The organism is Achromobacter xylosoxidans A8 (assembly GCF_000165835.1).
In the GTDB taxonomy this organism is placed as follows: Bacteria; Pseudomonadota; Gammaproteobacteria; order Burkholderiales; family Burkholderiaceae_B; genus Achromobacter; species Achromobacter xylosoxidans_B.
Genome location: NC_014640.1, coordinates 393,589 through 449,837 on the forward strand (window position 1 = coordinate 393,589; position 56,249 = coordinate 449,837).

Consider the following 56,249-nt stretch of genomic DNA (forward strand, 5'->3'; position numbering starts at 1 on the left):
GGCCGTCCGTACGCCACCAAGGTGCGCGAGATTGCTGCGCACCTGATGCAGGCCAACCCCGAATACAGCCACCCGTACCTGGTCGAACGCGAAATCAAAGCGGTCGGCGTGGTCATGGTGACGACCGACAAGGGTTTGTGCGGCGGCTTGAACACCAACATCACCCGCGTGACGTTGGGCAAGCTGAAAGAGTTCGAGAAGAACGGCATCGCCGTGCAAGCGACCGCTTTCGGCAACAAGGGCGTGGGCGTGCTGACGCGCATCGGCGCCAAACTGGTTTCCCAGGAAGTGCAACTGGGCGACAAGCCGCAACTCGACCGCCTGCTGGGCGCGATCAAGGTGCAGCTGGACGCCTACCTGGAAGGCCGCATCGACGCGCTGTACGTGGCTTCGACCCGCTTCGTCAACACGATGAAGCAGGAGCCGCTGTTCCTGCGTCTGCTGCCCCTGGCCAGCGGTTTGGATGATCCGTACCAGATGGGTGCCGAGAAGCTGGCCAAGACCTCGGAAGTGAAGTCGGACTACAGCTGGGATTACATCTACGAACCCGACGCCCGTAGCGTGATCGACGACCTGCTGCAGCGTTACGTTGAAGGCCTGCTGTACCAAGCCGTGGCCGAGAACATGGCTTCGGAGCAGTCGGCCCGGATGGTCGCCATGAAGGCGGCGTCGGACAACGCCAAGAAGGTCATCGGCGATCTGCAACTGGTCTACAACAAGACCCGTCAGGCCGCGATCACCAAAGAAATTTCGGAAATCGTAGGGGGCGCTGCCGCCGTTTGAGGCAGGCAGCATCCCGTCACAAGCTATCAAGCAAGGAATCGACATGAGCAACGGAACCATCGTTCAGTGCATCGGCGCCGTGGTGGATATTCAGTTCCCCCGCGATCACATGCCCAAGATTTACGAAGCGCTTACCCTGGCCGACGAGGGTTCCTCGTTCGCCGAAAAGGGTCTGACGCTGGAAGTGCAGCAACAGCTGGGCGACGGCGTGGTGCGTACCATTGCGCTGGGCTCCAGCGACGGCCTGCGCCGCGGCATGAAGGTCACGGGCACGGGCGCCCCGATCTCGGTGCCCGTCGGCACCGGCACGCTGGGCCGCATCATGGACGTGCTGGGTCGTCCCATTGACGAAGCCGGCCCCATTCAGCACGAAGAAAAGCGCGGCATTCACCAGCCGGCTCCCCGTTTCGACGAACTGTCGCCGTCGGTGGAACTGCTGGAAACCGGCATCAAGGTTATTGACCTGGTTTGCCCGTTCGCCAAGGGCGGCAAGGTCGGCCTGTTCGGCGGCGCCGGCGTGGGCAAGACCGTCAACATGATGGAACTGATCAACAACATCGCCAAGCAGCACAGCGGCTTGTCGGTGTTCGCCGGCGTGGGTGAGCGTACCCGCGAAGGCAACGACTTCTACCACGAAATGGAAGAGTCGAACGTTCTGGACAAGGTTGCGATGGTGTTCGGTCAGATGAACGAACCCCCGGGCAACCGTCTGCGCGTGGCGCTGACCGGCCTGACCATGGCCGAGAAGTTCCGCGACGAAGGCCGCGACATCCTGTTCTTCGTGGACAACATCTACCGCTACACCCTGGCCGGTACGGAAGTGTCCGCACTGCTGGGCCGTATGCCGTCGGCGGTGGGTTACCAGCCCACGCTGGCCGAAGAAATGGGCAAGCTGCAAGAGCGCATCACGTCGACCAAGACCGGCTCGATCACCTCGATCCAGGCCGTGTACGTCCCTGCGGACGACTTGACCGACCCGTCGCCTGCCACGACCTTCCAGCATTTGGACTCGACCGTCGTGCTGTCGCGTGACATCGCCGCTCTGGGTATCTACCCGGCCGTGGACCCGCTGGATTCGTCCAGCCGCCAGCTCGACCCGCAAGTCGTGGGCGAAGAGCACTACGCCGTTGCCCGTGGCGTGCAGCAAACGCTGCAGCGCTACAAGGAACTGCGCGACATCATCGCGATTCTGGGCATGGACGAACTGTCGCCGGAAGACAAGCAGGCCGTGGCCCGCGCTCGCAAGATCCAGCGCTTCCTGTCGCAGCCGTTCCACGTTGCTGAAGTGTTTACCGGTTCGCCCGGCAAGTACGTTCCGCTGGCCGAAACCATCCGTGGTTTCAAGATGATCGTGAACGGCGAGTGCGATGCACTGCCGGAACAGGCCTTCTACATGGTCGGCTCGATCGACGAGGCCTTCGAGAAGGCCAAGAAACTGCAATAAGGAACCGATATGGCTACCCTGCATGTGGATGTCGTCAGCGCAGAGGAAGCGATCTTCTCCGGTGAGGCGAAGTTCGTGGTGCTGCCTGGCGAAGCGGGTGAACTGGGCATTCTGCCCGGCCACACCCCGCTGATTTCGCGCATACGCCCCGGGACGGTCAAGATCGTTCGTGCCGACCAAGGCGAGGAAAACATCTTCGTCGCCGGGGGCATTCTGGAAGTGCAGCCGGGCAGCGTGACGGTTCTGGCCGACACGGCTATCCGTGCCGCCGACCTGGACGAAGCCCGCGCCCTGGAAGCGCGCCAGAAGGCCGAACAGGCCCTGGCCAACGCCAAGGACAAGGCGGACATCGCCGTGGTCGAAGCCGAACTCGCCATGCTGGCTGCGCAAGCCATCGCGGCGCGCAAGCTGCGCCAAGGCGGCCGTTCGCACTAAGCGGCGAAGCTGTGCCCCGGGGTACGCCCCGGACTCGAAGAAAGCGGCCTTTGGGCCGCTTTTTTCATGTCCGAGCCAAGGCTGCGGCATTCGCCTTTGTGCGAGCCGCAATGCGATCACTACGAATAGCTGGCTGGCGGCTGCAACAGTAGCCTTCAGTTTTGCCTAGTGAAGCGTAGGGGGAAAGCGTGCGAGAAGTCCTGGATTGCGGGGTTCTGCTGGCGCCGGGCCACGAAGGGGCGATGCGCGATCTGGTTGCGCAGCACCCGGCCAGGCAGATGCGTGTGCGGCTGCACCTGGTATCGCTGAGTCCGGTGCGTTATGCCGCCGCTGGCGCGGCGTCCCGCGATACGTCCGCAGATGCGGCGGCTGACGCCGTGCCTGAAGCCCCGGTCCCGGAAGCGGACGTGCAGGCGCTGGCGCGGTTGGCTGTGGCGCTCAGGCGCTATGACTGCTGCATCCTGCCCGTGGCACCGTCTTCGCTGGCCTGGACGCGCATGGCCTTGCAGCAGGCCGACGCCGTGTTGACTACCCCGTTGCTGTTGCTGATCTCGGACGTGAAGGCGCCCGCCATCGAAGACCTGCTGAGCCTGGGCGCATCGGATTTCGAGACGCAGCCCGCCTGCCGGGAGAGCCTGCGGGTGCGGCTCGGTCGCCTGGCCCGCGCCGCGCAGGGGCGCGGCACGGCGCGGGTAGAGATCCGTGAGCCCGCGACGATGTACCGCGAGGCGCGGCCTCAGGCAGGCGCGGGCGGATTACCTCGTCCCGCAGCCTTGCGCGCCCGGGTGGCGTCCGATCTTGTCGATCACGCCGTGCCCGGCCCGCGTCATCAACACCCGCGGCTCGCGCACGAATCCTTCCGGATCGCGAAGGCGCGGGTGGTGGACGGCTTCGAGCGCGACTACATCCGGCTTGCGCTGTCGCGTCATGGCGGCAACGTGGCGCAGGCGGCGCGGGCCTGCTGCAAGCACCGGCGGGCCTTCTGGGCGCTGATGCGCAAGCACGGCATCGAGGCGGCGCCGTACCGGCAGGCCGCGCAGGAGCAGGGTGCCTGAAGCGCCTGCGCGGCAGGCAGGACTGCTGGCGCGTCAGCTCCACCACCCGGGCGTCGCACGCGTCGTCCCGCGCGGAAAGCGCCGTACTTGCGCGCGGGCAAGCACGGGCCGGCGGCGGGCCGGGATTTGTCAGCCAGGGGAAGTAAAATCACGGCTTCCGATCATCGAGGATAGTCGTGTCTGCTTCCGTACTGAAGAACGATGTGTTCTTGCGCTCGCTGTTGCGCGAGCCCGTGCCCTACACCCCGATCTGGCTGATGCGCCAGGCCGGCCGCTACTTGCCCGAGTACCGCCAGACGCGGGCCCGTGCGGGTTCCTTCATGGGCCTCGCGCAGAATCCGGAGTACGCCTCGGAAGTCACGCTGCAGCCGCTGGAGCGTTTCGACCTGGACGCGGCCATCCTGTTCTCGGACATCCTGACGGTGCCGCACGCCATGGGCCTGGGCCTGGATTTCGCCGAAGGCGAGGGGCCGCGCTTCGCGCGTCCGGTGCGTACCGAGGAAGACGTGGCGCGCCTGGAAGTGCCGGACATGGACAAGCTGCGCTATGTCTTCGACGCCGTGCGCACGATCCGGCGCGACCTGGACGGCAAGGTCCCGCTGATCGGCTTTGCCGGCAGCCCCTGGACCATCGCCTGCTACATGGTGGAAGGCCAGGGCAGCGATGATTACCGCCTGATCAAGACCATGCTGTATGCGCGTCCCGACCTGCTGCACCGCATACTCGAGATCAACGCCGAAGCCACGCTGCAGTACCTGAACGCGCAGATCGACGCGGGCGCGCAAGCCGTGATGCTGTTCGACAGCTGGGGCGGCGTGCTGGCCGACGGCCTGTTCCAGCAGTTTTCGCTGGCCTACACCCGCAAGGTCGTGGCCGGCCTGAAGCGCGAACACGAAGGCCGCCGCGTGCCGGCCATTGTCTTCACCAAAGGCGGCGGCCAATGGCTGGAACAGATTGCCGCCTGCGGCGCCGACGCCGTGGGCCTGGACTGGACGGTGGATCTGGCCGCCGCGCGGCGCCGCACCGGGGACTCGGTGGCGTTCCAGGGCAACCTGGATCCCATGGCTTTGTTCGGCGGCGGACCCGCCATCCGGGCCGAGGCGCGGCGCGTGCTGGATGCCTTCGGACCGGTGGGCAAGGGCGGCCACGTGTTCAATCTGGGGCACGGAATTTCGCGCTTTACTCCGCCGGAAGCCGTAGCCGAATTGGTGGATGAAGTCCACCAGCACAGCCGTTCGCTGCGGGGGTAAGTGAGTGGACGCTTCGGTCTAAAGGGCCGGAGCAGGAGGGCCCCCGGGGACACTTGTGCACAGCAAGATTGCTCTCGGGGAAAACCCTTTAGATGCTAGTTTACAATCTGGGAAGCCATCATAAGTTATTGTTTTAAATAATGAATTGATGGTTTTCAAGAAGATTTCGCAAGTTTGCGCAATCTTGTCAAATTCCAATTTTCGATGTTGCTCCAGCCTTTTCCCCAAAGTTATCCACAGGCCGGGAACGGAGCACGCCGCCATCATCCGGGATCATCCTTCTACATGCACCGTCCTAGCCTCCATGTCTGAAGCGCAGCCAAATACGACCCCCGCGGTCTGCTGGGTGCGCGTGGCGCTGGACGTGCCCTTGCCCGGCCCGTTCGACTACCGCAGCGAGGCGCCGGTGACGGTCGGCCTGCGGGTCATCGTGCCGTTCGGCCGCCGCAAGCTGATCGGTGTGGTGGTGGAAAACCCGGCCGAACCGTCCTTCGACCCGAAGCAGATCCGGCCGATCGAAGAGGTGCTGGACGACTTGCCGCCGTTCGATGAGGACTGGCTGCGCCTGGCCCGGTTTGCTGCGGACTACTATCAGCGGCCACTGGGCGAGGTGATGCTGCCGACCTTGCCGCCGCCGCTGCGCAAGCCCACGGCCTATCAGGGCAAGCGCTCGGCCGGCGGACCGGTGGCGCGGCTGGACGGACGCAAGCGCAAGGCTGCGCGCACGCCGGCCCAGGCCGATCAGCCGCCGGAACTCAATGACGCCCAACGCGAGGCGGTGGACACCATAGGCGCGCTGAACGGGTTCAAGCCCGTGCTGCTGCACGGTGTGACGGGCAGCGGCAAGACCGAGGTCTACCTGCGGGCGGCCGAGAAGGTCCTGGCGGCAGGACGCCAAGTACTGCTGATGGTGCCCGAAATCAATCTGACGCCGCAGCTGGAAAGCGCGCTGCGCGCGCGTCTGGAGGCGCTGGTCGGGCCGGATGGCCTGGCGGTGATGCATAGCGGCCTGTCCGATGGCGAACGCCTGCAGGCCTGGGCCCGCGCCCAGCGCGGCGAGGCGCGCATGTTGCTGGGCACGCGCATGTCGGTGTTCGCGCCGCTGGGCCAGTTGGGCCTGATCGTGGTGGACGAGGAGCACGACGCGTCCTACAAGCAGCAGGACGGCCTGCGCTATTCGGCGCGCGATCTGGCGGTGTGGCGCGCCCATGACCTGGGCATCCCGGTGGTGCTGGGATCGGCCACGCCGTCGCTGGAGACCTGGCAGCATGCCGAGCGCGGCCGCTACCTGCGCCTGACCCTGCCGGGCCGGGCGCGCGCCAGCAGTCTGCCGTCGATGCGGCTGGTGGACACGCGCCGCCTGCAACTGAAGCATGGCATGTCGCCGCAGCTGCTGGACGCCCTTGCGCAGCGGCTGGAGCGCAAGGAGCAGTCACTCATCTTCCTGAACCGGCGCGGCTATTCGCCGGTGCTGCATTGCCAGTCCTGCGCCTGGGTCAGCAATTGCCCGCGTTGCACCGCGTTCACCGTGCTGCATCGCACCGATGGCCGTGGCCACCGGCTGCAATGCCATCACTGCGGCTATCAGGCCCCGGTGCCGCGCGCTTGTCCCGAATGCGGCGACCAGGACTTGGCGCCCATGGGGCGCGGCACGCAGCGCGTCGAAGAACACCTGGCGGAATTGTTTCCCGAAGCCCGCATCCTGCGCATCGACGCCGACAGCACGCGTAAGAAGGGCAGCGCCGAGGCGCTGTTTGCCTCGGTGCACGCGGGCGAGGTGGACATCCTGGTGGGCACGCAGATGGTGGCCAAGGGCCATGATTTCGCCCGCCTTGGACTGGTGGGCGTGCTGAATGCGGACTCGATGCTGTTCGCGCACGACTTCCGCGCGCCGGAGCGCCTGTTCGCGCAGCTGATGCAGGTGGCGGGCCGGGCCGGCCGCCACCAGGGCAACGGCGAGGTGCTGATACAGACCGGCTACCCCGAGCAGCCGGTCTATCAGGCGCTGCTGCGGCACGATTACGCGGGCTTCGCCCGCCATGCTCTGCACGAGCGCGAAAGCACCGGCTTGCCGCCTTTCGTCTACCAGGCGCTCCTGACCGCCGAGGCGCGCGAACTGAAGGTGGCCCAGGAGTTCCTGGAGCGGGCGCGAAGCTTGCCGGAAGGGGAGTGGGCGGCCGACTTTCCGGGCCTGGACGCCATCATGCTGTACGACCCGGTGCCGTTGCGGGTGGTGCGCGTCGCCAACATCGAGCGCGCCCAGCTGTTGGCGGAAAGCAGCAGCCGCCCGGCTTTGCAGGCCTTCCTGGCGTCCTGGTCGCACCACCTGCCGTACCTCGCCAATGAGGCGCGCGTGCGCTGGCAGCTGGAAGTCGATCCGCTGGAAATCTGATCGCTTGCGGTAAGGGCCGATGCACCGCCGATCCGATTGTTCTATGATCTTTCTCCTCTATCGCGCCGGCGCGGCAGGCCCGCTGCGGCGGCCGCGCCCGTCCCCTTTTTCTCGCGTATCACCGGCCCGCTGACGGGCGGCCGCAAGCCCCGTGCTTGCCGGCCGCATCTTCAATGCGGCCGCCGCGATGCATGATCACCTGACTCAAATGTCCGCCAGCGAACCTATAGCCCAAGGCATGAACCCCGCTCAACGCGAAGCGGTGCTGTACCTGGACGGCCCCTGCCTGGTGCTGGCCGGCGCCGGCAGCGGCAAGACCCGCGTGATCACGCAGAAGATCGCGTACCTGCTGCGCGAGTGCGGCTACATGGGCCGCAACGTGGTGGCGCTGACCTTCACCAACAAGGCCGCGCGCGAGATGGACGAGCGCGTCAAGACCTTGGTGGACCGCAAGCTGTCCAAAGGCTTGATCATCAGCACTTTCCATTCGCTGGGCGTGAAGATGCTGCGCGAGGAAGCGCGCAACGCGGGCCTGAAGCCGACCTTCTCCATCCTGGACGCCGACGATGCCATGGCCATCATCCAGGAACTGCTGAACACCACCGACAAGGGCCGGCTGCGCCACGTGCAGGGCATCATCTCGCTGTGGAAGAACGGGCTGATGGAGCCGGACGACGCCGCGCGCGAGGCCATCACGCCGGCGGACGTGGAAGCGGCCAACGTCTACCGCAGCTATGCGGCCACGCTGGCCGCCTACCAGGCGGTGGACTTCGACGACCTGATCCGCATCCCGGCGCTGTTGCTGGCCAACAATGAAGAAGTACGCACGCGCTGGCAGAACCGCGTGCGCTACCTGCTGGTGGACGAATACCAGGACACCAACGTCTGTCAGTACCGTCTGGTGCAGTTGCTGACGGGCTCGCGCGCCATGTTCACGGCGGTGGGCGACGACGACCAGGCAATCTACGCCTGGCGCGGCGCCACCATCGAAAACCTGGCCAAGCTGACCACCGACTACCCCAACATCAAGCTGATCAAGCTGGAGCAGAACTACCGTTCGGTGCAGCGCATCCTGGCGGCGGCGAACCAGGTGATCGAAAAGAACCCCAAGCTGTTCGACAAGAAACTCTGGTCCGATCTGGGCGTGGGCGAGCCCATCCTGGTGTCGGCCATGGACGGCGAGGAACAGGAGGCGGAATCCATCGCCATGAAGGTGTCGGCCTCGCGCTTCGAGCGCCAGGCGCAATGGAAGGACTTCGCCATCCTGTACCGCAGCAACCATCAGTCGCGCATCCTGGAGCAGGCGCTGCGCAACCTGAAGATTCCGTACACGATCTCGGGCGGCCAGAGCTTTTTCGACAAGACCGAAGTGCGCGACGTGCTGGCCTATCTGCGCATCCTGGCCAATGACGAAGACGATCCGGCCTTCATCCGCGCGGCCACCACGCCCAAGCGCGGCATCGGCCAGGCCACCTTGCAGACGTTGGGGCAGTACGCCGCCAGCCGCGAGCTGTCCCTGCTGGCGGCGGTCGCCGAGACCGGCCTGGAAAGCCAGTTGGCGCCGCGCCAGCTGGAGCCGCTGCGCACCTTCACCGAGTTCATCCGCCGCATGCAGTGGCGCGCCGGTCGCGGCGCGGCCTCGGGCAAGGACGCCGCGCCCGCCGAACCCGCGGGCGTGCTGCTGGACGATCTGCTGGAGGCCATCCAGTACGAGCGCTATCTGTACGAGCTGTTCGAGGAACGGCCCGCGCAGACGCGCTGGCAGAACGTGCTGGAGCTGACGGGCTGGCTCAAGCGCAAGGCCGAAGAGGACAACATGACGCTCTTCGACCTGGTGCAGCACGTGGCGCTGGTCACCATGCTGGAGCGCGGCGAGGAAGAAGAACCCGACGCGGTGAAGATGTCCACGCTGCACGCGTCCAAGGGCCTGGAGTATCCGCACGTATACCTGGCGGGCGTGGAAGAAGGCTTGCTGCCTCACCTGGGCAAGGACGACGAAGTCGGCGATCCGGCGCGCGCGGCCGAGAACCTGGCCTCGCGCATCCAGGAGGAACGCAGGCTGATGTACGTGGGCATCACGCGCGCGCAGCGCAGCCTGAACCTGAGCTGGTGCAAGCGCCGGCGCCGGGCGCGCGAGGACCTGGTGCGCGAGCCTTCGCGCTTCATCGAGGAAATGGGCCTGGGCGACGTGCGCGTGCAGGAAGACGAGGCCACCGCCGCGATGAATCCCAAAGAACGCATGGCCATGCTCAAGGCGCTGCTGAAGAAATAGGGGCGGGGCAGCGGCTTGTGAAAAGCCGCGGGCTGCTCCTACACTGGACTGCGCCCGTCCCGCGGTCCGGGGCGGCAACCCCGCGGATCGAAGGAGCGCGCCATGTGTCGCTGGCTGGCTTATACCGGTAGTCCAATACAGATGGAGAGCGTGCTGTTCAAGGCCAAGCACTCTCTGATCGACCAGAGCCTGCACTCGCGTCTGGGCGCCACCACTACCAATGGCGATGGCTTCGGCCTGGGCTGGTACAGCCGCCAGCGCGAAGGCCAACCGCTGGAGCCGCCATTCCGCTACCGCAGCGTCCATCCGGCCTGGAACGACCGCAATCTGCGAGAAGCGGCGCGCGCGATCCACGCGCCGCTGTTCGTGGCGCATATCCGCGCCGCCACCGACACGCCCGCCCAGGAAACCAACTGCCATCCGTTCCGTCACGGCCAATGGCTGTTCGTCCACAACGGCGTCATCCGCGACTATCCGCTGCTCCGGCGCGACCTGATGCTGATGATCGCGCCTGCGTACTTCGGCTCGCTGGAAGGGTCGACGGATTCCGAGGTGATGTTCCTGCTGGCGCTCAGCTTCGGCCTGGACGAAGATCCGCTGACGGCGCTGGCCCGCATGGTGGGCGCGGTGGAAGAGACCGGCAGGCGGCATGGCGTGGCGCAGCCCATCAACATGACGGTCTGCGCGCTGGACGGCCAGCGCCTGATCGCGGTGCGCTATTCCAGCGAGGCGGACTCGCGCACGCTGTTCCACAACACCTGCGTGCGCCATTTGCGCCAGCTGTATCCCGACAACCCGCAGATCGCGGCGCTGGACGATGACGCCTTCCTGCTGTTGTCGGAACCCTTGACCGAAATGCCCGGCGCCTGGGAGGAAGTGCCCGAATCCACCGCCATCATCGCGGGCGGCGGCACGGTGGCGCACTATCGGTTCGCGCCGGTGCCGCCGGGGGCGTGACTACAGCCGGGCAGGCCGGAATACCTGGAAAACGGGGTCATCAAGCACGTATCTCCTATATAAGGGAGAATACGGATCGCATGACTTTGCGACGTCCTGGGCCGCGAAAGCACCCTAATTCCAATAAGGAAGTTGCATGACCGATAGCAAAACCCCGCAAGCCTCTGTCGCGCTGGCGGTGTTTAACCACACGGGGAGCACCCCGGATTGTTTTGAACTGCACGAGCACGGCGTTGTCTGCCGGCAAGGCGACGTGCGCATCTACACCGCCTTCGCGGACATCCAGGACCTGTTCCTGTTCGCCTCCGGGCCGGACGACGGCCCTGGCCCGATCAATCATTTTGCCTACCGCACCGGTTCGGCGCAGCCTTGGACTCTGGTGCCCGCCGAGGTCGGCGAATTCAACAAGCTGATGGACGCATTCCGCGCGCGCTACGTGGCGCAGCGCCTGCCCGTGCTGGAAGAGAAGATCGCGGACGGCGCGCGAGTCGCGTTCCGCTACGTCCAGAGCGGCAATTTCCCGGACCTGCAGACGCAGGAGCTGGCTTTGTCGGCCGAGGGCCTGCATATCGGCGGCGCTACATGGCCGTACGAATCGCTCAAGCGCATCGACCTGAACCAATGGACCGAGACGATCAGCCTGCAGGACGAAAACGGCGAGACCGTGTTTTCGTGCCTGGCCGCAGACGTGCTGAGTTCGGACCTGTTCGTGAACTTGGTCTACGACCAATTGGGCCGGACGGCGGAATACGCCTGAGCAGGGCCGCTTGCGCGGCGCCCGGTCAATGCCCCGTGTGCAGATCGGGGTTCAGGGTGCCCCAGGCGGCGGTGCGCACCAGGCACTCCACGGCGCCGGTCTGCGAGTTGCGGCGGAACAGCAGGCCTTGCTGGCCCGCCAGCGAAGTGGCCTTGACCACTGCGCCTTCGGGGGTCAGCACGCGCGTGCCGGCGGTGATGTAGCAGCCGGCCTCCACCACGCAGTCGTCGCCCAGCGAAATGCCTATGCCCGAGTTGGCGCCCAGCAGGCAGCGCTTGCCGATGGACACCACCTGCTTGCCGCCGCCTGACATGGTGCCCATGATGGACGCGCCGCCACCGATATCGCTGCCGTCATCGACGATGACGCCCGCGCTGATGCGGCCTTCGACCATGGACGCGCCCAGCGTGCCGGCGTTGAAATTGCAGAAACCTTCATGCAGCACCGTGGTGCCCGGCGACAGATGCGCGCCCAGCCGCACGCGCGCGGTGTCGGCGATGCGCACGCCGGCGGGCATCACGTAATCGGTCATGCGGGGGATCTTGTCCACGCCGCGAATCTCCAGGATCTGCCCCGATGCGCGCAAGTGCCAGCGCAGCGTGTCCACCTGGTCTACCGCGCAGGGCCCGGCCGAGGTCCAGGCGACGTTGGCCAGCACATTGAACAGGCCATCGAGATTGGCGTCGTGCGGACGGATCAGCCGGTGGCTGAGCAGGTGCAGGCGCAGGTAGGCGTCGTGCGCGTCGACCGGCGGTTCGTCGAGCGACGCGATCGCGGTGCGTACCGCGACGATGTCCACCTTGCGGCGGGTGTCGCGGATCAGGGCGGTGGGCACGTGTTCGCCCAGCGCGGCGCGGGCTTCCTCGGGCGACAGGTGGCGGGTGCCGGTGGCCGGCGAGTTGTCGGCCAGCGAGGGGCGCGGATACCAGGTGTCCAGGATGGCGCCGTCGGCGGCCAGCGTGGCGACGCCATAGGCGATGGCGCTGAGGGGCGTGGGGGAATCGGCCATGATGAGAGAGAAAATGCGCAGTCTGAGTGCGTCATTCTAAGACGAAAGGGACGGATGGCGGAGGCGCCGGGCCGCAGTTTTCAGAGGCTGCCGAAGGCCCAGCGCAAGCTCAAGGATCCCGTGTGCTCGCGGTTGCCGCCGCCATACTGGCCGCCGTAGGCCAGGCCGATGACGGCCGAGCGCGACACGGCGACTTCCAGGCCCAGGCCCGCCAGTGCCGCGGATCGGGCGATGGGCGCGCCGGCCACGGTCAGCACGCTGCCGCCGTCCAGGACCAGGGTCGTTTCCGGCTGCACGTCGCCGAAGGCCCGGCGCCAGCCCAGCGTCGCATGCAGCCGACCCATGGTGGGGCCGAGCGCGAAGCCGGTCTGGCCGCGCAGGCCCAGTGTGGTCGTGGTTTGCCGGATGCGTCCCGCGTCGGCCGAGAGCGCGGTGGAACCGCCCGACTCGCTGAAGCTGCGGGTGCGCACGTTGCGCACGGCCACGCCTGCGAATGGCTCAAGGGTGGCGCCTGGCGACAGCGCCAGCTCGTAGCCGAGTTCCGAGAAGACCTGTGCGGTGTAGGCGCTGAAGTCGGCGGTCAGTGTCTGGCGGGGAATCCCGGGCATCTCGAAATGCCGGCGGGTGTCGATGTCGTGCCAGGAGTAGGAAGCGGCCGCCAGCAGGTTCAGCTTGCCGGGGCCGGCGCTGAACGACTTCTTGCCGTAGGCCCCCGCGGTATAGCTGTAGACGTCCAGCCGGGCGTCGGCTGCGTCGATGTTGACTCGGCTGCGGGTGGCGCCCAGCGCGCCGCCCAGCCGCCAGCCGGCGCCCGCTTCGAACTCGCCGCCGCCGTACACGCCGGTGGTGCGCTGCTTGATGCGGGCCACATTGGCGCCGCCCTCCAGCATCTGCCAATTGTCGACGGCGACGAGCCAGCCCGGCTGGGCCGGCGCGGGACTGGCCGGCCGGTCGGCCAGCAAGTCGCGGGTCTGTCCGGCGTGCGCGTGCGCCGCGCCCGCCGCAAACACGGCATGCGCGGCGAACGCCCGCGCCAGCAACTGCCGGCGGACGGCTATGGGAGGCGGCAAGGGCTGCTTACGCCAGTTCTTTCAGCAGCAGTTCCCAGAATTTCATGCGCTGTTCCAGCGTCGAAATCAGGATGTGCTCGTTCAAAGTGTGCGCGCCGTCGCCATCGGCGCCCAGGCCGTCCAGCGTGGGGATGCCCATGGCGGACGTGAAGTTGGCGTCGCTGCCGCCGCCCGTCATGGGCGCGTCTTCCAGCAGGAAGCCGGCGCGTTCGGCGTAGCCCTGCACCAGCGCCAGCAGGTCGGCGGCGGCTTCGGTCTTCACCATGGGCGGGCGGTTCAGTTCCACGTCGATGTCCAGTTCGACGTCCGGACCCACGGCGCACAGCTCGCGCATGCGGCGCAGCACGTCTTCGGCGGCGCCCATGTCGGGCACGCGGAAGTCGACCACGCAGCGGCACAGCGCCGGCACGGTGTTGGTCACGGTGCCGCCGGCGATGGTGCCGACGCTGACGGTGATGCCGCGGTCATAGTCGGTCATGGCTTCCAGCGCCAGCACCTGGTGGGCCATTTCGCGGATGGCGCTGCGGCCCTTCTCATGCTGCATGCCGGCGTGGGCTGGGCGGCCCTTGACGTTCAGGTTCAGCATGCCGGTGCCCTTGCGGGCCGTGACGCACTTGCCGCCATTGGGGCGAGCCGGTTCGCAGACCAGCGCGTACTTGGCGTTGGCGGCGAAGCGTTCGATGTGCGTGCGCGAGGCGTGGCTGCCGGTTTCTTCGTCGGGCACCACCAGGAAGTCCACCGGTAGCTGGGTCGCGCCGGGGCGCGCCAGGCCGGACAGGGCTGACAGCGCCAGGTAGATGCCGGCCTTCATGTCATAGCCGCCCGGGCCGTAGAGACGGTCGCCTTCGATGCGTACGGGGTTTTCGAGCAGCGTGCCTACCGGATGCACCGTGTCCATGTGCGCCAGGATCAGGATGCCGGGGCGCGTGTCGCCGGGGGCGCGGTTGGTCGCGTACAGCAGCGGACCCGTGGTCGGGCCCAGCGACGACAGCTCGACCGTCAGGCCGGCGGCGGCGGCGTAGTCGGCGATGATGCGCGCCATGGCGGCAATGCCTTCGGGAAAGTTGGAAGGCGATTCGCATTGCAGCCAGCTCTTGATGCCGGCGACGATCTGTTCAGTGCTCTGGGTGTTGGACATGGCGGTAACGGATATCTGCAGCGAAGAAAATGGGAGCGTTCAGGCGACCTGCTGGCCGGCCAGGCGGGCCAGCTCGGCGTCGTCGGGCATCTTGCCGTCGAACCAGAGGCTGGCGCACACGGCGGACATGGCGCGGCCGTCATGGCCGATGCCGGGCACGACTTGCAGCGTCCAGCCGAACGGCACGCCGCGGCGCTCCGCTTCCTTGCGGCCGAACTCGAAGTAGTTCTGGGCGCGCGCAAAACGGTGCGGACCCTGGCGCATGGCGGCGGGCTCGGACGGCAGGTTGGGATCGTCGGTGGCGATGTCCTGGTCGCCTGCCAGGATGGTCATCGGGTAGGCCAGCAGCTTCACCAGGTGCTCTTCCGTCAAGCCGACGCCGTCCATGCCTTCGGGGAAGGGATGGTCGAAGGTCGGCAGCGTGTACCAGCCCGGGTTGCCCGCGGCCACGGCCTTGAAGGGCGCGTGCGACTGGCTGCTCATCAGGCGGTGCACGAACTGGCCGCCCGCGGAATGGCCGAACAGGTAGATATTCTGGCCGTCGGTGATTTCACCGGCGATCAGGTCCTTGATGACGTTGCCCACCAGCGCGTAGGTCCAGCCGTCGATATGGCGCGGATTGCCGCCGGCCGAGAACACTCGGCCGTTGTTGTAGCTTTCCACGCCGGGCCAGATCTCGTTGGAGAAGGTCAGCGCCACGATCAGCAGCTTGTGCTTGTCGGCGGCTTCCACCCAGAAATCGCGGTACTCGTCGCCATTGCGCAGCACGCCGTGCTGCACGATGACCACCGGGCGGTCCGGCGTGTAGCCGTAGGGGCGGTAGGTCTGCAGCTTGAAGGGACGGTCGGAATTGCGGTCCTCGTCCACATACAGGATGGCGTTGCGGCCGGCATGGCCGAGCTCGATGGCGATGCGGTCGACGTTGGACATCTCGGAGGGTTTCATCAGGCGTTCGCCTCATTCAGGTGGCAGGCCGACCAGTGGCCCGCGGAGATTTCTTTCAGGACCGGCGCCTGCTCGCGGCAGCGCGGCATGGCGTGGGGGCAGCGGGGATTGAAGGTACAGCCCGGCGGCGGATTCAGCGGCGACGGGATCTCGCCTTTGATCGGCGTGAACTTGCGGCCGCGGCGGCCCACGTCCGGCACTTCGGCCATCAGGGCCTGGGTGTAGGGATGGTTGGCGCGCGCGAAGATCTCGGCCGACGTGGAGATTTCCACGATCTTGCCCAGGTACATGATCGCCACGCGGTCCGAGATGTGCTTGACCACGCCCAGGTCGTGGCTGATGAACAGGTAGGTGAAGCCGTGCTGTTCGCGCAGGTCCATGAACAGGTTGATCACCTGCGCCTGGATCGACACGTCCAGCGCGGCCACGGGCTCGTCGCAGACCAGGAATTTCGGCGCCACCATCAGCGCGCGGGCGATGCCGATGCGCTGGCGCTGGCCGCCCGAGATCTGGTGCGGGAAGCGGTCGCGGTATTCAGGGTCCAGGCCGACTTCCTTGAGCGCCTGGTCGATGCGCGCGGGAATCTGCGCGGCGGGCGCCAGCTTGTGGACCTTGAGCGATTCGCCCAGGATCTGGCGCAGGCGCTGGCGCGGGTTCAGCGAGGCTTGCGGATCCTGGAAAATCATCTGCACGCCCAGCGTATAGGCCAGCTTGTCGGCGCCACGCAGGCGGCGGGCTTCCTGGCCCTGGTACAGCAGCTGGCCTTCGGTCTGGCCGTGCAGGCCGGCGACGACGCGGCCCAGCGTCGACTTGCCGCAGCCGGACTCGCCGACCAGGCCGACGACTTCGCCGCGCTTGATGGACAAGTCCACGCCGTTGACCGCATACACGGTGCGGCGGTCGATGGGACGGCCGGTCAGGGCCAGGATGCGCTGGGCCAGGTCGGGCCGCTGCTCGAAGCGCTTGTGGACGTTCTTGAGCTCGATGACGGGAGTATCGGCTTGGCTCATACCGGCTGGGCCTCGCGGGTAATCGGCACGTAGCAGCGGTAGTTGCGCGCGCCTTCGGTGGTGACGGTGGGGGCTTGCTCGGTGCAGCGCGTGACCGCGCTGGTACAGCGCGGGCGGAACGGACAGCCCGAGGGACGGCCGGCCAGGCTGGGCGCCATGCCGTTGATCTGGTGCAGGCGCGCGCCGGGCTGAGTGGCGCCGGGCATGGAGTCCAGCAAGCCCTTGGTGTAGGGGTGGCGGGGCGCGTCCAGCACCTGCTCGACCGGACCGCTTTCGACGATGCGGCCGGCGTACATCACGGCCACGCGGTCGGCCAGTTCGGCCACCACGCCCAGGTCGTGGGTGATCCAGATCAGCGCCGTGTTGTGCTCGCGGCAGATCTCCTGCATGCGATAGAGGATCTGCCCCTGGATGGTGACGTCCAGCGCCGTGGTCGGCTCGTCGCAGATGATCAGGTCGGGCTTGTTCAGCATGGCGATCGCGATCGCCACGCGCTGGCGCATGCCGCCCGAAAATTCGTGCGGGTAGCTCTTCAGGCGCTTCTCGGGCGAAGGAATGCCGACCATGGCCAGCGCCTCGCGGCAGCGCTCTTCGGCTTCGGCGCGCGGCACGTCTTCGTGGGTCAGGATGGCTTCCATCATCTGCTCGCCGATGCGCAGCACCGGATTGAGCGTCATCAGGGGATCCTGGAAGATCATGGCGATGCGGTTGCCGCGCAGCTGGCGCATCTGCTCTTCGCTCAGCTTGCGCAGGTCCGTGCCCTTGAACTTCACTTCGCCGTCCACGACTTCCCCGGGCGGGTCGATCAGGCCCAACAGCGAGAAGCCGGTGACGGATTTGCCGGAACCCGATTCGCCGACCAGGCCGACGATCTCGCCGCGGCGCACGGTCAGGTCGACGCCGTCGACCGCCAGCCAGGCGCCGGCTTCGGTATGGAATGCGGTGCGCAGGCCGCGCACTTCAAGAATGTTTTCGCTCATTTCAGTTGCCCATTGCGCCAACCGCGGCGCATGTAATGGAGATAGCTCCATCGGGATGCCGCGGAGCCGGCTTTGCCGGTCCGCAGGCATGCCCCCTTGAGGGGGAAGCGCGCAGCGCTTCGGGGGTGGGCCTCATCTCTTCGGGTCCAGGCTTTCGCGCAGGCGGTCGCCCACGATATTAATAGAGAGGATCAGCACCAACAGTGCGATGCCCGGGAACAGGCTGATCCAGTAGTCGCCCGACAGCAGGTACTGGAAGCCGTTGGAAATCAGCAGGCCCAGCGAGGGTTCGGTAATGGGCACGCCCACACCCAGGAACGACAGCGTGGCTTCCAGGGCGATTGCGGTCGCGATCTGGATGGTGGCGAACACCATGACGGGGCCCAGGCAGTTGGGCAGCAGATGGAACAGCATGATGCGCCAGGCCGGGTAGCCCAGGTTGGCGGCGGCTTCGACGTATTCCTTGCGGCGTTCCTGCAGGGCGCGGCTGCGCATGATGCGCGCATAGTGTCCCCACTGCACCAGCACCAAAGCCAGGATCACCTTGTCGACCCCGCGCCCCAGCACCACCAGCAGCACCAGCGCTACCAGGATGGTCGGAAAGCCCAGGATGAAGTCGACGATGCGCATCAGCACCGTGTCGACCACACCGCCGACATAGGCGGCCACCAGGCCGATGGCGCCGCCCACGGCGGTGGCCAGCACCACGGCGGACAAGCCCACCATCAGGCTGATGCGCAGGCCATACAGGATGGCGCTGAGCATGTCGCGGCCCTGGTCGTCGGTGCCCAGCCAGGCGATGCTGCCGTCCATCAGCGCCTGGCGCGGCGCCAGGCGGCCGTCCATCAGCGAAAGGTTGGCGAGGTCGTAAGGGTTCTGCGGCGCGAAGTAGGGCGCGAAGACCACCAGCACGATCAGGATGGCCAGTGCGATCACGGAGCCGCGCAGCGTCGGGCGCGCGTGCAGTTTCTTCAGGATGGAGGCGCGCTGCGGCGTCTCAGCCAGGGGCTGGACGGTGCGGGTGCGGCCGGAATTGGGAGTTTGAGCCATGGCGGATTATTGAGCGGGAGTCACGAGCTGCACGCGCGGGTCGAGCGTGGCGTACAGGATGTCCACAACCAGGTTGATGATCACGAAGATCAGGGTGACCAGCATCACGTAGGCCACCACCACCGGGCGGTCCAGCTGGTAGACGCTGTCGATCAGCAGCTTGCCCATGCCGGGCCAGGCGAACACGGTTTCGGTGATGGTGGAGTAGGCGATGAGGGTGCCGAATTCCATGCCGATCACGGTGACCACGGGGATCAGGATGTTGCGCAGGATGTGGCGGCGCACGATGCGGCCGGGCTTGACGCCCTTGGCGCGCGCGAACTTCACATAGTCCTGGCTGCGGGCTTCGACCACGCCGGAGGCGGTCAGGCGCAGCACCAGGGCGATGTTGGCCAGCGCCAGGTTGATGGCCGGCATGATCAGGTGCGACCAGCCGTCGGCCGTGAGGATCGACAGGGGCACGCCCAACACCGTGACCGTATCGCCGCGGCCGGTGGCGGGCAGCCAGCCCAGCCATACCGCGAACAGCAGGATCAGCATCATGCCTTGCCAGAAGTTCGGCAGCGAAAAGCCCAGCACCGAGGACGCCATGATGCCGCGGCCCAGCGGCTGGTCGCGGTACAGGCCCGCGATCAGCCCCAGCGGAATGCCGAACACACAGGTCAGCATGATGGCCACGACCACCAGTTCGAACGTGGCGGGGATGCGCTGCACGATCAGTTCGATGGCTGGGATGCCGTGCACGAAAGAGGTGCCCAGATCGCCGTGCAGCGCGCGCCACAGGAATCCTGTGTATTGCTGCCATACCGGCAGGTCCAGGCCCAGGCGGGCGATCATCGCCTCGCGCGCGGCCTGGCTGGCTTCGGGGCTGACCAGCAGTTCGATCGGATCGCCCACGGCATAGACCGCGAAGAAGACCACGACCGATACGGCCAGCAGCACGAACAGACTCTGTATCAGTCTGCGTAGGATGAACAAGGCCACGAGATGATTTCCTTGGTGGGCTCAGGGGTTGCGGGCGCCGCGTAGGGGCTTACTTGGCGGGCTTGGCCGACATGGCCAGGGTGTACTGGTCGGCGCGGCCTTCGTAGGTCAGTCCCTTGCGGAACGCCCAGATGCTGCTTTCGAAATGCAGGGGAATGCTGGGCAGGTCGGCCAACGCCAGCGTCAGCGATTCCTGCAGCAGTTTTTCGCGCGTGGCCGGGTCCACGGTGACCAGCGCGCGCTTGAACACGCGGTCGAACTCAGGGTTGTCATAGCCGCCGTAGTTGCTGGTGCCCAGGCCGTGTTCCTTGTCGAACGCGCTGACCCAGTATTGCAGGAACGACGAGGCCTCGCCGGTTTCCGACGACCAGCCGCCCATGGCGAAGCTGAACTCGCGCTTGGCGCGCTTGGGGAAGTAGACCGAGCGCGTCATGGTGTCGACCGTGGTCTTGATGCCCACGCGCGACAGGTATTGCGCCACCGCCTGCGAGATCTGCGCGTCGTTGATGTAGCGGTCGTTGGTGGACGAGACCACCAGCTCGAAGCCGTCCGGGTAGCCGGCCTCGGCCAGCAGCTTCTTGGCGGCAGCCGGGTCGTACTTGAGTTCGGGCGGGTTGGGCAGGGTGCCGAACATGCCGTCCGGCAGGAACTGGTTGGCCGGCGTGGCCGCGCCGTCCATGATGCGGGCGGCGATGGTCTTGCGGTCGATGGCCAGCGACATGGCGCGGCGCACGCGTGCGTCCTGCAGCGGGTTCTTGCCGTCCGCCGCCTTGACGCCGGGGCTGGGGCTGCGCGCCACGTCGGGCTGGAAGTACACCACGCGCACCGAGGGCGTGATGACGTGGCCGAAGCCCGGCGTTTCCGAGATGCGCTTCACGTCGCGCGCGGCGGGATTCTCGATCAGGTCGAAGTCGCCGGCCAGGAGGCCGGTCAGGCGCGGGCCGGCGGCCGGCACCGGCACCAGCTTCACGTCCTTCCAGGCCGGCTTGGCGCCCCAGTAGGCGTCATTGCGCGTCAGTTCGATGGCGGTGCCCTTGACGTAGCTCTTCAGGGTGTAAGCCCCAGTGCCGATCACCGAGCGGCCGGTGTTGAAGTCGGCCACGGTGGGCCAGGCGCCGGTGACGCCGCACTTGTTCTGCAGGTCGAAGCTGATCGGGCCATGCTCGGCGATGCCGTTCCACAGCATGCCCATGCGGGTCAGGTCGTTGGGTAGCAGCGGATAGGGCTGGCGCGTCTTGATCACCAGCGTGTTGCCGTCGCGCACCTGCACGTCGGCGAACTTCTGCACGATGGCCGGGTACGAGCTGCTGATGGACTGCTCGTTGTTGACCACGCGGCAGAACGTGAACAGCACGTCCTGCGGTGTGAAGGGCTGGCCGTTGGAGAACTTGACGCCCTCGCGCAGCGTGAATTCCCAGGTCGTGTCGTCCACCGGCTTCCAGGCCGTGGCCAGGCGCGGGATCAGGTTCATCTTCGCGTCCTGCCCCACCAGCGTCTCGAACATGTGGGAGGTCATCGCGTCGTTCGGCGTGGCCTGGTGGTAGTGGGGATCCATCGACGTGGGCTCGGACGACAGGCCGATCCTCAGGGTGCCGGCGGCATCCTGCGCGATGGCCGCGCTGGTACAGGCGGCCATGGCGAAGGCCGTGAGCATGCTGCGATAGAGCGTCTGGGCAGACATGGATTTTGTCCCTTTGTTGTATTGGTCTTGTGGTGCTGGGTGGCGTCCTTGGCGGGCCGCCGCGAGTCTTCAGGCGATGGGCTGCGCCAGCCGGACGACGGTCACGCCGGGCCGCAGATTGGCCGTGGACGGCATGATCAGCACGCAATCGTCATAGGGCGTGACGACGGGCTCGCCTTCCGACCAGCCGATCAGGGTGCCGGCCGCGGCCAGCGTTTCCAGGCCCTTCCAGGGTTGGGCGAAGCGGAAATCGGCGCTCTTGGCGGCGACCGCATGCGTCACGCGCAGTGCGCGCTGTGCTGACGCCGCAGGGGCGAACCAGTCCGCCGGCAGATCGCCGCGGTCCACGGCGCCCGCTTCCAGCAGGAAGCGGGCCATCTGGTCGACGGCCACGCCGCGCGCCTCGGGGGCGCCATGGAAGCCGCATTCGATCAGCAGGGAACGGGTGCCGTTGTCGCCGGCTTCGCCAAAGCGGCCGTAATCGCGCATGCGCACGCCCGCGGCGTGGCCGGCATCGGCGATGATGGTGGCGGGATTGCCCAGTGCCAGCGCCAGGTCGATATTGCGCTGCTCCATGCCGGTCAGCTGCAGCGGCACGTCGGAATTGCTCATCGAATGGAAGTCCAGCAGCCAGTCGGCCTGCTCGACCCAGGGCCGCAGCTCGGCGGCGCGGCGTCGCTCCTGGCTGATGGGCACGGCGAGCTTATCGTCGCTCCAGACGCGGTTCATGTCTTCGTCGACGAAGCGCGCGGGCGCGTAATTGGCTGGGTCGAAGCGGTCGAACGCGGCCAGATTGCAGAAGGCCAGCGTCAGCGCGCCCCGGCGCGGCCGCAGGCCCGCCGCCAGCGCGTCCTTCAAAGCCCAGGCGCCGCAAAGTTCATTGCCGTGGATCAGCGCGCTCAGCATGACATGCTTGCCCGGCACGCCCGAATCGAAATGCCAGACCCCCGGGGTGTCCGTATTGCCGGCCCGCTCCGCCGACAAGTTCGGACAGGCAAGTAGAAATGGGCGCGGAATGGACGCGGGGGCGGACGTAGGCATGGGAACTCCGATGAAGCGACGGGATTGTATAGGCGATGGCGCTGGGGGGGCGGCTAGCGGCCGGAATGAGCGGGCGCCGCGGCGCGGAGGGCGCTGAAATGGGCTGCTAGCACGGGTTTTCCCTTATATATGGGGCGCATCAGACGCACGCCGCCTTCGAGTATTGGGCGAATTCTAGGAGCTTGGCTGCTTTCTCTACAATTAGAATATTTATCTTGAGCTTTGCAGAAAAGGCAAAGCTTGTTCCCCATTCCCATTCATTGAGAACCGCGAGGGGCTGGCATGCACGGCATTGCCCTGAAGTACTTTCTGGAAGTTGCCCAGGCGGGCAGCTTGAGCGGCGCGTCCGAGCGCCTGCATGTGGCGGTGTCGGCCATCAGCCGGCAGATCGCCAAGCTGGAGGAGGAGGCGGGGGCGCCGCTGTTCGAGCGCGCCGCGCGCGGCATGGTGCTGAGCGAAGCGGGCCAGCTGCTGCTGGCGCATGCCCGCCGCACCATGCTGGAAGCCGATTCCGTGCTGCAGGAGATCGCGGCCATCAAGGGCACCGCGCGCAACGAGATCCGGGTGGCGTCCGTCGAAGGCGTGGCGCGGATCTTCCTGCCCTCGGTGATGGCGCGCTTCCGGCGCGATTGGCCCAACATCCGCTTCGACCTCTATGTGGGGTCGCCGGCCGAAGTCAGCCGCCGCGTGGCCGAAGGCAGCGTGGAACTGGGCATGGTCTTCATCGCCGAGCGCATCGGCGGGGTCAGCCCGCGCTATTCGCGCCGCGCGCCGGTGCATGCGGTGATGGCGGCCGACCATCCGCTGGCGGGCCGCGCCAGCGTCAGCCTGCAGGATCTCAGCCAGTATCCGCTGGCCTTGACCGGGCCGGGCACCACCACGCGGCAGCTCTTCGAAATGGGCTGCGCGCTGGAATCGGTGCAGCTGGAGCCGGCGCTGACCTGCAATGATTCCTCGCCGCTGCATGGCTTTGTCTTCGGGTCGGACGCCATCATGCTCAGCGGCTACATCTCGGTGGCCTGGAGCCTGCGGCGCGACGAACTGGTCGCCGTGCCGATTTCCAATGCCGAGCTGCAATCGCGCACCCTGCAGATCCAGGTCATGCCCGGGCGGGTGCTGCCGCCCGCGGCGGAAGCCTTCGTTGAACTGCTGGCGCGGGAACTGGACGATGCGCTGCAGGGCAGGCCGGCGGCATAGCCTGGCAAGAACGAAAAGACCCTCAGGCCGCGGACGCCATGCGTGCTTGCTGCCTCCCAAGAGGCTCTTGCCTTGGATCGGTCGGGCAAAAAAAACGGCTGCCCTAAGGCAGCCGTTTGTTCATTCAGGCGAACCTGATTATTGCTTTTCGGGCGTGACCGAGGTGGCCAGCGTGTACTGGTCGCGGCGGCCTTCGTAGGTGATGCCCTTGCGGAAGGCCCAGATGCTGCTTTCGAAGTGCAGCGGGATCAGCGGCACGTTGTCCAGCGCGATCTGGGTGGATTCCTGCAGCAGCTTCTCGCGCTTGGGCGCGTCGACGGTCACGATGGCCTGCTTGTAGACCTTGTCGAAGTCGGCGTTGCTGAAGCCGCCGTAGTTGCTGGTACCCAGGCTGTTGGGGGAATCCAGGGAAGCCACCCACAGCTGGAACAGCGCCGAGGCTTCACCCGTTTCCGCCGGCCAGCCACCCATCGAGAAGCTGAACTCGCGCTTGGCGCGCTTGGGGAAGTAGATGGAGGCCGTCATGGCGTCCACATTGGTCTTGATGCCGACGCGGGCCAGGTACTGGGCCACGGCTTGCGCCACCTGGCCGTCGTTGACGTAGCGGTCGTTGGTGGACGACAGCGTCAGTTCAAAGCCGTTCGGGTAGCCGGCTTCGGCCAGCAGCTTCTTGGCGCCTTCCGGGTCGTACTTGATTTCCGGGGCCTTGGGCAGGGCGCCGAACATGCCGTCGGGCATGTACTGGAAGGCCGGGGTCGCCATGCCGTCCATGATGCGGGCGGTGATGGTCTTGCGGTCGATGGCCATGGAAATGGCCTTGCGCACGCGCAGGTCCTGCAGCGGGTTCTTGCCGTCGGCGCTCTTGACGAAGGGGCTGGGGTTGCGGCCCACGTCCGGCTGGAAGAACACCAGGCGGGTCGACGGGGTGGCGACGAAACCGAACTTGGGGTTGTCCTTCAGGCGCGGCAGGTCGCGGGCGGCGGGGTTTTCGATCATGTCGAAGTCGCCGGACAGCAGGCCGGTCAGGCGCGGGCCGGCGGACGGCACCGGCACGAACTTCACTTCCTTCCAGTAAGGCTTGGGACCCCAGTAGTTCTCATTGCGGACCAGCTCGATGCCGGTGCCCTTGACGTAGGACTTCAGGGTGTACGGACCGGTGCCGATGGCATCCTTGCCGTTGTTGAAGTCGGCCACCGTGGGCCAGGCGCCGGTCACGCCGCAACCCTTCTTGGGGTCGAACGTGAGCTTGCCGTGTTCGACGATGCCGTTCCAGACGATGGGCAGCGAACGCGCCAGTTCGGCGGGCATCAGGGGGAAGGGCTCGCCGGTCTTGATGATGACGGTGTGCGCGTCCGGCGTCTGCACGTCGGTGATGCGCTTGGTCATGTCCATATAGGACTGCGACACGTTGGTTTCGTTGTTCAGCGTGCGGCAGATGGTGAACAGCACGTCTTCGGACGTGAACGGCTTGCCGTTGGAGAACTTGACGTCGTCGCGCAGCTTGAATTCCCAGGTCTGGTCGTCCAGCGTCTTCCAGGAGGTGGCCAGGGCGGGCACCAGCTTCATGTCGGCGCTACGGCCCACCAGCGAACTGTAGACGTGCGCGGAGAACGCGTCGTTCTGCGTCATCTTGTGATAGTGGGGATCCGCCGAGGTGGGTTCGGCCGACAGGCCGATCTTCAGCGTCTGGGCTTGGGCGGCGGCCAAGGGGATGGCGGCGGCCGCAAGGGCCAGGGTAGTGCGCAACTTCATGGTGACAACTCCGGATGGGAAACGAACCGGATCGCGCCTGCGTGTAAACCGGCCTGCGCCAGCCGCGCGGGCGGCGTCGCCTGGAAGGGGCTCAGGGGGTTTTGGCGCCGGGCACGACGGCAAGGGGCCGATTATCGGTAGGGGCTTCGCGCACTGTCAATGCGCAATGGCAAGCGCGGCGCTAGGGAAAACGCGGAGAGGGAGGGAGAAAGAGCGCGCCGCGCTGCCTCGTCTGGAGGCCTGCGCGGCGCGATGGCGCCCGGGTGAGGGGCTGGGCGCCGAGGAACCGCCGCAAGGGGCGCCGGGAAACCGGCGGGCGTTGCGGCGGGGTCGCGCCAGGCTGAATCGCGGGAGATCGATCGCGACTCAGGCCGGCGCGGCAGGGCTTACCACTGCGAACCGGAGAAGCGCGAGCTGGCGGCGCGGGCCTTGTTCATCGACTCGTTCACTTCGTCGATGAAGGAGAACACGGCGGCAACAGCTGCCACTACGGCCTGGCCGGCTTTCTTCAGGCCGGTCAGGGGATGGGAATTCGGTTGGTTCTCGAGGGCGCCGCGGAGCAGATCGCGCTCCAGCGCATCGGTCAGGCGGGCAGTGTGGTTCAGGGTCAGTTCGCTCATGGTTTGCTCCAGTCCGTTTCGTCTTGGTGTAAACCATTATAGGGATAACCCTAGGCTCTATGCAATGCTATTTTTAGGGTAAACCCCTATATGTTGTAAAAATGTTTATTCCCCAGGGACTTAGCCGCAATTGCGCAGGGCGCGGGCGGCGTCCGCCAGCTCGCCGGCGGTCAGTCCGATGGGGCCGACACCCTGGGCCACCAGGGCGTCGGCCGCCGCGCCGTGCAGCCACACGGCTCCGGCTACGGCTTGTGCCAGAGGCAATTTCTGGGCGATCAGCGAGCCCAGCATGCCCGCCAGTACGTCCCCGGTTCCGGCGGTGGCTAGCCCCGGATTGCCGCTGGTATTGACCCGAAGATCGCCGTCCGGCGAGCAGACGACGGTGCCGGCGCCCTTCAACACGATCCAGGCCTGGTAGCGCTGCGCCAGTGTCCAGGCGGCGCCGGGGCGGTCGGCCTGCACCTCGGCCGCGCTGATGCCCAGCAGGCGGCCGGCCTCGGCCGGGTGCGGCGTCAGCACTACGGGACCGTCGCCCCAATTGGGCTGGATGTCGCCGCGCGCCAGCAGATTCAGTCCGTCCGCGTCCAGCACCAGCGGCGCCCCGCGCCGCAGCACGAACAATTCGGACAGCGCGTTGGCCGCCAGAGCGCCCGTTCCTATGCCGCAGCCAGCCACCCAGGCGGTGACGCCCCAGTCCTCTTCCAGCAGGGAACGGGCGTCACGCAGCATCAGTTCGGGCTGCAGCGGATCGCAGGCGAGCGGCGCGGCCTCCTGGGCGAAGCCGACCAGAACTTTGCCCGCGCCTGTCTTCAAGGCGGCGCGCGCGGCCAGCAGGGCTGCGCCCGTCATGCCGGGGCCGCCGCCCACCACGCCCACCGTGCCGAAACTGCCCTTGTGGGTGTCCTGGCTGCGCGGCGCGAACAGGGCAGGCAGGGCGGCGCGGTCGATGGTGCCGCCGGTGGACGGGGCGCTAGTGTTCATGGGCTGAGGCTCCTGGGGAAATCGGCATGGCGCGATGGCGCGTATCTACTATAGTGCGCCCAAACCGGCCGGCATCCGGCCCGGCCCCCAGACAAGACGACGTGGAGACAAACATGAGCGACATCACGCTGGAACACTATTCCGCCTATGAGTCCCTGAAGCTGCGCCGGCATCCCGGCGGGGTGCTGGAGGTGATCATGGGCGCCAAGGGCGGCAAGCCGGGCAAGCTGTCCACCGCCGACGACCGCATGCACCGCGAGCTGGCCGACATCTGGCGCGACATCGACACCGATCCCGACACCCGGGTGGTGGTGATCCGCGGCGAAGGCAAGGGCTTTTCCGGTGGCGGCGACCTGGACTTGGTGCAGCAGATGGCGGATGACTTCGACGTGCGTACCCGCGTCTGGCGCGAAGCCCGCGACCTGGTCTACAACATCATCAATTGCAACAAGCCCATCGTGTCCGCCATGCACGGCGCGGCCGTGGGCGCGGGCCTGGTGGCGGGCTTGCTGGCCGACATCTCCATCGCGGCGCGCGACGCGCGCATCATCGACGGCCATACCCGCCTGGGCGTGACGGCCGGCGACCATGCCGCCATCGTCTGGCCGCTGCTTTGCGGCATGGCGCGCGCCAAGTATTACCTGATGCTGTGCGAAACCGTGACCGGCGAAGAAGCCGAGCGCATCGGTCTGGTGTCGTTGTGCGTGGACGAGGCTGAACTGATCGGCCGCGCCTTCGAAGTCGCCAACAAGCTGGCCGCGGGTTCGCAGACCGCCATCCGCTGGACCAAGTATTCGCTGAACAACTGGCTGCGCATGGCGGGTCCCAGCTTCGATACTTCGCTGGCGCTGGAATTCATGGGCTTTGGCGGCCCGGACGTGCGCGAAGGGATCCAGTCCCTGCGCGAACGCCGCGCGCCGAACTTCCGGCCGGATTCGCCGTTCTGAGGTTGCGGATGGCGCGCCGGGGCAAGGCGCGCCATCCGGCTTCCCTACTTCTTGAAGAACTTCGCGAAGGCCGCCTGCGCTTCTTCGGATTGCAGGCGGATGCGGAACTGCTGGGCTTCGTAGTCCAGCGTGTCCTGGATCGCCTGGCGGTCCGGCCGGCGCAGCATGGCCTTGGTCAGGCGCAGGGCTGCCGGCGGCTGGCGCGCCAGGTCGGCGGCGGTGGCTTGCGCGGCGGCCAGCGCCTGGCCCTTGGGCGTGACTGACGTCGCCAGCCCGGCGTCGCAGGCGTCCTGCGCCGTGAACGCCTTGCCCTGCAACAGCCATTCAGCGGCGCGGCGGGTGCCGGCCAGGCGCGGCATCAGCAGGCTGGACGCGCCTTCCGGGCACAGGCCCAGCGCTACGAACGGCATGCGCAAGGTGGCGCCTTCGCCGATATGGACGAAATCGCAGTGTTGCAGCAGAGTCACGCCGATGCCGATCGCGTAGCCTTCGACCGCGGCGATGACCGGCACGTCCGCCATGGTCAGCGCGCGCAGGAACGTCAGGCCGGCGCTGTCGCCCGCGCCGCGCTCCGCCTGGAAGTCGCGCAAGTCGTTGCCGGCCGTGAAATGTTCGCCCGCGCCCGTCAGGATCACCGCCGCCAGCGCCGTGTCGGCGGAGGCCAGCGCAATCTGTTCGGTCAGTGCCGCATAGGTGGCGGTATCCAGCGCGTTGCGGCGGTCCGGACGATTGATGGTCAGCGTCAGCACCGCACCGTCGCGGTTGACTTGCAGCCCGCCGCTCATGCGCCGAACCCCTTGGCCAGGCGGCTCTTGGCGTCCGCGTACTCGCTGCGCAGCGTGTCCACGATCTGGCGCGTGGGCAGCACGCTGGCGATGCCGCCCACGCCCTGGCCCGCGCCCCAGATGTCCTTCCAGGGCTTGACCCGGCCGGAGCCGAAATTGGACGCGCCGCTGTCGGGCTGCGGCAGGTTGGCCGGGTCCAGCCCGGCGGCGGCGATGCTGGCCTTCAGGTAGTTGCCGGGGATGCCGGTGAAGAACGGGGTGTACAGGATGTCCGAGGCGCTGGCGTCGACGATGGCGGATTTGTAGCCCTCGCTGGCGTTGGCTTCCTCGCTGGCGATGAAGCGCGTGCCCATGTAGGCGAAGTCCGCGCCCATGGCCTGCGCGGCCAGGACGTGTGCGCCCGAGGTGATTGCGCCCGACAGGATCAGCGGGCCGTCATAGAAGCGGCGCACTTCGGACACCAGCGCGAAGGGGCTGAGCGTGCCCGCGTGGCCGCCGGCGCCGGCGCACACCAGGATAAGACCGTCCACGCCGGCTTCCAGCGCCTTTTCGGCGTGGCGGATCGTGGTCACGTCATGGAATACCTTGCCGCCCCAGTCATGCACGCCTTTGACCAGGTCGCCGGGCGCGCGCAGGCTGGTAATGATGAGCGGCACGCGGTGGCTGGCGCACACGGCCAGGTCTTGCTCCAGGCGGTCGTTGGACTGATGGATGATCTGGTTGACCGCGAACGGCGCCACGGTCGCGCCGGGATTGGCTTCGCGGTGCGAGGCCAGGCCAGCCTGGACCTCGTCCAGCCAGTCGCTCAGCAGGCTCTGCGGGCGCGCGTTCAGCGCCGGGAACGAACCCACGATGCCGCTGGTGCATTGCGCCACCACCAGCTTGGGATTGGACACGATGAACATGGGGGCGCAGATGACCGGCAGGGACATCTGGCCGTACAAATCAGTCACGAGAGAGTGGGGCATGGCGTCGTCGCGGAAAAAAGGTCAAAAGAGGGCTTGAGCATCGTAGTCGGGTGTGCCTATAATTACCTACCGACCGTCCGGTAATTAATTAATCCTTATTAAACGGCATGCGCCGAAGCGCTGTCAATGGAGGTTCGCAAGAGCCTCCGGCAGCGCCGGCGCGGCCCTTCCAAAGGCAGCCATGGCGACCTCCGCCCCTCCCACCCAGAAACGCGCCCGCGCCGGCCGCCCGCCCACCGTGGCGGCGCCGCGCGAACGGATCCTGGAAGAAGCCGCCAAGCTCTTCGCCCGCAGCGGCTACGACGGCAGCTCGGTGTCGGACCTGGCTGGAGCACTCGGCGTGTCCAAGGCCGCCATCTACCACTACTACACCACCAAGCAGGACATCTACGACGCCATCATCCTGGCCGTGCTGACCGGCCTGACCCAGGCCGTGGCCCAGGAAGTTGGCCGGGCCGAAGGCGCCACCGCCCGGTTGCGCGCCTTCATGGTGGGCCACGCGCGTTACTTCGAGCAGCACCATCCCGAATTCGTCACGATGCTGATCGGCTATTCCGGCATGGCCCTGACCGAGCGCGAAGACGCCGCCCGGCTGCGCGACGGGTACGAAAAGCGCCTGCGCGAACTGATTGCGCAGGGCGTTGCCGCCGGCGAATTCCGCGCGCTGGACGTGGCCGCGGCCGGCCGCGGCGTGCTGTCCATGCTGAATTGGATGGTGCGCTGGTACAAGCCGGGCCAGGGCGACAGCGCCGAAACCATCGCCGCCGGCTACTTCGATCTATTGGTCGGAGGCATGCGCGCCTGAGGCGCGGCTGTCCCCGGCTTGCCCCGCTTTTTTTTGAGACTCCCATCATGGCCCTCGATACCGAAACCCTGAACCTGCTGCTGGATGCCGTGCGCCGCTTCGTGCACGAACGCCTGATCCCCGCCGAAGACGAACTGGCCGAAAGCGGCCAGGTGCCGCCGGACATCGTCAACGAGATGCGCGAACTGGGCCTGTTCGGCCTGTCCATCTCGCCCGACCACGGCGGCCTGGGCCTGACCATGGAAGAGGAAGTGCGCGTGGTCTTCGAACTGGGGCAGACCTCGCCCGCGTTCCGCTCGCTGGCCGGCACCAACATCGGCATCGGTTCGCAAGCCATCGTGCTGGCCGGCACCGACGAGCAGCGCGCCAACTACCTGCCCAAGCTGGCCAGCGGCGAACTGATAGGCTCGTTCGCGCTGACCGAGCCCGACGCCGGCTCCGACGCCATGGCGCTGCGCCTGTCCGCCGTGCGCGACGGCGACAGCTATGTGCTCAACGGCACCAAGCGCTACATCACCAACGCGCCCATCGCCGGCCTGTTCTCGGTCATGGCGCGCACCGCGCCGGAACGCCGCGCCAATTCCATTTCGTGCTTCCTGGTCGAGGCCGGCACGCCGGGCCTGACCATCGGCAAGCCCGACAAGAAGATGGGCCAGGCCGGCGCCCTGACCAGCGACGTGGTGTTCGACAACTGCCGCGTCCCGGCCAGCGCGCTGCTGGGCGGGGAAGAGGGCAATGGCTTCCGCACCTCGATGCGGGTGTTGGACAAGGGTCGCCTGCATATCTCGGCGCTGTGCGTGGGCATCGCCGACCGCCTGCTGAGCGACGCCGTGAAGTACGCCATTGAGCGTAAGCAATTCGGCCAGCCCATCGCTGAATTCCAGCTGATCCAGGCCATGATCGCCGACAGCCAGGCCGAACTTTACGCCGCGCGCTGCATGGTGTTGGACGCCGCCCGCATGCGCGACCGCGGCGAGAACACCACCATGCAGGCCGCCTGCTGCAAGCTGTACGCCACCGAAATGGTGGGCCGCGTGGCCGACCGCGCGGTGCAGATCCACGGCGGCGCGGGCTACATGTCCGAGTACGCGGTCGAGCGCTTCTACCGCGACGTGCGCCTGTTCCGCATCTTCGAAGGCACCTCGCAGATCCAGCAGCTGGTGATCGCCCGCGAAACCATCAAGGCGCATTCCTGAGCGCGGACACGGCCCAAGAGGCTAATATCCTGCATGACTGACGGTGATCCGGCGGCGGCCCTGGGCCGCGCCGGAATATGACGCGCCAGCGGCCGCGCGCCGCCGGCATGACGGAATTCCAGTCTGGCTTGCGCACCGCCGCAAGCCGGACGTTTTCATTTCTCTTCCAGCGAAAAGATTACTAATGTCGCAACGTCCCGCTCCCCTTACCGGCATACGCGTGCTGGATCTCACCCGCGTCCTGGCGGGTCCCTGGTGCACCCAGAACCTTGCCGACCTCGGCGCCGAGGTGATCAAGATCGAACGCCCCGGCGCGGGCGACGACACGCGGGCCTGGGGGCCTCCGTACCTGAAGGACGAGGCGGGCAACGACACCACCGAGGCGGCCTATTACCTGTCCGCCAACCGCAACAAGCTGTCGGTGGCACTGGACATCGCCTCGCCGCGCGGCGCCGAGCTGGTGCGTGAACTGGCGCTGCAAAGCGACATCCTGGTGGAAAACTTCAAGGTCGGCGGCCTCTCCAAGTACGGCCTGGACTACGACAGCCTGAAGGAACTCAACCCGCGCCTGATCTACTGCTCCATTACCGGCTTCGGCCAAACCGGCCCCTACGCCAGCCGCCCCGGCTATGACTTCATGATCCAGGGCATGGGCGGCCTGATGAGCATCACCGGCGAACGCGACGACCTGCCCGGCGGCGGTCCGCAGAAGGCGGGGGTGGCGGTGACCGACCTGATGACGGGCATGTACTCCACGGTCGGCATCCTGGCCGCGCTGCACGAACGCTCGCGCAGCGGCCTGGGCCAGCACATCGACATGGCGCTGCTGGACTGCCAGGTCAGCATGCTGGCCAACCAGAACCTCAACTACATGACCTCGGGCGTGGCGCCCAAGCGTGCCGGCAACGCGCACCAGAACCTGGTGCCTTATCAGGTGTTCGCGGCCAGCGACGGCCACCTGATCGTGGCGGTCGGCAACGACAGCCAGTTCCGCAATTACTGCGGCGCGATCGGCCTGCCCGAGCTGTCGGCCGATCCGCGCTTCGCCACCAATCCGCAACGCGTGAAGAACCGCGCCGAACTGGTGCCGCTGCTGACCGAACGCATGGCCACCGGCGCGCGCGACCACTGGCTGGCCGCGTTGGAAGCCGTGGGCGTGCCGGCCGGCCCCATCAATACGCTGGACCAGGTCTACGAAGACCCGCAGGTCCTGGCGCGCGGCATGAAGCGTGAATTGCCGCATCCGACCGCAGGCACGGTGCCGATTGCCGCCAGCCCGCTGAAGTTCTCCGACAGCCCGGTCGAGTACCGCCGTCCGCCGCCCATGCTGGGCGAGCACACCGAGCAGGTGCTGTCCGAAAAACTGGGCCTGTCGGCCGAAGAAATCCTGGCGCTGGCGCAAAGCCGGGCCTGAACCCCATCCAATAAAAGCAGGAGAGTGGTGATGAAGGAGATTCAAACCATCGGCGTCGTCGGCGCCGGGGCCATGGGGCGCGGCATCGCGCAGATCGCGGCGCAAGCCGGGCTGCGCGTGCGCCTGTACGACACCAGCGCCGACGCCGTGGCGGCCGCGCGCGAGTCGCTGCGCCAGACCTGGGACAAGCTGGCCCAGAAGGGCAAGCTGAGCGCCGCCGACGCGCAGGCCGCGCTGGAACGCGTCGAATCCGCCACCGCGTTGACCGACATGTCGAACTGCCAGCTGGTGGTGGAAGCCATCGTCGAACGCCTGGACGTCAAGCGCGACCTGTTCGCCGCGCTGGAAGGCGTGGTGGCCGAAGATTGCATCCTGGCGTCGAACACCTCGTCGCTGTCCATCACCGCCATCGCCGCCGCCTGCAAGCATCCGCAGCGCGTGGCGGGCTACCACTTCTTCAACCCGGTCGCGCTGATGAAGGTGGTCGAAGTCATCGACGGCCTGCGCAGCGCGCCCGAAGTCGGCGACGCGCTGGCCGAGCTGGCCCACCGCATGGGCCATACGCCGGTGCGCGCCAAGGACATGCCGGGCTTCATCGTCAACCACGCCGGCCGCGGCATGAATACCGAAGGCCTGCGCGTGGCGCAGGAAGCCGTGGCGACCTTCGCCCAGGTCGATGCCGTGATGCGCGAGCAGGCCGGCTTCCGCATGGGGCCGTTCGAACTGCTGGACCTGACGGCGCTGGACGTGTCCCACCCGGTCATGGAATCCATCTACCGCCAGTTCTTCGATGAGCCGCGCTTCCGTCCGTCGCCCATCACTACCGTGCGCCTGGCCGGCGGCCTGATCGGCCGCAAGGCCGGTGAAGGCTTCTACGTCTACGCCGACGGCCAGAAGCAGGTGCCGGCCGAGCCGCCCGTGCCCGCGCTGCCCGAGAACCTGAAGGTCTGGGTCAGCCCCAGGCACGCCGAAGGGTACGCCCGCGCTGCCGCGCTGGTCGAAAAGCTGGGCGCCACGCTGGTGACCGGTTCCACGCCCGACGCCGACGCGCTCATCCTCGTCACGCCCTTCGGCGAAGACGTTTCCACCACGGTTTCCGCGCAAGGCCTGAACGCGGCCCGCACGGTCGGCCTGGATGCGCTCTATGCTTTCGACAGCGCCAAGCGCCGCACCATCATGGTGTCGCCCGCCACCGAAGCCAAGTGGCGCGACGCCGCGCATGCGCTGCTGGCCGCAGACGGCGTGCCGGTCACGGTGATCGAGGATTCGCCGGGCTTCATCGCCCAGCGCATCGTGGCCACCATCGTCAACATCGCCAGCGACATCGCGCAACAGCAGATCGCCACGCCCAAGGACATCGACCTGGCGGTGACGCTGGGCCTGGGCTATCCGGTGGGGCCGCTGGCCCTGGGCGACAAGCTGGGCGCCGACCGTATCCTGGAAATCCTGAAGAGCATGCAACGCGTGACCGGCGATCCGCGCTATCGCCCCAGCCTGTGGCTGCAGCGCCGCGTGCAGCTCGGCATGTCGCTGACGCAGGCGACTGGCGAACAGTGATGTGATGGCTATGCATGGCAGGGCACCGCCCTGACATGTACACAAAAGCCCGCAAGACTTCGTGTCTTGCGGGCTTTTTTTCCTGAAGGACCGGCCGCCTCAGTTGGCCGGCTTGACGCCGATCAGAGAGACCAGCGGCGTCCAGAGCGCGATGTCGTCGCGGATGCGGCGGGCGAACTTGTCCTTCACCTCGCCTGCGCGCGGCTGGCTGCCGGACGCGTCGAACTTGCTCAGCACGTCCGGGTCGCGCAGCATGACCTGCACGGCGTCGGCCAGTCGGTCCACTACTTCGGCGGGCGTGCCGGGCGGCGCGAACAGGCCGTTCCAGGTTTCGATCTCGTGCCCCGGGATGGTGTCGGCGATGGCTGGCACGCCCGGCAGCTGAGGCACGGGCTGGCGGCTGGACACGCCCAGGAAGCGGATGCGGCCGCTATCCTTGTAAGGCAGGATTTCGGAGATGTTGGCCGAATACAGGTCGGTGGTGCCGCCCATGGTGTCGAGCAAGGCCGGCGCGCCGCCCCGGTAGCCGATCAGCGTCGCCTCGATACCGGCGCGCTTCAGGAACACCAGCACCGACATGTGCGACATCGACCCTTCGCCGCCGTGCGCGACGGTCAACGCGCCGGGTTTGGCCCGGCCATACTCGATCAACTGCGCCAGGTTCTGGAAGCGCGAGCTGGACGGCACCGTGAGCACCAGCGGGTTGCTGGCGATGTTGGCCACTGGCACCAGATCGTTCAACGGGTCATAACGCACGTTGAACAGGAACCGGACCAGCGAAACCTGGCCGATGGACCCCACCATCAGCGTGTTGCCGTCGTTGCGGGAACGGATCAGCGCATCGGTGGCGATGGTTCCGCCCGCGCCCGCCTGGTTTTTCACCACCACTGACGACCCCAGCGTGCGGCGCAGCGAATCGGAGGTGATGCGCGCCACATAGTCGGTGTTGCCGCCCGGCGGGTAAGGCACGATCAGTGTGATGGCGGACCCTTCCTGGGCTTGGGCCAGCGCGGACAGCAGCAGCGGCGAGGTGGCCAGCAGCCGCGAGAACTGACGACGATTCATGATGTTTTCCCCTTGTGTCGTAGTGATGCGCGGCCGTGAACTCAACGGGTCGCGGCAGCCATCTGGCCGCTGCCCTTGGCGCCGACGACTTTTCCGTCCTCATACACCGTGGCGCCGCGCACCAGGGTGCGTACCGGCTTGCCCATGAGACGGCGGCCGGCATAGGGGCTCCAGCCCACCAGGCTGAGGACGTCTTCGTCGCGCACTTCGTATTCGGTCTCCAGGTCGACCAGGACCAGGTCGGCGTCCAGGCCCGCGCGTATTTCACCCTTTTCGCGCAGCCGGAACAATTCGGCGGGTTTGGCCGAGCAGGCCTCGGCCACCCGTTCCAGGCTGATCTTGCCTTCCTGCGCCGCGGTCAGGAACATGCTCAGGTAGAACTGGGTCGACGGCGTGCCGGTATGGGCTTTCCAGCCATCGGTCCAGCCCACTTCTTTCTCTTCGCGCGTGTGCGGGGCATGGTCGGTGGCAATGATATCGATGGTGCCGTCGTTGAGTCCTTCCCACAGGCCCGGCACGTTCTTCTCCGGCACCCAATACGACAGCGCATACGAGCCCAGGCGCTGGATCGCCGACCATTCGCAACCCAGGAACAGCGCCCAGGGATTGATCTCGCAGGTCACCTTCTGCCCCGCTGCCTTGGCTTCACGGATGAGCTGCACGCTGCCGGCGGTCTGCGTGTGCAGAATGTGCAGGTGGCAGCCGGCCGCCTTCTGCAGCCGCAGCAGGGTGGCGATGGCGGTTTCCCAGATCACGCCATCGTGGGCGGCATAGGCGCGCGCATAGGCCAGCGCGTCGCGTTCGCCGCGGTCCCAGTAGGTCTGTTCGATCACGTCCATCAAGGCCTGATCGTGCGGGTGCACCATCAATGGCACGTCCAGTTCTGCGCAGCGCTGCATGATGCGCAACAGCTTGCCGTGGTCATGCACGCCGATGCCGGGCATGTGCGGGTAGTCTCGCCCCGTGTCCACCACCATGAAGATCTTGAATGCCGCAATGCCGGTGGCGGTCATGGCCTCCATTTCCGACTCGATCGTCGGCGCCGGATTGAAGTTCCAGTCGACCACGGCGTCGCTGCGGTAGATGGCGAACTGCTTTTCCAGCAGGTCCAGCGAGTTGGGCGGCGGATTGACGTTGGGCATGCCCACGCTGGTGGTGACGCCGCCGGCGGCGCATTGCTGCGTGGCGGTGAGGATGGTGTCCTTGTACTCAAATCCCTTTTGCGAGCCCTGGCGGTGGTGCGAGTGCATGTCGATGGCGCCCGGCAGGACGGCCAGGCCGCTCGCATCGATGATGTTCCGCGCGTCGGGCTCGCTGCCGGCCTCGTACAGGCCGGCGATCTTGCCGTCGCGGATGCCGATGGAGGCGCGCACGCGGCCTTGCGGAGTGACCACCAGGCCGTTCTTGATCAAAGTGTCCATGCTGTCTTCCTTGTGATGGGGAATGCCAAAACGATCAGGCCGCGCGTGCGGCGGGCGGGAGGGCGCGCTGCCGCACCGCGTCCCAGACCTGCATGACGTAGTCTTTGCTCAGGCCTTTGGTAATGAAAACCATGCGGGATTGCCGGTCCGTGTCGGGCCAGTCCGGCAATTCGGTGGGGGGATGGAACAAGCGCTGCACGGCCTGCAGCACGATGGGCCGCTCGTGGCCGGCGATGTGCAGGATGCCTTTGACGCGCAGCAGCTCGTCCGGGTGCGCCATGACCAACGCATCCAGCCACGCGCTGACTTGCGGCCATTGCAAGGGGGCGGCGAAATCCAGGCAGAAGCTGTCGATGCGGGCATGGTCGTGGCCATGCGCGTGCGTGTGGTGCTTATGGGTGTGTTCATGCCCATGCCCACCATGCCCGTGTCCGTCCGTGTAAGGCGCGGCGTTGAGCCATTGCCGGGCCTGCTCCGGACGCACGTTCACGTCGTAGACATCGGGCCCGTCCAGCACCGTGGCATCCGGCCGCTCCGCAGGGTTGCACACCACGCGCGTTGCTCCCGGGTTGACGCGCGCCAGCGTGTCCACCAGCGCCGCGACTTGCGCGCCGGGCAGTTCGGTCTTGGTGACGATCAAGGCATCGGCGACGGCCGCCTGCTTGACGGCTTCCGGGTGCGCGGCCAGCGTGCCCGGCCCGTTGACGGCGTCCACCACGGTCAGCACGCGGTTCAAGCGGAACGAGCGCGCGACGGGAAACGTCATCAACGCCTGGATGACCGGCACCACGTCGGCCATGCCCGTGGTTTCGATCAGGACGCGATCAAAGGCAGCGATGGTTCCGGCGCTGCGCTTGGCGCGCAGGTCGCGCAGGGTCTCGACTAGGTCGCCTTGCACGGTGCAGCACAGGCAGCCGGTGGTCAGTTCGATGGTGTTGTCGTTGCTGCTGGCGATCAGCGCGTGGTCGATGCCGATCTCGCCAAACTCATTGACGATGACCGCCGCACCGGCCAGCGCCGGGTCGCGCAGCCAGTGATTCAGCAGGGTGGTCTTGCCGCTGCCCAGGAAGCCCGTCAGCAAAGTGACTGGAATACGCGTTTCGGAGGTCTCGCCGTTTGCCATGATCCACCTTTGCAAAAAATACTAAATTCGCAACCATTGCGATTAAATGAATTTTTGCATCGAGTTGACGCTTTGGCAAGCCCCCTCGTTTGGCGCCGCGCGCCTCGGCCCAGAGGGGGAAGACGACGCTGCTAGAATCGCGGAGAAATTAAATTTCGCAATGGATGCGAAATCACGCGCCGCACAGGCGTAACGATAGGGAGAGGTCGACGTGGCGGGTGATATCAGGACGCGCAACCGGATACTGCACATCCTGCAGCTCTATGACAGGAGCGCCGCATGGTCGGTTGAGGAAATCGCCGTCGAAATGGATGTCTCCGTCAGTTCGGCCTACCGCGACGTACAGGAACTGGTGCGCGCCGATTTCCTGACTCCGGTGATGGGCGCGCGCTATGTGCTGGGGCCGACCTTTGCTCATTTCGACTTGCTGATGCGCCACGGCGATCCCTTGTTGAAGGTGGCCGAGCCGCACATGCGCCGCCTGGTGGAGGCGACCACGCCCTCGTCGGCATCGGTGCTGACGCGCAGCTACCAGGACAAGGTCATGTGCATCCACCAGGAAATTGGCGACCCGGCCGCGCGCGTCGGACGCTATGAACGTGGCGCCACCATGCCGATGTTTCGCGGCGCGACCTCCAAGGTCATCCTGGCGCACCAGAGCCGCCGCGCCCTGGAGCGCATGTACCTGGCCCATGAAGAGGAAGCGCGTGCCATTTCGCACTGGAAGAGCCTGAAGGACCTGTGCCTGGAACTCGATGCCATCCGCGAGGCGGGCGTAGCGGTCAGTGATTCCGAGATCACGCCTGGGACCATAGGCATAGCCGCGCCCATCTTCCTGGAGCAGCGGGTGGTGGCCGGATTGAGCCTGATCGTGCGCGCCGAGCATTGCCGCCTCGAGCCTTTTCGCGCGGCGGTGATCGAGGCCGCCAGCCAGATCAGCAGCCAGTTGGCCGAAGTGGACGGCGCCTGGGTGGCGCGCGCCTGAGCACGGACCCCAGCCCGCTCAATCGGGTCGCGACTGGCGGTCCCGGCCCAGGCGGCGCAATTCATCCAGCGTTTGGCGCAGCAGCCCCGAGGGCTGGCTCTCCCGCCGGATATACATGCCGACGGAGCGCGAAAGCGCCTGCCGCAGGCGGGTCTTGCGCACGCCGCGCTGCGTTGCGTTGTCCAGCGACGACTCCGGCAACAGCGCAATGCCGCAGTTGTGCTGCACGAAGCGTGCGATGGTGTTCAGGTCCCGAAGGGAATAGACCGGATTGAAGGGTTGTGCCGCGGCCTGGAAGGCGCGTTCGGTCAGGACCCGCACGCTGGTCCCGGGCGGCATGCTGATCAAGGGCAGCCGGGCCAATTCCATGGGCATCCAGTGCCTGACGTCCGGCTTGATCTGGGCGCTGTGGAACAACACGAAGGGCTCGGTGAACAACTCCTGATAGACGAGGTCGGAGGCGCCTTCCTCGTTCATCGTGGTCACGGCGATGTCCACTCGCCGCTCGCGCAACAGTTGCAAGGCCTCGCTGGCGATGGGATCGTAGACCTCCACCCGTACCCGCGGGTGTTTGCGCGCAAGGCTTTGGATCAACAGGGGAATGAGCGACGCCGCAAGCGTGGGCAGGGCCGCGACGGCGACGCGGTTGTGGCGATCGCGCAGCCGTTGGTCCAGTTCCAGCATGCCTTTTTCATGCAGAGCGGTGATCCTGTGAGCAATCTCCAGGATGTCCTGGCCCTCGCGCGACAGGCGCACCATGCGGGTGGTGCGCTCGAAGAGTTTGACGCCCAGCGTCTCTTCCGTTTCCTTCAGCAGCTTGCTCAGCGTTGGCTGAGTTACGTGCAGCATCTCGGCCGTTCTCTGAAAACTCAGCGTTTCGGCCAGCAGCACGAAGATGCGCAGTTGTCTCGTCGTCAGATTCATTCTTTTTGTCTATCAATGCCGTTCAAATCGGAACTTAACCAGAAGACCTGGCTGCCTTAGCCTTTGCATCACGATCTCTCTCTGGAGCTGGGATGTTTCGTCTTGATGGAAAGGTAGCCCTGGTGACCGGTTGCGGCACGCTGGGCGCAGGTTGGGGAAATGGAAAGGCTGCTGCGGCGGTGCTTGCCAGGCAGGGCGCCGCGATTTTCGGTTGCGATCTGAACATCGACGCGGCGCGACAGTCCGCGCAGGCCGTGGCCGCGGAGGGCGGGAAGATCACGGTCCGGCAGTGCGACGTCACGGACGGCAGCCAGGTGGCGGAACTGGTGCGGGCGTGCATGGAGACGCATGGCCGCATCGATGTGCTGGTCAACAACGTGGGCCGCTCGGAACCGGGCGACCCGGTCTCCATGCCGGAGGATCTTTGGCACGATCAGATCCAGGTGAATCTGACCTCTGCCTTCCTGTGCTGCAAGCACGTCATCCCCCTCATGAAGAGCGCTGGTGGAGGATCGATTATCAACATTTCGTCCATCGCCGGGCTGCGTTATGCGGGCAAACCCCAGGTCGGCTATGCCGCCGCCAAGGCCGCCCTGATGCAGATGACGGCCACCACCGCGGTCATCTATGCGCAAGACGGCGTGCGGCTGAATTCGGTGGTGCCAGGACTGATGTTCACGCCCCTGGTGGAACGCCTGGCGCAGAAATACGCCAAGGGTGATTACGAGGGTTTTGTGGCGCACCGCCATGCCCAGGTGCCCGCGGGTCGCATGGGCGACGCCTGGGACGTGGCCCATGCCGTGGCTTTCCTGGCCAGCGATGAGAGCCGCTACATCACGGGGCAGCAGATCGTGGTGGATGGCGGCATCACCATGGCAACGCGTTGAGCGGGGATAGTCGCGATGAACGTGCATGAGCAAGCGGGCGCCGGACGCCTGGCGGGCAAGGTGGCCTTGATCTTCGGCGCGGGTTGCGTGGGACCGGGTTGGGGCAACGGAAGAGCGATCGCCGTGCGCTTCGCCCAGGAGGGGGCCGTGGTGGTCGCGGTGGACATACGGCCGGAGTCACTGCCCGAGACCCTGGAGTTGGCTGGACGCTACCGGTCCCGCATCGAAACCCAGATCTGCGATGTGGGCGACGCGGCCCAGGTCGCTGCGCTGGTCCAAGCCGTGGCGCGGCGTCACGGGCGGATCGACATTCTGGTCAATAACGTGGGAGGTCCCATTCCCGGCGGTGCGGCGGCGCTGACGCAAGCGGATTGGCGCAGGCAGCTCGACTTGAACCTGACCTCGGTGTTCACCACCTGCCAGCACGTCCTGCCCATCATGCAGGAGCAGGGCGCTGGCGCCGTGGTCAACGTGTCTTCGACCTCGGCCATACGCTGGACCGGCGCGCCGCAGGTCGGCTATGCGGCGGCCAAGGCCGGCGTAATGCAGTTCGGCCGTGTGGCCGCCGTGGAATACGCCGGCAAGGGGGTGCGCATCAACACCGTCCTGCCGGGCCAGCTCCATACGCCGCTGGTCGATGCCTTCCTCGCCGGCCAGCAGAGCGCGGGCGACATCGACGCCTTGCTAGAGCGGCGGCGCCGCCGCATTCCGTTGCCGCTTTCCGGCGATGGCCGGGACACGGCCAATGCCGTGCTCTTTCTCGCCTCGGACGAGGCGCGTTTCATCACCGGAACCGAACTGATCGTGGACGGGGGCATGAGCGCCCGCTGCGACTGAAAACCAAGCTGAGGAGAATCACGATGGCGCGAATTGAATATGCGGATATCGCCAGGCCGGAGATCCGGCCGCTGGTCGAACGCATCGAACGGGAGCGGTCCAGCCTGCCGAATCTCTATCGGATGCTGCTCAACAGCCCGCTGGTGGCGCAGGGCTGGCTGGCCTATCTCACGGCGATACGCCAGCACAGCGGGCTTGCGCCCAAACTGCGGGAGATGCTCATCCTGCGCGTCGCGGTGCTGAACCAGGCCGATTACGAGTTCGAGCAGCATCTGCCGATCGCCTTGAAAGCGGGCTGCAACGAAGACCAGGTGCAGGGCTTGAAGACCGGCGATTTCACATCGCTGGACGCGGGCGAGCGCGCGGCCATGGCGTATTGCGATGAGATGACGCGCGAGATCCGGGTCCGGGACGCTACGTTCGCCGCCGTCCGCGAGGCTTTCGATGCCCGCGCGATCGTTGAGATCACGGCCACGGTGGCCGCGTACAACATGGTGTCGCGCTTTCTGGAGGCCATACAGATCGACCATGAATGAACGGCTGGTCGTACAGCCGGTAAATAAAAACACAGGAGACATGCATGCATAGCTTCAAACGATTTGGTGGCGCGTTCGCCTCTCTTGCGCTGGGCCTGGCCCTGAGCGCGCCGGCACATGCCGGCTATCCGGCAAAGCCGGTGCAACTGATCATTCCGTTCGCGCCGGGCGATACCGACCAGATGCTGCGGCCCATCACCGAGAAGATGGGGCAATACCTGGGCCAGCCCATCGTGATGAACTACAAGCCCGGCGCGGGGGGAGGCATAGGCGCGGCATACACGGCCTCGGCGGCGCCCGACGGCTATACCATCGTGGGCAGTTCGCCGGGCGCGCTGGTCGTGGTTCCGCTGGCCAACAAGGAGATCAAGTACACGACGGAGTCCTTCGCGCCGGTCGCCGCCATATCCCTGGGCGGCATGATGATCGTCGCGCCCGGGAAGTCCAGGTACAAGACCCTGGCCGACGTGGTGGCCGATGCCAAGGCGCGTCCCGACGCCATCTCCTACGGCACCTCGGGCGCCATGGGCATCAGCCATCTGCTGGGCGAGACGTTCGCTTCCGAGGCCAAGGTCAAATTGCGCCACATCCCCTTCCAGGGCAGCACGCCGGCGGTCACCGCCTTGCTCGGTGGCCACACGGATATCGCCGTGTCCGCGGTGGGGCCGGCGCAGGCGCACATCCAGTCCGGCGGCCTGCGGCCGCTGGCCGTCTTCAGCAGCAAGCGGCTGGCGGCCTATCCGGACGTGCCGACTCTGCGGGAACTGGGCTATGAGGTCGGCAGCCCCACCATCTATGGGCTGATGGCGCCCAAGGGCACGCCGCCCCAGGTAGTCGATGCCTTGTACCAGGCCGCCCGCAAGGTCGTAGCGGAGCAGGGCGATGAGGTGAACAAGACCCTGGGCGGCATCGGCGCGGAAATCAGCGTGCTGAGCCCGCAGGAGTACGGCGCCTATCTGCAGGAGCAGCGGGCGTTGTTTTCCAAGGCGATCGGCCTGATCCGCGAATAACCGGCGCGCCAGCGCGCAAAGAAAAAGCCCCTTGATTGGCTCAAGGGGCTTTTTTCATCGTGGGCGGCGAGTCTTACTTGGCCGCATCCACCATGTACTGCACCGCTGCGCGGATATCGTCTTCCGAGGCGTTGGCCGCGCCGCCCTTCGGGGGCATCGGCGGCTTGCCTTGCATGGCGACCTTCACCATGGCGTCCATGCCGGTCTTGATGAACGGATCCCAGGCGGCCTTATCGCCGAACTTGGGAGCGTTGGCCACGCCGGTGGCATGGCAGGCGAAGCAGACGCTCTTGTACAGCTTTTCGCCGGCCGGATTGACCGCAGCCGCGGCTTGCGGGGCGGCGGCGGGAGCCGCCGGTGCGGGCGCCGCAGCGACCGGAGCCGGAGCCGCAGCAGCCGGGGCAGCAGCAGGCGCTGCGGGGGCGGCGGCAGGAGCGGCAGCCGCTTCCTTCTTGTCGCCTTCCGCGGCCGGAGCGGCGGGTTCGGGCAGGGACGCGCCAGACTTGTTGGCCATGTACACCACGGCGCGCGCGACTTCGTAGTCGGACAGCGTGGGGTTGCCGCCCTTGGCGGGCATGCCGCCCTTGCCGTGCAGGGCCACGTTCATCATGGCGTCGTAGCCTGCGGTGATGAAGGGCGCCCAGGCGGCGTTATCGCCCACCTTGGGTGCGCCAGCCACGCCGGCGGTATGACAGGCCGTACAGACGGCGGCGAAAACTTGTTCGCCGGTCTTGAAGACCTTGGGGGCATTCGCATCGACCAGTTCAAAACCCGCGACCGGGGCAATGCGCTTGGCGACGGCTTCTTGGGACAGTGTGTCCGAACCCGCTCCTGTCTTGTTGCCCGAGACCACCATGTTCACCAATAGGATGATGATGGCGATCGGGATCACGAAAGACAGGACGATCGTGACGATCAGTTGCTTCGGGGTCTTGATGGGGGAGGAGTGCTCTTCTATGTGTTCCTGCTCGTTGCTCATGACCAAATCCTGCTAACGGGTACCGGGGGCGCCTGGCGGCGGCAACAGAAAATCAGTACTGCACAAGTCGGCGGCATGGACGGCCCGCCTTGCAAGCAAACGCTGGATTATATAACGGTGTCATAGACACGCGTCCAATGCATCTGACCGGGTTTTCGCTGAGTTTGACGGAAGATTTGATCCTGTTCATGCAGTTCCGCGAAAACTGGGTACAATACCGCCTCCTTGCGCTGCGCCCGTAGTTCAATGGATAGAATGAGAGTTTCCGAAGCTCTTGATACAGGTTCGATTCCTGTCGGGCGCGCCACCAAATCAAAGGCTTACGTTTTTTGGGTCCGTTTTGGGACCAAAACGCGCAGATTAATGCGAGTTCTTTGAGCTTCCAATTACGGCTTCCGGGCAAGCAAATGCTCGGCACAGAGGGCCGCCATCTTCGCCTTTTCTCGTTGGTTCCCGGATGCCCAGCGCGGCCGGGCCCCGGTCTTGTTAGTCACGCTTAGGCCATTCGAATATCAAAAGAGCCTCATATTCCTTGATTGATATGACGGCCGGGTTTTTCGAAATCAGAAATCCACGCTGGCCGAAAGCATGAATGTGCGAGGCGCGCCCAGCCACAACTTGCCGGCGCCTCCCGCCGCCCAATACGCCTTGTTCGCAAGGTTCAGGACATTGGCGTTCAGAACCACGTCGTGGCCATCGATCGAAGTCCGATACTGCATGCCGGCATCGAAGATGGTTCGGCCTGCCGTTCTGAGTGAGTTGTCGCGGCTGTAGAACTGCCCGGTGATGGCCTGCACATTGCCGGTCGCGGTGAGGCCTGGAACGCCCGGCACATCCCATTCGACACCCAGCTTCGCTTGCCATTTGGGGCGTGCCATCACGAACCGTCCCTGATCCACGCCACCGGCCGTCTTGGTGAGTTCCGCATCCAGATAGGCCACACCGCCCATCAGGCGCAGGCCACTCGTGGGTTCACCGAAGAAGCCCAGTTCGAGGCCGCGATTGCGCTGCTCACCCTCGAAGGAAAACATGTTCGTCACAGGGTCGACATAGCTGCTGGGCAGTCTGATCTGATAGGCACTCAAGGTCGCCGCAAAGTCGCCGAGGTCCAGCTTCACACCCACTTCGTGCTGTTTGGTCTTGTAGGGCGCGAAGATCTCTCCGGCATTGCTTGCGCCAACCGGCGCGATGGCGCCTTCCCTGAGCCCTTCGGTGTAGTTTCCGTAGATGGATATCTGATTGGTGGCTTTCACCAGCAACGCGGCCGCTGGCGATGTGGCCGACTCGTCGTAGCGCGATGTGCGGGCACCGGTGGTTATGTTGAAAGACTCGGCGATCACATTCTGGCGCCGCAGGCCCGCCGTCAGCACCACACGATCACCGGCAAAGCTCATGGTGTCGGCAATACCTACGCTGGACAGGCGCGACAAGGCGGTCTTGGGGATGTCCGACTTGCCCAGCGGTCTGGCAGGCGCAGGCCCCCATTGCGGGTCATAAATGTTGGTGTACCAATCGGACGGTAATAGACCGAGCGCGATTGCGGATCGGACTTCCTGCTCGTAGTAGGAGCCGCTGACCGCTACTTCGTGCTTCACGCCGCCCGTGCGCAGACGCGCCATGACACCGACGTCGCCTGCCGTGCGATCCAGCGACTGTCGTTGCTGTCCAAAGTTGGTGCGATAGCGCCCATCGTTGTCGGTCACCCTAAAGACCACGCCGAGCACGCCGTTGTAGTCAGTCTTGGCTTTCCCGTAGTTTCCATAGACGATGATGTCATCGGTGACATCGGCCTCGCCTCGCAGTACAAAAGCCGAATCCTCTACATTGGAGAAAGTCCAATCCGGCTCCAGCGAGCGACGCGGATTCGGCACGTCCGGTCTTTGCAGTCCCGCGCCCACGGTGATACCCCGATTGACACTGCTGCCGTTATCCTTGTTTGCGTACAAGTCGGCCGCCAGCCGCACTCGTTCGTTGCGCCAGTCCAGGCCGAAGGCGCCCAGCGTGGTGCGTTTCGATTGCCCTTCGACCGACGTGCGGCCATCCTGATACAGCCCGTTGAACCGTATGCCCACCTGCTGGTCGTCGCCGAATCGTCGGCCCACATCCACGTGCGTACCGTATTGACCGTCGGACACGAACATGCCGGTCACCCGGGTCAGCGGCTTTTCGGTCGCCCGTTTCGGAACGAGGTTGATGCTCCCCCCGACAGACCCGCCCGGAGGCATGCCGTTGAGCATGGTGGAAGGTCCCTTGAGCACTTCGACGCGCTCCACCAGTTCCAGCGGTACCCGGGTGTAGGGCAGCAAACCATAAAGTCCGCCGAAGGCAATATCGCCAGAGTCCACATCGAACCCGCGGATGACGAACGCCTCGCGGACCGTGCCGCGCATGCCCAGGTCGTAAACCCCGGCATCGGTCGACCCGACAACCCGCGCAAGATCCTGAGCTTGACGTACAGCCTCCTCGGTATAGCCGATGGTGCTGAAGGGCGTCTCCATGAAATCCTTGTAGCCGAGCATACCCACGCGGATGCCGGTCGCCACCTTGCCTCCGGCGTACACAGGGGTCAGATCGCCACGGTACAGTCCCGTCACGATCACGGGGCTGAGCAGCGTGGCATCGCCGTCGCCTGCGGCTGACTGCCTGGGCGCGCCACTATCGCTTGGCGGAGCCTGGCGCAGCACGTAACGGCCAGCACCGTTGTCCAGCGCCTCGAATCCACTGTTGGCCAGCAGGTGTGCGAAGCCTTCGCGGATACTGTAGACGCCATCTAGCGGTCTGTTCTGCAGTCCGGCCAGACGCTGTGGGTCGTACGTCAGATACACACCCGAGAGGGCGGCGAACTCTGCCAGCACATCGCTCAACTTGCCGGACGGGATACGGTATTTTTTCTTTTGCTCGCTGCCCGGCGCCTCGCTGGCCGTCGCAACGCCGGGTGAAAGCAGCACGGCTGCGGGCAGACTTGTCAGGACACAACTCACCGCCAACGCGAGCAGATTGGCCTTTCGCCGGTACGGAGGTTGTTGGGGGGAGCGGCCTGATTGCGAAGTGCGGACACCGGCTGCCTTGTCGGCAGACGAGCGTGGAGGTGAGCGAAGCGCCATGCTATGGACCTTTCGTCAGTAGGGGTGAATACCTCGGACGCCCTCAATGGCGTCTTACAGCGGTACACCGAACGAGACGAAAAATATGCTCATTGCAAGATGTAAGTTCCGAATCGCCTTCGCTCGTGGCGAGCTTTGTCACGAACGGGCCAAAGAGGCATCAATCTCTTGCAAGCACTGTCACCCAGTATTTCGAGCGACTCTCTATCTTGAGCGGCAACGATTCGGCCAGCACGGCCAGGGCCGCATCGGTGTCGCCGATGGGCAGCGATCCCGATACGCGCAGATCGGCCACGGCCGGATCACAGCGCAACACGCCCGCACGATAGCGGGCAATTTCGGCAATGACGTCAGCCAGACGCATGCCCTTGACCAGCAAAATGCCCTTCTCCCACAGGCCGACGTGGTTTTCGATGCGGGCAATGCTGCCCACGCCCGTCCCATCGAACTCGGCTTGCTCGCCCTCACGCACAATGCGGGGCGTGCCTCCAAAGGGGCGGATCTCGACGGCGCTCTCCAACACGGCAACCCGAAACCTGTCGGAATCGATTTGCCGCACATTGAAGCGTGTGCCCAGCGCCCGCACGACGCCAGCCGGCGTATCCAGCAGAAACGGTCGCGGCGTGGCCACGCGGTCCTTCTGCGTGGAAATAAGCACCTCGCCCGCGACCAGACGGATCCGGCGTTCGGTATCGCTGAACTTGATATTGACCGCGCTGCGGGTGTTGAGCGCCAGATGCGACTCGTCGGGCAGCGTCAGTTGCTTGCGCTCGCCTGCTGTCGTGCTTACATCGGCGGTCCATTCCCGCCACGGTACGTAACGCAAAGCCAGCATGCCTAGCGGCGCAACCACCAGCAACATGCCCACCGTACGCAGGCTGCGGCGACGACCGTTGCTGCGTTGCAGGCTCTCCAGCGCCTCCGCTCCGATTTCGCGAGGAACCTCGTCGAAGACATGGAAGATGGCTTGCGTCCGCATCCAGGCGGCGGCGTGTGCTGGGCTCTTGCGACACCAGAGCTCAAGAGCTTGACGATCGGCGACTGAAGGTGATTCATACTGAAAGGTGATGGCCCAAGCCGCCGCCTCTTTCAGGATCCTGCTGTCGATGACGGCAGTGGTGGAAGACATGACGGTGTGTCCGGAGAGGCTCAGGCCACGGCCAGGCAGGCGAGCAAGGCTTTCTGGATATCGCGTCGCACGGTGATCAGCGACATCGTCATGTGTTCGGAGATCTGAGCCAGCGTCATACCGTGAAGCTGTGCCATCAGGAAGACCTGGCGGATGCGTGGCGTCATGCCGGCGAGCATGGTGTCGATGCGCACCAGCGCTTCTATGATGAGCAGGCGAGTTTCGGCAGAAGGTGCGTGCTGCGCGGGAAGCTGCGAGATGGCGTCCAGGTATGCCGTCTCGACCGCCTTTCTGCGCCAGTGATCGACCACCAGGCCCTTGGCGATGTGCGTGAGCAACGCACGTGGTTCGTTGCTGTAATGCTGATTGAACGCCTGAGATGACAGGATGCGCAGGAACGTATCGTGAGCGAGATCTGCGGCATCGTGCGCGTTGCCCAGTTTGCGGCGCAGCCAACCCTGCAACCATCTATGGTCGTTGCAATAGAGCGACTCAACATTCACGGCAGGCGATTGATCAGACAAAAAACTCATGCATCACTCTTGCGCATCGAAACAATAATAGGAAGCATTCTCGAATGTAAACTGGTTCGGGACCAGCTGGCAAGAGGCGCGAGGGCTGATCTTGCCCCCGTTTCACGGCCACCTCGATACGCGATTCAACATCGCAATCGAAGGCGAGCAAGATGACCAAGGACAAGGAAGACAGGCAGCGGCAGAGGCCAAGAGCGGCCAACAAAGCCGATCGGCGAAGCGCAGGCAGATGATGATGGGGCAGGCGATGCAGCAGTGCCGGATGCAGACGATCCTAAACACCGTCACGTTGCCACTGAAGCAAGCGCCTTGATGCGTCAGGTAGTGGTCTGCACATGCAGCCGGCTGGACTTGCAGCGGTGCAAGGCGCGGTAGTGTTCCAGCGGACGTCCGTTGGCGCCATAGGCGATGGACTCGATGCGCAGCAAGGGTTCGGGTTCTTTCATTCCCAGCAATTCGCAGGTCTCGGCGTCCGGTTGCACGGCGTCTATCCAACGTTCCGCGCGCACGATACGCAGGCCGTACTGCCTGCGCAGCACGTCGTAGAGCGAACGGTTTTCCAAACGGGTGCGGTGCAGGCCCGGCACCAGGTCCGCGGGCACGGCGGTTTCCACCAGCAATTGCAGTTCGCCATCGACGCTGCGCAGTCGCTTGAGCGCCACCACCTGGCCGTCTTCGGCCAGCCCCAGCGAACTGGCCTCGTGCGCCGTCGGCGCACGCAGTTCCTGTCGCAGCACCTGGGTGCGCACCGTGCGGCCCTTGCGTTCCATTTCGTCCGAAAATCCCAGCACGGTGGAAACGAAATCTTCGTCGCGTTCGCGCGCCGACACGAAGGCGCCTTGGCCGCGTATCTTGTAGATCAGGCCGTTGCGGACCAGGTCCGCCAGCGCTTCGCGCACGACGATGCGCGAAATGCCATATTGCTCGCCGAACTCCGCCTCGGTGGGCAGCTTGTCGCCCACGGCCAGTTCGCCTTGCAGGATCTTGCCGCGCACCACGTCGCGGAACTGCGCCCAGAGCGGGGCGCCGGCGCTGCGGTCCAATATGGCTTCGGTGGAGATGGGGCTGCTCATGTCGTCAAAGAGTTGGAAATCGAACCTGCGGTCAGGGCGGAATCGGCGGGCTTTGCCCAGGACGTCTCGTCCGCAGGAAGTTGAACACAATGCCGGTCCCGCAGCGTCGCGGTGCAGGCCCGTAACTCGGTCTGCCGGCGCTCGGCGTTCCAGCCCAGCTCGGCTGCGGCAATATCGGCCAATTCAGCCAGCAGCGCCGGGGTGACATGGCCGCGGATGGCCAGCAGGGTGCGCCGGATCACCAGATCGGTCAGGTGCTGCACGGCCGTTTCACGGCACAGATAGCGGATCTCGGCCGCGGAATGGTCCGGCGCGTGGCGCAAGGGCTTATCGCCCGCAGCCGCGAAATCCGCCGCCACGGCGCCCGCCCGTGAACCATAGCGCATGAACAGTTCGGTGACGCGCTCGCGGTCCAAGGCGGTGGCCGCCTGGATGCTGTCCAGAAAGCGTTGCCGCCCCGGAGCATCGGCGGGCATGCCCGCCCCGCCGCCGATCGCCACCTGCTCGGTTGACTGCCGCCGCGCGCGGCCCAGTTGTTGCAGCACCGCGTCGGCTGCCAATTGCGCCAGCGAACGGAAGGTGGTCCATTTTCCGCCCACCAGGCACACCATGGGGACCTCGCGCCGTGCGTTGGGCGGGTCGATCACCACCGCGTGATCGCGCGATATCTGTCCAGGCTTGTCGGCATCGGACTGGGCCAGCGGCCTGACTCCCACATAAGTGTAGACCACGTCATTGCGGCTGAAATCCAGGCGAGGAAACACCTCGCGCAGAACGCCAAGCAGGTAGTCGATCTCCGCCGGATCGGTTGCGGCAAGGTCCGGATCGTCCACCGGTATATCGGTGGAGCCCACCAGCACCCGGTCCAGGAAGGGGTAGACGATGCACACCCGGCCGTCGGACGCCTCGAAGTAAGCCATGCGGCCTTGAAGCGCCGAGCGCAGCGCGGGATGGTTCAGGATCAGGTGTGACCCCTTGGTGCCCATGACGCGTGAGCCGGCGCCTTGCAGCGCGCCGGCGGCGCGGTCCAGCCAGGCCCCCGTCGCATTGACCACCGTATCGGCGGTCACTTGCACGGATTGTCCGGTGAGCGCGTCGCGCAGCGTGATGGTGCGGCCCTGGCATGCCGTCACGCTGCAATAGTTCGATGCGACCGAGGCCGGATGGCCGCGATGGGCATCGTCGATCAGCTCCAGCACCAGCCATTCCGGATGCCGTATCCAGGCATCGTAGTAAGTGGCTGTCCAGCGTACGTCCGTGCCGAACAGTGCGCCGTCCGCCTGCGGTACGCGCTCGATGCGATGTTCCGGCATGATGCGCTGGCTGCGGCCCAGCCGGTCGTAGAGGCGCAAGCCCAGCCCCACCACGCACAGTCCCCGCGCGCCCGGCGAGGCGCTCAGGCCGGCAAAGCGCAACATGCTGCCCCACAAGCCGCCGAAGCGGCTGGATAGCGGCACCACGGTTTCCAGCGGATGCACCAGATGCGCCGCGTTGCGCAGCAGCAGATTGCGTTCGCGGGTGGCTTCCGCCACCAGCGAAAATGCGCCGCTTTCCAGGTAGCGCAAGCCGCCGTGGATCATGCGCGACGGCGCGCTGCTGGCGCCAGCAGCCACATCGTCCTTGTCCACGATCAGGCAGTCCACGCCTTGCAGCGACAGGTCGCGGAACACGCCAGCGCCGTTGATGCCCGCGCCGACGATCACCGTCGAAAAATGACGGCCCGCCAACGAGGCCGGACGCGCGAAGGTCGGTGTGTGCGGGGTCATCGGGCCGGTCCCGCCAGATGGCCGAAGGCGGGAGCCATGCTGTCCACCAAACCATGGAAGCTGGCGTAGAAATCGGCATGCGCCTGTGTCTCGGCGGCTAGCGGTTCGACCGTTTCGGATGGGGCCGGCAGCAAGTCGTCGCCGCCGGGGTTTTGCGATAGCGCGGCATACAAGGCGGCGCCACGCGCGCCGGTTTCGTCGTCGCCGCAGCGTTCCACGGCATGGCCCAGAAAGCCCGCCAGCAGACGCGCCAAGCGCAAGTCCCGAGCGCCGCCGCCCAGGGCGGCGACCCTGCCCGGCACGCCCAGCCCGAGCGCCGCCAAGCGTTTCAGATGCCACGCGTGCAACGCCACCACGGCGTCAATCACGGCGCGCGCCATATGCGCGCGGGTGTGATGCCCTTGCAGGCCGACGTAGCCCGCGCAGGCTCCCGCCGGCCAGCTGCCGCCGTTGATGAAGGGCAGAAAGCGCAGGCCGTCGGCGCCCAGGGGCACGCCCATCGCGCATTCCACCGCCGCGGCCGCGTCCGGGAACTGCAAGGTGCGCGCCAGCCAGGCCACGTTCGCCATCGACGACGGGCTGTTTTCCAGATAGAGCCTGCGGCCCGGATCGCCGAAGCTGACGATGGCGCCGACCTCCGGTTTCGGCTCGCGAATTGGCGCCACCACGGCATTCACGCACCAGGTGCCGAGCACGGCCACGGCATGGCCCTGGCGCTCCGCGTTCACCGCCTTCAGTGAGGCGAGCAGATCGATCGCGCCCAGTGCCACGGGCAGGCCGGCGGGCAAGCCGAAGGTGGCCGCCTGGGCCGGCCGCAGCCGGCCGATCACCGTGCCGCTGGGCGCGATGGGCGCCAGCGCCGTGGCCGCCAGGCCAGACAGGCCGGCGGCCTCGAAAGCCATCGTGGACCAAGCCCCGGCCTTGAGCGACAGCAGGCCCGCGGTGCTGGCGTCGCTGGCGTCCGTGGCGATCTCGCCGGTCAACAGGAACCCCAGATAGTCCTTGGCGAACAGCAGGTGGCGGATGCGAGAGAGCTGTCCGGCGTCCGCGCCGAAGAGCTCCGCGGCGATCAGCGACGACTGTCCCGCCCACGGCCGGCATCCCACTTCGTCATACAGCGCATTCCCCATGCTGCGGTCCAGCGCCCGGGCGCGGGCGGCGGCGCGCTGGTCGGTCGATGCCACCGCGCGGCCCTCCAGCAATTGGCCGCTCGCATCCAGCGCATACAAGCCTGCGCCATGGCCCGTGCAGCAGAGCGCGCGCACGTCCGCCACACGCCTGCCCAGTTGCGCTGCCACGCCTTGCAAGGCCAGCGCCAGCGCCGCCTCGATGGCGTCCGCGGACAGCTCGCAACCGCCTTGCGCCAACTGCCGGTAGGGCAGCGCGCCGCCCGATGCGGCCAGCGTGGCGCCGCTCCCGGCCTCGAAGGCGACCGCCTTCAGGCCCGTGGAGCCCATGTCTATGCCTAGGTAGATGTCTGTTTTCATGTCATAACATTGTCTACAGAAATTTCACGCAGGATAGCAGTGTTTCCCCTAGTAATCTAAAAATTTGCCGTGCAATATAGTTCGTCGATGTCATAACAACGATTCGACCCGGACAGGTTGAACTACAGGCACCGAGGGCTCCAGGGTTCTTGGATCTTTGCGAAAAAAAGGAGCGGAACATGAGACGAGATTTCTTGAAGACCGTAGCGGCGGCGGGCGCCAGCCTGGCGGGAGCCAACGTCTTTGCGCAGAACACTCCGCAAGCCCCCGGGCTGCGCGGCAACGCGAACGACGTCTACGTGATGAACGTGATGGTGTCCGGGGTGGAGTACTGGTTCCCTGTCTACGAAATGATGAAGCAGCTGGGCCATTCGCTCGGCGTGCGCACCCGCTATTCGGGCACGCCCGAATATGACGTCAACAAGCAGCTGGCCTCGTTCGAGCAGGAACTGGCGCGCAAGCCGGCCGGCATCCTGCTGCACCCCATGAATCCCGACCCCTTCATCGAACCCATCAACCGCGCCGCGGCCATGGGCATCCCGGTGGTGACCTTCGCGGCCGACTCTCCGAATTCCAAGCGCGTGTCCTTTGTCACGTCCGACAATGACCGCGAAGGCGCGCAGGCGGCCGATGCCATCGCGGCCGCGCTCAACGGCAAGGGCGAATACGCGGTGCTGGAAAATCCCGGCCAGGACAACCATGACCGCCGCGTCGCCGCCTTCATCAACCGCATGAAGACCCAGCATCCCGGAATGAAGCTGGTGGGCCGCGCGGCCAGCAACCAGGACCCGAACAAGGCCTACCAGGCCACGCTGAGCCTGGCCCAGGCCAACCCCGGCCTGGGCGCCCTGTTCATGCCCGAAGCCAATTCGGCGCTGGGCGCGGCACAGGCATCGATCGAAACCAAGAAGAACATCAAGGTCTTGTGCTGCGACGTGAACGCCAAGATCCTGGACATGATCAAGTCCGGCGAGGTCTTTGGCTCCGTCAACCCGAACCAGGGCGTGCAGGGCTACATGGGGATGATGCTGCTGTTCCTGGCCCGCAACCAGCAACTGATCGACCCGATGAACGACGCCAAGCGCAACGGCACCAACCCGATGGCGGTGCCGTTCCTGGACAACGGCCTGTCCATCGTCAGCAAGGCGAACGCCGACGACTTTTATTGGGACAAGTACCTGGCGCGTCGTGGCACCAAGGGCATCAACGAATGAACGCGACCGCAGCGCTGCTGGAACTGCAGGGCATCAGCAAGCAGTTCGGAGCGTCCAAAGCCCTGGCCGACGTGCGCTTCACGCTGCGCCGGGGCGAAATCCATGCCTTGTGCGGCGAGAACGGCGCCGGCAAGTCGACGTTGATGAAGATCATCGACGGCATCCACCAGCCGGATAGCGGCGATATCTATCTGGAAGGCGAGCGCGTGGTCATCAACGGGCCGGCCCATGCCATGCGCCTGGGCATCGGCCTGGTCCACCAGGAAATCGCGCTATGCGGCGACGCCACCGTGGCCGAGAACATTTTCATGCCCGCGATCAGCGCCGGCGCGCAGGCCTGGATGGACTATGCCAGCCTGAACCAGCGCGCTGCCGGCGTGCTGCGGCGGCTGGGCCAGGACATCGACCCGGGCTTGCGGGTGGATGCGCTGGGCATATCCAGCCAGCAGCTGGTCGAGATCGCCCGCGCCTTGACGCTGGACTGCAAGGTGCTGATCCTGGACGAACCCACGGCCGCGCTGACCGAAGTCGAGTCCGTGGCGCTGTTCCGCGTGTTGCACGACCTGAAAGCCCAAGGCATCGGTATTGTCTACATCAGCCACCGCATGGCCGAGATCTTCGAGCACTGCGACCGCGTCACGGTGCTGCGCGACGGCCGCGACGTGCACAGCGCCGATATCGCGGCGCTCTCTCCAGACGCGCTGGTGCGTTGCATGGTGGGACGCGACCTGGGCAACTATTACCCGCCCCGACAAGCTGCGGGCGATGCGCCTGCCGAGGTCTTGCTGGAAGTGGAGGACATCGCCGATGGCGCGAATGTCCACGGCATTTCGTTCACGCTGCGCCGGGGCGAAATCCTGGGCATCTCCGGCCTGATGGGCGCGGGCCGCAGCGAACTGGCCGAAACCGTGTGCGGCCTGCGGCGCGCACGGCGCGGCGCGGTGCGGCTGCGGGGCCGGCCTCTGCGGCTGCGCCGCTATGCCGACGCCCTGCGCCACGGCATTGCCTACCTGAGCGAAGACCGCAAGGCCGCCGGCCTGTTTCTGGACATGCCGATCGAACAGAGTGTGTCCTCCATGGCGCTGGGCCGCATCAGTTCGCGCTTCGGCCTGCTCAAGCGGGCAGCGGAACGCAGCCTGGCGGTCGAACTGGGCGCACGGCTCAAGCTCAAGTCCGACGGCGTGGCTATCGACGCCAGCTGCCTGTCGGGCGGCAACCAGCAAAAAGTGGCCATCGCCAAACTGCTGGCCACCCGCCCCTCGGTGCTGCTGATGGACGAACCCACGCGCGGCGTGGATGTCGGCGCCAAGTCCGAGATCCATCACCTCCTGCGCGAGCTGGCCAACCAAGGCGTGGGCGTGGTGGTGATCTCGTCCGAACTACCGGAGATCATCGGCCTGTGCGACCGGGCCCTGGTCATACGCAATGGCAGGCTCGCCGGAGAACTGGCGGCAAGCGACATGACGGAAGAAAGACTGCTGCGGCTGGCCTCGGGCCTGTCCGCCCAGGAGGCGACATGATGAGCGACCTGAAATCCCAACCCGCGGCGGAAGCGGTCCTGCCGCCTCCCGCCGCCAGCCTGCCGCCTGGCCCCCGCCTGGGGCGGCGGCTGGGCAGCTTCCGCGAAGCGGGGCTGCTGCTGATCATCGCCGCGCTGTGCGTGGTGATGAGCTTCGCGTCGCCGCATTTCCTGACCTGGGA

49 protein-coding genes and 1 tRNA gene (2 of these 50 only partly in view) are annotated in these 56,249 nt (G+C 66.1%); 24 read left to right on the forward strand and 26 right to left on the reverse strand.

Going from position 1 to position 56,249, the window contains the following annotated elements:
• From atpG to AXYL_RS01910, 9 genes are all read left to right on the forward strand, one after another.
• Nucleotides 1–783, forward strand: the 3' portion of a protein-coding gene (gene atpG / locus AXYL_RS01870) for a F0F1 ATP synthase subunit gamma (protein WP_013391132.1). It extends 123 nt beyond the left edge of the window; 783 of the gene's 906 nt are visible here — the last part of the coding sequence; the start codon falls outside the window, past its left edge; the stop codon is at nt 781–783.
• A gap of 43 nt (nt 784–826) precedes the next feature.
• On the forward strand, nt 827–2,227 hold the full coding sequence (atpD, locus tag AXYL_RS01875; RefSeq protein ID WP_013391133.1) for a F0F1 ATP synthase subunit beta: 1,401 nt from the start codon (nt 827–829) through the stop codon (nt 2,225–2,227).
• Nucleotides 2,228–2,236: 9 nt separating this feature from the next.
• Complete coding sequence (locus tag AXYL_RS01880; protein ID WP_013391134.1) at nt 2,237–2,662, forward strand: F0F1 ATP synthase subunit epsilon; 426 nt, start codon at nt 2,237–2,239, stop codon at nt 2,660–2,662.
• Between the two features lie 242 nt (nt 2,663–2,904).
• Nucleotides 2,905–3,717, forward strand: a complete 813-nt coding sequence (locus AXYL_RS01885; RefSeq protein WP_013391135.1) for a helix-turn-helix domain-containing protein — start codon at nt 2,905–2,907, stop codon at nt 3,715–3,717.
• A gap of 176 nt (nt 3,718–3,893) precedes the next feature.
• Nucleotides 3,894–4,967 (forward strand): uroporphyrinogen decarboxylase, encoded by a 1,074-nt coding sequence (gene hemE, locus AXYL_RS01890; RefSeq protein WP_013391136.1) that lies wholly within the window; start codon nt 3,894–3,896, stop codon nt 4,965–4,967.
• Nucleotides 4,968–5,271: 304 nt separating this feature from the next.
• Nucleotides 5,272–7,359, forward strand: a complete 2,088-nt coding sequence (locus tag AXYL_RS01895) for a primosomal protein N' (protein WP_049797746.1) — start codon at nt 5,272–5,274, stop codon at nt 7,357–7,359.
• 208 nt (nt 7,360–7,567) lie between these two features.
• Nucleotides 7,568–9,631: a UvrD-helicase domain-containing protein gene (locus AXYL_RS01900; RefSeq protein WP_041654782.1), complete on the forward strand. Its 2,064-nt coding sequence runs from the start codon at nt 7,568–7,570 to the stop codon at nt 9,629–9,631.
• Nucleotides 9,632–9,733: 102 nt separating this feature from the next.
• On the forward strand, nt 9,734–10,588 hold the full coding sequence (locus AXYL_RS01905) for a class II glutamine amidotransferase (RefSeq protein WP_013391139.1): 855 nt from the start codon (nt 9,734–9,736) through the stop codon (nt 10,586–10,588).
• Between the two features lie 136 nt (nt 10,589–10,724).
• Nucleotides 10,725–11,345 (forward strand): hypothetical protein, encoded by a 621-nt coding sequence (locus tag AXYL_RS01910; RefSeq protein ID WP_013391140.1) that lies wholly within the window; start codon nt 10,725–10,727, stop codon nt 11,343–11,345.
• A 25-nt stretch (nt 11,346–11,370) separates the two neighbouring features.
• On the opposite strand, the gene dapD is transcribed toward AXYL_RS01910, so the two are convergent.
• The 10 genes from dapD to AXYL_RS01960 all read right to left on the reverse strand — a co-directional run bounded on the left by dapD (nt 11,371) and on the right by AXYL_RS01960 (nt 22,253).
• On the reverse strand, nt 11,371–12,354 hold the full coding sequence (dapD, locus tag AXYL_RS01915) for a 2,3,4,5-tetrahydropyridine-2,6-dicarboxylate N-succinyltransferase (RefSeq protein WP_013391141.1): 984 nt from the start codon (nt 12,352–12,354) through the stop codon (nt 11,371–11,373).
• Between the two features lie 80 nt (nt 12,355–12,434).
• On the reverse strand, nt 12,435–13,424 hold the full coding sequence (locus AXYL_RS01920) for an autotransporter outer membrane beta-barrel domain-containing protein (RefSeq protein WP_237709973.1): 990 nt from the start codon (nt 13,422–13,424) through the stop codon (nt 12,435–12,437).
• Between the two features lie 7 nt (nt 13,425–13,431).
• Entirely contained in the window at nt 13,432–14,562 is a 1,131-nt protein-coding gene (locus tag AXYL_RS01925) for a M20 family metallopeptidase (RefSeq protein WP_013391143.1), read from the reverse strand.
• A 39-nt stretch (nt 14,563–14,601) separates the two neighbouring features.
• Nucleotides 14,602–15,507, reverse strand: coding sequence for a prolyl oligopeptidase family serine peptidase (locus AXYL_RS01930; protein WP_013391144.1), 906 nt, complete (start codon nt 15,505–15,507; stop codon nt 14,602–14,604).
• On the reverse strand, nt 15,507–16,517 hold the full coding sequence (locus tag AXYL_RS01935; protein WP_013391145.1) for an ABC transporter ATP-binding protein: 1,011 nt from the start codon (nt 16,515–16,517) through the stop codon (nt 15,507–15,509). The genes AXYL_RS01930 and AXYL_RS01935 overlap by 1 nt, the downstream gene beginning before the upstream one ends.
• Complete coding sequence (locus AXYL_RS01940) at nt 16,514–17,497, reverse strand: ABC transporter ATP-binding protein (RefSeq protein ID WP_013391146.1); 984 nt, start codon at nt 17,495–17,497, stop codon at nt 16,514–16,516. Before AXYL_RS01940 ends, AXYL_RS01935 begins: the two co-directional genes overlap by 4 nt.
• Nucleotides 17,498–17,629: 132 nt before the next feature.
• Nucleotides 17,630–18,547 (reverse strand): ABC transporter permease, encoded by a 918-nt coding sequence (locus tag AXYL_RS01945; RefSeq protein ID WP_013391147.1) that lies wholly within the window; start codon nt 18,545–18,547, stop codon nt 17,630–17,632.
• 6 nt (nt 18,548–18,553) lie between these two features.
• Nucleotides 18,554–19,531, reverse strand: coding sequence for an ABC transporter permease (locus AXYL_RS01950; protein ID WP_013391148.1), 978 nt, complete (start codon nt 19,529–19,531; stop codon nt 18,554–18,556).
• Nucleotides 19,532–19,580: 49 nt separating this feature from the next.
• Nucleotides 19,581–21,212, reverse strand: a complete 1,632-nt coding sequence (locus AXYL_RS01955; protein WP_013391149.1) for an ABC transporter substrate-binding protein — start codon at nt 21,210–21,212, stop codon at nt 19,581–19,583.
• A gap of 69 nt (nt 21,213–21,281) precedes the next feature.
• Nucleotides 21,282–22,253: a succinylglutamate desuccinylase/aspartoacylase family protein gene (locus AXYL_RS01960; RefSeq protein WP_013391150.1), complete on the reverse strand. Its 972-nt coding sequence runs from the start codon at nt 22,251–22,253 to the stop codon at nt 21,282–21,284.
• A gap of 282 nt (nt 22,254–22,535) precedes the next feature.
• On the opposite strand from AXYL_RS01960, the gene AXYL_RS01965 reads away from it, so the two are divergent.
• Complete coding sequence (locus tag AXYL_RS01965) at nt 22,536–23,450, forward strand: LysR family transcriptional regulator (RefSeq protein WP_013391151.1); 915 nt, start codon at nt 22,536–22,538, stop codon at nt 23,448–23,450.
• A gap of 138 nt (nt 23,451–23,588) precedes the next feature.
• Here AXYL_RS01965 and AXYL_RS01970 read toward each other — a convergent pair whose 3' ends face one another.
• The 3 genes from AXYL_RS01970 to AXYL_RS01980 all read right to left on the reverse strand — a co-directional run bounded on the left by AXYL_RS01970 (nt 23,589) and on the right by AXYL_RS01980 (nt 26,803).
• A complete protein-coding gene (locus AXYL_RS01970) occupies nt 23,589–25,202 on the reverse strand; it encodes an ABC transporter substrate-binding protein (RefSeq protein ID WP_013391152.1) in 1,614 nt (537 codons plus the stop codon).
• 386 nt (nt 25,203–25,588) lie between these two features.
• Nucleotides 25,589–25,822: a hypothetical protein gene (locus tag AXYL_RS01975; RefSeq protein ID WP_013391153.1), complete on the reverse strand. Its 234-nt coding sequence runs from the start codon at nt 25,820–25,822 to the stop codon at nt 25,589–25,591.
• 120 nt (nt 25,823–25,942) lie between these two features.
• Nucleotides 25,943–26,803 carry an NAD(P)H-hydrate dehydratase gene (locus AXYL_RS01980; protein WP_013391154.1) on the reverse strand — a complete coding sequence of 287 codons (861 nt, stop codon included), beginning with the start codon at nt 26,801–26,803 and terminating at the stop codon, nt 25,943–25,945.
• Between the two features lie 113 nt (nt 26,804–26,916).
• Between AXYL_RS01980 and AXYL_RS01985 the strand changes: the two genes are divergently transcribed.
• Nucleotides 26,917–27,750 (forward strand): enoyl-CoA hydratase/isomerase family protein, encoded by an 834-nt coding sequence (locus tag AXYL_RS01985; protein WP_013391155.1) that lies wholly within the window; start codon nt 26,917–26,919, stop codon nt 27,748–27,750.
• 44 nt (nt 27,751–27,794) lie between these two features.
• Here the strand turns inward: AXYL_RS01985 and AXYL_RS01990 are convergent, their stop codons facing one another.
• Entirely contained in the window at nt 27,795–28,535 is a 741-nt protein-coding gene (locus tag AXYL_RS01990; protein WP_013391156.1) for an enoyl-CoA hydratase-related protein, read from the reverse strand.
• On the reverse strand, nt 28,532–29,503 hold the full coding sequence (locus AXYL_RS01995; protein ID WP_041652108.1) for an NAD(P)H-dependent flavin oxidoreductase: 972 nt from the start codon (nt 29,501–29,503) through the stop codon (nt 28,532–28,534). Before AXYL_RS01995 ends, AXYL_RS01990 begins: the two co-directional genes overlap by 4 nt.
• A gap of 181 nt (nt 29,504–29,684) precedes the next feature.
• Between AXYL_RS01995 and AXYL_RS02000 the strand changes: the two genes are divergently transcribed.
• From AXYL_RS02000 to AXYL_RS02015, 4 genes are all read left to right on the forward strand, one after another.
• On the forward strand, nt 29,685–30,308 hold the full coding sequence (locus AXYL_RS02000) for a TetR/AcrR family transcriptional regulator (protein ID WP_013391158.1): 624 nt from the start codon (nt 29,685–29,687) through the stop codon (nt 30,306–30,308).
• 47 nt (nt 30,309–30,355) lie between these two features.
• Nucleotides 30,356–31,504, forward strand: coding sequence for an acyl-CoA dehydrogenase family protein (locus AXYL_RS02005; protein WP_013391159.1), 1,149 nt, complete (start codon nt 30,356–30,358; stop codon nt 31,502–31,504).
• Between the two features lie 184 nt (nt 31,505–31,688).
• Complete coding sequence (locus AXYL_RS02010; RefSeq protein WP_013391160.1) at nt 31,689–32,918, forward strand: CaiB/BaiF CoA transferase family protein; 1,230 nt, start codon at nt 31,689–31,691, stop codon at nt 32,916–32,918.
• 30 nt (nt 32,919–32,948) lie between these two features.
• Nucleotides 32,949–34,475 (forward strand): 3-hydroxyacyl-CoA dehydrogenase, encoded by a 1,527-nt coding sequence (locus tag AXYL_RS02015; RefSeq protein ID WP_013391161.1) that lies wholly within the window; start codon nt 32,949–32,951, stop codon nt 34,473–34,475.
• 99 nt (nt 34,476–34,574) lie between these two features.
• Here the strand turns inward: AXYL_RS02015 and AXYL_RS02020 are convergent, their stop codons facing one another.
• The 3 genes from AXYL_RS02020 to AXYL_RS02030 are packed head-to-tail and all read right to left on the reverse strand — an operon-like array spanning nt 34,575 to nt 38,084.
• Complete coding sequence (locus AXYL_RS02020) at nt 34,575–35,540, reverse strand: Bug family tripartite tricarboxylate transporter substrate binding protein (protein WP_013391162.1); 966 nt, start codon at nt 35,538–35,540, stop codon at nt 34,575–34,577.
• Nucleotides 35,541–35,581: 41 nt separating this feature from the next.
• Nucleotides 35,582–36,961, reverse strand: coding sequence for a dihydroorotase (locus AXYL_RS02025; protein ID WP_013391163.1), 1,380 nt, complete (start codon nt 36,959–36,961; stop codon nt 35,582–35,584).
• Nucleotides 36,962–36,995: 34 nt separating this feature from the next.
• Nucleotides 36,996–38,084: a CobW family GTP-binding protein gene (locus AXYL_RS02030; RefSeq protein ID WP_013391164.1), complete on the reverse strand. Its 1,089-nt coding sequence runs from the start codon at nt 38,082–38,084 to the stop codon at nt 36,996–36,998.
• A gap of 211 nt (nt 38,085–38,295) precedes the next feature.
• On the opposite strand from AXYL_RS02030, the gene AXYL_RS02035 reads away from it, so the two are divergent.
• Nucleotides 38,296–39,069 carry an IclR family transcriptional regulator gene (locus AXYL_RS02035; RefSeq protein ID WP_013391165.1) on the forward strand — a complete coding sequence of 258 codons (774 nt, stop codon included), beginning with the start codon at nt 38,296–38,298 and terminating at the stop codon, nt 39,067–39,069.
• Between the two features lie 18 nt (nt 39,070–39,087).
• On the opposite strand, the gene AXYL_RS02040 is transcribed toward AXYL_RS02035, so the two are convergent.
• A complete protein-coding gene (locus AXYL_RS02040; RefSeq protein WP_013391166.1) occupies nt 39,088–39,993 on the reverse strand; it encodes a LysR family transcriptional regulator in 906 nt (301 codons plus the stop codon).
• A 92-nt stretch (nt 39,994–40,085) separates the two neighbouring features.
• Between AXYL_RS02040 and AXYL_RS02045 the strand changes: the two genes are divergently transcribed.
• The 4 genes from AXYL_RS02045 to AXYL_RS02060 are packed head-to-tail and all read left to right on the forward strand — an operon-like array spanning nt 40,086 to nt 43,263.
• Nucleotides 40,086–40,880: an SDR family NAD(P)-dependent oxidoreductase gene (locus tag AXYL_RS02045; RefSeq protein ID WP_013391167.1), complete on the forward strand. Its 795-nt coding sequence runs from the start codon at nt 40,086–40,088 to the stop codon at nt 40,878–40,880.
• A 15-nt stretch (nt 40,881–40,895) separates the two neighbouring features.
• Nucleotides 40,896–41,717, forward strand: a complete 822-nt coding sequence (locus tag AXYL_RS02050; protein ID WP_013391168.1) for an SDR family NAD(P)-dependent oxidoreductase — start codon at nt 40,896–40,898, stop codon at nt 41,715–41,717.
• Between the two features lie 23 nt (nt 41,718–41,740).
• On the forward strand, nt 41,741–42,253 hold the full coding sequence (locus tag AXYL_RS02055; RefSeq protein ID WP_013391169.1) for a carboxymuconolactone decarboxylase family protein: 513 nt from the start codon (nt 41,741–41,743) through the stop codon (nt 42,251–42,253).
• A 44-nt stretch (nt 42,254–42,297) separates the two neighbouring features.
• Nucleotides 42,298–43,263 carry a Bug family tripartite tricarboxylate transporter substrate binding protein gene (locus AXYL_RS02060; RefSeq protein WP_013391170.1) on the forward strand — a complete coding sequence of 322 codons (966 nt, stop codon included), beginning with the start codon at nt 42,298–42,300 and terminating at the stop codon, nt 43,261–43,263.
• Between the two features lie 73 nt (nt 43,264–43,336).
• Here the strand turns inward: AXYL_RS02060 and AXYL_RS02065 are convergent, their stop codons facing one another.
• A complete protein-coding gene (locus AXYL_RS02065) occupies nt 43,337–44,242 on the reverse strand; it encodes a c-type cytochrome (protein WP_013391171.1) in 906 nt (301 codons plus the stop codon).
• A gap of 232 nt (nt 44,243–44,474) precedes the next feature.
• Here AXYL_RS02065 and AXYL_RS02070 point away from each other — a divergent pair.
• Nucleotides 44,475–44,549 (forward strand) — tRNA-Arg (locus AXYL_RS02070).
• 256 nt (nt 44,550–44,805) lie between these two features.
• Here AXYL_RS02070 and AXYL_RS02075 read toward each other — a convergent pair.
• The 6 genes from AXYL_RS02075 to AXYL_RS02105 all read right to left on the reverse strand — a co-directional run bounded on the left by AXYL_RS02075 (nt 44,806) and on the right by AXYL_RS02105 (nt 53,334).
• The gene (locus tag AXYL_RS02075) at nt 44,806–47,346 is read right to left on the reverse strand and encodes a TonB-dependent receptor (RefSeq protein WP_013391172.1); all 2,541 of its coding nucleotides are present in this window, start codon (nt 47,344–47,346) and stop codon (nt 44,806–44,808) included.
• A gap of 160 nt (nt 47,347–47,506) precedes the next feature.
• Nucleotides 47,507–48,475 carry a FecR domain-containing protein gene (locus AXYL_RS02080; RefSeq protein ID WP_013391173.1) on the reverse strand — a complete coding sequence of 323 codons (969 nt, stop codon included), beginning with the start codon at nt 48,473–48,475 and terminating at the stop codon, nt 47,507–47,509.
• A gap of 20 nt (nt 48,476–48,495) precedes the next feature.
• Nucleotides 48,496–49,008, reverse strand: a complete 513-nt coding sequence (locus AXYL_RS02085; RefSeq protein WP_013391174.1) for a sigma-70 family RNA polymerase sigma factor — start codon at nt 49,006–49,008, stop codon at nt 48,496–48,498.
• A 317-nt stretch (nt 49,009–49,325) separates the two neighbouring features.
• The gene (locus tag AXYL_RS02095) at nt 49,326–50,081 is read right to left on the reverse strand and encodes a GntR family transcriptional regulator (RefSeq protein ID WP_013391175.1); all 756 of its coding nucleotides are present in this window, start codon (nt 50,079–50,081) and stop codon (nt 49,326–49,328) included.
• The gene (locus AXYL_RS02100; RefSeq protein WP_013391176.1) at nt 50,078–51,847 is read right to left on the reverse strand and encodes a glycerol-3-phosphate dehydrogenase/oxidase; all 1,770 of its coding nucleotides are present in this window, start codon (nt 51,845–51,847) and stop codon (nt 50,078–50,080) included. The genes AXYL_RS02095 and AXYL_RS02100 overlap by 4 nt, the downstream gene beginning before the upstream one ends.
• Nucleotides 51,844–53,334 (reverse strand): FGGY family carbohydrate kinase, encoded by a 1,491-nt coding sequence (locus AXYL_RS02105; protein WP_041652117.1) that lies wholly within the window; start codon nt 53,332–53,334, stop codon nt 51,844–51,846. Before AXYL_RS02105 ends, AXYL_RS02100 begins: the two co-directional genes overlap by 4 nt.
• Before the next feature lie 179 nt (nt 53,335–53,513).
• Here AXYL_RS02105 and AXYL_RS02110 point away from each other — a divergent pair, with 179 nt between their 5' ends.
• The 3 genes in view from AXYL_RS02110 to AXYL_RS02120 are tightly spaced (each overlapping or abutting the next) and all read left to right on the forward strand, a layout consistent with a single transcriptional unit that may run on beyond the window.
• A complete protein-coding gene (locus AXYL_RS02110; protein ID WP_013391178.1) occupies nt 53,514–54,548 on the forward strand; it encodes a substrate-binding domain-containing protein in 1,035 nt (344 codons plus the stop codon).
• The gene (locus AXYL_RS02115) at nt 54,545–56,068 is read left to right on the forward strand and encodes a sugar ABC transporter ATP-binding protein (RefSeq protein ID WP_013391179.1); all 1,524 of its coding nucleotides are present in this window, start codon (nt 54,545–54,547) and stop codon (nt 56,066–56,068) included. The genes AXYL_RS02110 and AXYL_RS02115 overlap by 4 nt, the downstream gene beginning before the upstream one ends.
• A protein-coding gene (locus AXYL_RS02120) for an ABC transporter permease (RefSeq protein WP_013391180.1) crosses the window boundary here: on the forward strand, nt 56,065–56,249 show its beginning. The gene runs 847 nt beyond the window's last position; the window shows 185 of its 1,032 coding nt (coding positions 1–185); it begins with the start codon at nt 56,065–56,067; its stop codon lies beyond the right edge, outside the window. Before AXYL_RS02115 ends, AXYL_RS02120 begins: the two co-directional genes overlap by 4 nt.

Excerpts from the sequence above, each read along its gene's own strand:
- atpD (WP_013391133.1), top strand. The coding sequence starts at position 827 with ATGAGCAACGGAACCATCGTTCAGTGCATCGGCGCCGTGGTGGATATT.
- AXYL_RS01880 (WP_013391134.1), top strand. The coding sequence starts at position 2,237 with ATGGCTACCCTGCATGTGGATGTCGTCAGCGCAGAGGAAGCGATCTTC.
- AXYL_RS01885 (WP_013391135.1), top strand. The coding sequence starts at position 2,905 with ATGCGCGATCTGGTTGCGCAGCACCCGGCCAGGCAGATGCGTGTGCGG.
- AXYL_RS01895 (WP_049797746.1), top strand. The coding sequence starts at position 5,272 with ATGTCTGAAGCGCAGCCAAATACGACCCCCGCGGTCTGCTGGGTGCGC.
- AXYL_RS01900 (WP_041654782.1), top strand. The coding sequence starts at position 7,568 with ATGTCCGCCAGCGAACCTATAGCCCAAGGCATGAACCCCGCTCAACGC.
- AXYL_RS01905 (WP_013391139.1), top strand. The coding sequence starts at position 9,734 with ATGTGTCGCTGGCTGGCTTATACCGGTAGTCCAATACAGATGGAGAGC.
- AXYL_RS01910 (WP_013391140.1), top strand. The coding sequence starts at position 10,725 with ATGACCGATAGCAAAACCCCGCAAGCCTCTGTCGCGCTGGCGGTGTTT.
- dapD (WP_013391141.1), bottom strand. The coding sequence starts at position 12,354 with ATGGCCGATTCCCCCACGCCCCTCAGCGCCATCGCCTATGGCGTCGCC.
- AXYL_RS01925 (WP_013391143.1), bottom strand. The coding sequence starts at position 14,562 with ATGTCCAACACCCAGAGCACTGAACAGATCGTCGCCGGCATCAAGAGC.
- AXYL_RS01930 (WP_013391144.1), bottom strand. The coding sequence starts at position 15,507 with ATGAAACCCTCCGAGATGTCCAACGTCGACCGCATCGCCATCGAGCTC.
- AXYL_RS01935 (WP_013391145.1), bottom strand. The coding sequence starts at position 16,517 with ATGAGCCAAGCCGATACTCCCGTCATCGAGCTCAAGAACGTCCACAAG.
- AXYL_RS01940 (WP_013391146.1), bottom strand. The coding sequence starts at position 17,497 with ATGAGCGAAAACATTCTTGAAGTGCGCGGCCTGCGCACCGCATTCCAT.
- AXYL_RS01945 (WP_013391147.1), bottom strand. The coding sequence starts at position 18,547 with ATGGCTCAAACTCCCAATTCCGGCCGCACCCGCACCGTCCAGCCCCTG.
- AXYL_RS01955 (WP_013391149.1), bottom strand. The coding sequence starts at position 21,212 with ATGTCTGCCCAGACGCTCTATCGCAGCATGCTCACGGCCTTCGCCATG.
- AXYL_RS01960 (WP_013391150.1), bottom strand. The coding sequence starts at position 22,253 with ATGCCTACGTCCGCCCCCGCGTCCATTCCGCGCCCATTTCTACTTGCC.
- AXYL_RS01965 (WP_013391151.1), top strand. The coding sequence starts at position 22,536 with ATGCACGGCATTGCCCTGAAGTACTTTCTGGAAGTTGCCCAGGCGGGC.
- AXYL_RS01970 (WP_013391152.1), bottom strand. The coding sequence starts at position 25,202 with ATGAAGTTGCGCACTACCCTGGCCCTTGCGGCCGCCGCCATCCCCTTG.
- AXYL_RS01975 (WP_013391153.1), bottom strand. The coding sequence starts at position 25,822 with ATGAGCGAACTGACCCTGAACCACACTGCCCGCCTGACCGATGCGCTG.
- AXYL_RS01980 (WP_013391154.1), bottom strand. The coding sequence starts at position 26,803 with ATGAACACTAGCGCCCCGTCCACCGGCGGCACCATCGACCGCGCCGCC.
- AXYL_RS01985 (WP_013391155.1), top strand. The coding sequence starts at position 26,917 with ATGAGCGACATCACGCTGGAACACTATTCCGCCTATGAGTCCCTGAAG.
- AXYL_RS01990 (WP_013391156.1), bottom strand. The coding sequence starts at position 28,535 with ATGAGCGGCGGGCTGCAAGTCAACCGCGACGGTGCGGTGCTGACGCTG.
- AXYL_RS01995 (WP_041652108.1), bottom strand. The coding sequence starts at position 29,503 with ATGCCCCACTCTCTCGTGACTGATTTGTACGGCCAGATGTCCCTGCCG.
- AXYL_RS02000 (WP_013391158.1), top strand. The coding sequence starts at position 29,685 with ATGGCGACCTCCGCCCCTCCCACCCAGAAACGCGCCCGCGCCGGCCGC.
- AXYL_RS02005 (WP_013391159.1), top strand. The coding sequence starts at position 30,356 with ATGGCCCTCGATACCGAAACCCTGAACCTGCTGCTGGATGCCGTGCGC.
- AXYL_RS02010 (WP_013391160.1), top strand. The coding sequence starts at position 31,689 with ATGTCGCAACGTCCCGCTCCCCTTACCGGCATACGCGTGCTGGATCTC.
- AXYL_RS02015 (WP_013391161.1), top strand. The coding sequence starts at position 32,949 with ATGAAGGAGATTCAAACCATCGGCGTCGTCGGCGCCGGGGCCATGGGG.
- AXYL_RS02020 (WP_013391162.1), bottom strand. The coding sequence starts at position 35,540 with ATGAATCGTCGTCAGTTCTCGCGGCTGCTGGCCACCTCGCCGCTGCTG.
- AXYL_RS02025 (WP_013391163.1), bottom strand. The coding sequence starts at position 36,961 with ATGGACACTTTGATCAAGAACGGCCTGGTGGTCACTCCGCAAGGCCGC.
- AXYL_RS02030 (WP_013391164.1), bottom strand. The coding sequence starts at position 38,084 with ATGGCAAACGGCGAGACCTCCGAAACGCGTATTCCAGTCACTTTGCTG.
- AXYL_RS02040 (WP_013391166.1), bottom strand. The coding sequence starts at position 39,993 with ATGAATCTGACGACGAGACAACTGCGCATCTTCGTGCTGCTGGCCGAA.
- AXYL_RS02045 (WP_013391167.1), top strand. The coding sequence starts at position 40,086 with ATGTTTCGTCTTGATGGAAAGGTAGCCCTGGTGACCGGTTGCGGCACG.
- AXYL_RS02050 (WP_013391168.1), top strand. The coding sequence starts at position 40,896 with ATGAACGTGCATGAGCAAGCGGGCGCCGGACGCCTGGCGGGCAAGGTG.
- AXYL_RS02055 (WP_013391169.1), top strand. The coding sequence starts at position 41,741 with ATGGCGCGAATTGAATATGCGGATATCGCCAGGCCGGAGATCCGGCCG.
- AXYL_RS02060 (WP_013391170.1), top strand. The coding sequence starts at position 42,298 with ATGCATAGCTTCAAACGATTTGGTGGCGCGTTCGCCTCTCTTGCGCTG.
- AXYL_RS02065 (WP_013391171.1), bottom strand. The coding sequence starts at position 44,242 with ATGAGCAACGAGCAGGAACACATAGAAGAGCACTCCTCCCCCATCAAG.
- AXYL_RS02075 (WP_013391172.1), bottom strand. The coding sequence starts at position 47,346 with ATGGCGCTTCGCTCACCTCCACGCTCGTCTGCCGACAAGGCAGCCGGT.
- AXYL_RS02080 (WP_013391173.1), bottom strand. The coding sequence starts at position 48,475 with ATGTCTTCCACCACTGCCGTCATCGACAGCAGGATCCTGAAAGAGGCG.
- AXYL_RS02085 (WP_013391174.1), bottom strand. The coding sequence starts at position 49,008 with ATGAGTTTTTTGTCTGATCAATCGCCTGCCGTGAATGTTGAGTCGCTC.
- AXYL_RS02095 (WP_013391175.1), bottom strand. The coding sequence starts at position 50,081 with ATGAGCAGCCCCATCTCCACCGAAGCCATATTGGACCGCAGCGCCGGC.
- AXYL_RS02100 (WP_013391176.1), bottom strand. The coding sequence starts at position 51,847 with ATGACCCCGCACACACCGACCTTCGCGCGTCCGGCCTCGTTGGCGGGC.
- AXYL_RS02105 (WP_041652117.1), bottom strand. The coding sequence starts at position 53,334 with ATGAAAACAGACATCTACCTAGGCATAGACATGGGCTCCACGGGCCTG.
- AXYL_RS02110 (WP_013391178.1), top strand. The coding sequence starts at position 53,514 with ATGAGACGAGATTTCTTGAAGACCGTAGCGGCGGCGGGCGCCAGCCTG.
- AXYL_RS02115 (WP_013391179.1), top strand. The coding sequence starts at position 54,545 with ATGAACGCGACCGCAGCGCTGCTGGAACTGCAGGGCATCAGCAAGCAG.